Source organism: Vagococcus fluvialis bH819 (genome assembly GCF_900163795.1).
GTDB classification, from domain to species: Bacteria; Bacillota; Bacilli; order Lactobacillales; family Vagococcaceae; genus Vagococcus; species Vagococcus fluvialis_A.
Window position 1 is genome coordinate 115,343 of the sequence record NZ_FWFD01000007.1, and the last position, 57,671, is coordinate 173,013.

Consider the following 57,671-nt stretch of genomic DNA (forward strand, 5'->3'; position numbering starts at 1 on the left):
CGTTATGGTAATACCATTGAAATTGTTTTTTGTACTAAGCATACCTGTCTATAGTATTATGTCATACGGAGTTAGTCGCTCAATCATGATGAGAAAAAAATTAATTTCTGGTAGAAAAGACATAGTACGCTATTTAAATAACACGGATGGCATAACTGGATTAAGATCAGAGTATTCTTTTTATAAAAAATTTGAACAATTTACTCAATCTTTATTGATTCATCAATTTGATGATGAGCGTCAACTAGGTTTGGCAATGTTCCAAGTCGCTTTTTTTGAGCAATATGTATACCAAGATGAACGAGCAACAGAAAAAATTTTAAAAGAAATTACTGAAACATTAGTGTACACACGATACCCAGAAGAATTATTTTTTTATTTAGGGAAAGGTGTTTTTATTACTTTATCTACTATGAACCAAACTGAACAAGAAATGGCTTTATGGGAAAAAAAGAATGCTGTTACACAAACACAGATGAGTCAGATTCCCTATTATGGTCAAGAAACAACCCATGATTTAACGATAAAAATGGGTGAACTTATTCTTTCTGCAAATGACTTGTTAACAGAAGAACAAGCATTAAGCCAATTGTACCGTCGCTCTGAAGCAGATTTATCTGCTGAATATATTGTTTAAGGAGAATACTTATGAATAGTATTGGTTATTTATTTTTAAAGTTAAGTCATATTATGACAATTTTATTTTTTGTTGTCTCTATTCTTTTATTTAGTGCTTTAATCTTAATTAAAACAAGAGTATGGAAATATTTTAAAAGGAGAAATTTTTAGTGGGAAAATTATTAATTATTTTTGCTTTAATTTCTATTTGGTTATCTGTAGGAATTACAATTATTATATTGTTTGGAGCAATTAAATACTTACTAAAACTATTAAAATCACCTAAAAATGAGACGTTACCATTAAAAGAAACACCCGTTGTCACTATTATAGTTCCTGCGCATAATGAAGAGTTGGTTATTGCGGATACGGTTAAATCACTTCTTAATCTAAACTATCCTAAAGGATGCTTAGAAATTAAAGTGGTAGCAGATAATTGTACGGATCAAACGTATCAAGTGATTAATGATGTTATCGAACAGAGCCAATTAAAAGATATAAATATAGAGGTTATAAATCGCAAAGGAACTGGTGGTAAAGCTGGTGTTTTAAATGATATGTTAAAAGAAGCAACAGGCGAATGGATTTGTGTGTATGATGCAGATGCTATGCCAGAAAGAAATGCTCTTTATTTTTTAATACAAAAAGCGTTAGAAGATAAGGAAAACTATGGCGCTGTTTTTGGCAGAAATAAGACAAGAAATTATAAACAAAATTTTTTAACACGATGTATTAACCTAGAAATTATCACTACACAGCGTATTCACCATACTGGGATGTGGGAGTTATTTAAAATTGGTCGAATTCCTGGTACAAATTTTATTATTAAGACAGATTTTGTAAAAGAAATCGGTGGTTGGGACAATGGAGCATTGACAGAAGATACTGCTATTTCGTTTAAAATTATGGAAAGTGGTAAGTTAATTGCTTTAGCTCCTCATTCTGAAGCGTTTCAACAAGAACCTGAAACTCTAAAGGCTTATTATTATCAGAGAAAAAGATGGGCAAAAGGAAATTACGAAGTTATCTTAGAAAATTTTAAGCATCTTTTTAATCGAAGTAATTGGCGGATTAAATTAGAAATTTTATATTATACAAGTACTTTTTTCTGGTTTAATATTTCTATATTGGTTTCAAACTTTTTGTTTTTAAGTAATTTAATAGCCTTTTTTATACGCCTCTTTGATCCAACTTTTATTATACCTTTTACTTTTGGTGGTTCTAATCGGCAAATAGCATCTGTATTATTAGTTAATTGGGGACTGATGTTTATAATTTACTTATTACAGATTAATATAGCTTTAGTAAGTCAATATGGACAAGGTACTACAGAGAATATCGTCTACTCCATTGCTACCTATTTTACATATGCACAATTTTTTATTGTGATAGCAACGGGTGCTTTTTTCTCTATAATTGGTGATAAATTATTAAAACGTGATGGTTCGATTTGGTATAAAACACAGCGTTTTAACGATTAGAATAGGAGAAAAAATGAAGAAAAAACCTTTATTAGTTTGGTTTATTTTTGGCGTATCCTTAATTGGCTACATTGTGATATTAAAAATGAGTATTCAAAAAAATGATACTGATCAAGAAGAAAAGATGTTTCATGATTGGTATGATTCTTATGTATTAAAAAATAAATATGGCTCTTTTGTTAATACATCTAATAATAAAAAAAAGCCGATTGCTCTTTCAGAAGGGCAAGGTTATGGACTTGTTATTACAGTGTTGGCTGGAGAAAAAGGATATGCTAAGGAAGCACAATTTAATGAGCTGTTGACTTATTATGACCATTTCAAAGTATCAGAAATCAATGGTCTGATGAAATGGAAACAAGAAATAATTAATGGAAAATGGCAATCAGTGGATAATAACAATGCAACAGATGGTGATTTAGACATTGCGTATGCTTTATTTAAAGCAGCAGAAGTTTGGCCAAATTCAAAAGTAAACTACCAAAAAAAAGCACTAACAATTTTAACTAGTATTAAAAAAAATAATTATAATGACAAGACAGAGGTTTTAACAGTAGGAAATTGGGCAACAAATTCAAAATTTTATGCTAATCTATTTCGATCATCTGATGTGATGCCGCTCTATTTTGATTTATTCTTTGAAAAAACAAATGATTTATTTTGGATAAAAATTAAAGAAAACTCACTCGATTTATTGACCGAATTAAGTAATGGCAGTCAATCAGGACTTATTCCAGATTTTGCTTGGATTAGTCAAAAAGGTGTTAAACCAGCTGAATCCAGAGATGTGACGGCTGAAACAGATGGTGATTATGGCTATAATTCGTTACGAATACCTTTAAGGTTAGCTAATTCGGAAGATGAAAAAGCAAAAGAGTTAACTTATAAATTATTAACTTTTTTTGCTAATCAAAATCAAGTTAAATCAGGTTATTCTTTGGAAGGAAAACCGCTGACTGATTATCCCTCAGTTAGTTATTCAGCACCCTTATTATTAGCTAGTGAAAATCAATCAGAGTTTTCTGGCGTGTTTTCAGATGCAAGTTGGATTATGTATGAACCCACCACAGGTGATAATTATTATGGTGATAGCTTAAAAGTTTTAGCTGTTCTGCAATTAAAATGATGAAAAAATAAGTTTAGTTACTCCTAATCGGGATAGCTAAACTTTTTTGTTATAGTTGACATATAACGATTTTTGTTATACTATGTATATAACAAAAAGAGGTGATGACATGATTATTGAAATAGATATGGCTAGTGAGACGCCAATCTACACGCAACTTGTGTATCAAATAAAATTAGGGATTGTTAGAGGAAGAATGCATGCAGGTGATAGTTTGCCAAGTGTAAGAAGTTTAGCTGGAGATATTGGAATTAATCTACATACAGTTAATAAAGCCTATAAAGTCTTAGTAGGGGAAGGTGTATTAACTCAAGTTAAAAAAGGTTATGAAATTTCTCGAGAGACACCACCAAAGATTAGTGAGACTTATAAGGAAGAATTTAAAGAAAAATTATTCGATTTAATGATCGATGCTAACGTATTTGATATCGATGTGGATATGTTGTTAGAAGAGATGAAGATAAAGCTAAAAGGAGATGAGCAACATGATTAATTTGATACAATTAATAATTTTAAATATGATGATTGGTTTATTACTTGGTATAACACCATTTATTAGTATTGAAAGTATGCCCTTTGGTATCAGTTTACCAGTTAATAACCAAACAAAAGATATGATTAAACACCAGAAAAAAGGATATTTCATATTAAATATGGGAATTAGCTTCATCTTAACTTTAGTTATCGTAACAATCGGTATGACTCAAAAAGAGTTAGATCTAGAAAAATTGATTTATATTAGTATTGGCGGTTTGTTTATTCAATTGTTTGTTTCATTATTAGCTTATGTGATGAAAAATAAACAATTAAAAACATACAAAAAAACATTAGTAAGTAATCAAGTACAAGTGAAAAAAGTATTGGTGGATTTGTCTTTTAGAGAAGAAAAAATAATATTTCCAACTAGTTATTTAGTGGCATTAAATTTTATTTTTATTATTCTTACTGTAGGATATACCGTGCTGCATTTTCAAGAAATTCCAGAAACATTTGTAACAAAATGGGATGCTAGTATGAATCCTGTTCAATGGAGCCAAAAAAGTTGGGCATCAGTGCTAGCAATTCCTGCTATGCAACTTTTTATTACCTTTGTTATGGGAATAGCTAACTATTCGTTTTTAAAAGCAAAGCAACAGATTGATGTAAATCATCCTGAACAATCTGTCGCTCAAAATAAAGCGTTTAGAAAAAAATCATCTCTAATGAATTTCGTTATTTCAGGTATGATCCAAATTTTACTAATGTTTGTTCAAATGTCCACAGTTTTTCAGATAATCACACCTCAAATGATGATGATTTTATCAATTATATTTACAGTCTTATTACTTGGCTTAGTCCTATGGTTGTCTTTTGTTTATGGTCAAAGAGGAAGTCGATTGAAAAAAGTATCTAAATCAACGGGAAAAATCGATATTAATAACATGACACAGACGTTTGACGAAGACAGTCACTGGAAGTGGGGCTTAGTTTATTTTAATCCTGAAGATCCATCTGTTTGGGTTGAAAAACGAATGGGAATCGGTATTACAACAAATTTCGCTAGGTGGCAAACTTGGGTATTTATGACTAGTTTGATTGTTCTACCTATTGTTATTGTTTTATTAATGAGTTAAAAAAACGTGGTGAGAAAAGCGTTTAACTCCAAGCAACTGGAGGAACTTTTAACTAATTCGCGTTTTTCGAATTCTTTATAAGTTTTGAAGTTGCCGCAGGAGTTGCTTTTTGAACCCAAACTAAAAAAGTGTGGTGAGAAAAGCGTTTAACTCCTGTTGATTGGAACAGACTTTTTAACCACTGACTAGTAAAGAATAGTCATATAAATAAGGGGCTGTGACATAAGTAAGTCATGGCCTCTTATTTATACGACTAAACAGCGTCATAGAAGTAGCTTCTTCGGAAGTAAGCCGAAAATCACACAAATTTCAAAAGCAATTTTTGTGATTTCCTTCTTATCTATTGAAGATGAACACTTCTGTCACAGTCTCTGACTTATTTTTTATAGCAATGAAATGTTTCCTCTACATGCGTTAATTGTTTCTTCATCCCAAAGTGATACTTGGACTTCACCGATATGAGCTTTTTCTAAAAGTAACATGCACATGCGGCTTTGCCCGATACCACCACCAATTGTTAATGGTAATTCTTGATTAATCACTTGTTGATGGTAAGGATATTTTAATCGTGCATTAGCATTGGCTTTTTCTAATTGTTCAAGTAAAGCTTTATCATCTACACGAATTCCCATACTAGATAATTCCATAGCGCATTGCAAAGGCTCATGCCAGAAGAGTAAATCTCCATTTAACGACCAATCATCGTAATCAGGTGAGCGGTTATCATGGGGTTGTCCATTTTTAAGAATATCTCCGATTTGTAAGATGAAGGTAGTGGTGTTTTCCTTCACATAAGCATGTTCTCTTTCTTTAGATGTTAAATCGGGATATAAATCTGCCAGTTCCTGACTAGTTACAAAAGCAATATTTGTATCAATAGCTGTATGGACACTTGGGTATTTAGTGTGTAAACGGCTAGCAGTCTCAGACATCGCATTGACAAGGCCTTGGACCGTTTCTTTTAAATATGCCATTGTACGTTGTTCCTTAGTTATAACTCGCTCCCAGTCCCATTGATCTACATAAATAGAGTGTAAATTATCTAATTCTTCATCACGTCTGATGGCATTCATGTCGGCATAAAGCCCATTTCCAGAATGAAAATCGTATTGTTTTAAAGCAACACGTTTCCATTTTGCTAAAGAATGAACAACTTCTCCATTATCTTCTAGAGCAGGGACATCAAAAGTAACAGGACGCTCGCTTCCACTTAAATTATCATTTAACCCTGAACGCTCGTCGACGAATAAGGGCGCTGAAACGCGCTTTAACTTTAAGCTGCCAGTCAAAGCTTCTTCAAAACATCGTTTGATAAAACCAATAGCAGTCTGTGTATCGTAAATATTCAATGTAGATTTATATCCTTTAGGAATAATCGTTTTTTCCATAGTTAGTAACAACCCCTCTAATTATTTTACTGATTATTGTATCATACAATAACTTATTCTAAAAAGAAGTTTCAATTTATCTAATTAATTTGGTTGATTTTCCAAATAAAAACGCTATAATTGATAGTGAGTTTCATTATCAATTAGTAACAAGCGTATTTTTTTAAATACACTTGTTAAGGAATGATCATGTAATAATAAGGGGGAGTTATCATGTGGAAAAAAATTATATCGTTATTGGGTCTAAGTCTAGTGACGATTTTATTAGTAAGTTGTCAATCAGGAAGTCAAACTGAGATAGAGAAGACAACTAAAGTAGTAGAAACAGAGATGGGAAAAGTAGAAGTGCCGATGAAACCAAAAAATGTGTTGGTTAACTGGTATATTCATGATGTTGTTTCTTTAGGTGTGACACCAGTTGGTTATCAAGGTTGGGCACAAGAGGCAATGCCTAAATATAAAGAAATGAAAGAAATTCCAGTAATTGAAAAATGGGAAAAGGAAGAGTTACTTTCTTATGAGCCAGATTTGATTATTTCTTATGATAAAGAAGACTTTAAAAAGTTTTCTAAAATTGCACCGGTGATTGTTATTTCGGAAAAAATGACCTCAGAAGAACGGTTGAAGTTTTTGGGAGAAATACTAGGAAAAGAAAAAGAAGCAGAAGAAATCATTAAAGAGTTTAACCAAAAATTATCAAGATCAAAAGAATCATTTGCAAAAGAAGAGTTTAAAGGTAAAACATTTAGTATCTTTGAGGATTGGGGTAGTGGTTCTTATGGTGTTTACTATGAAACCGGTTCTCGTGGTGGTAAGCTACTGTATGACTATATCGGTTTAACTTATCCGGATAAACTGAAAGAACTTGTTAAAAAAACATCACAAACAAGAGAAGGTTTATCTTATGAGGTGGCAGCTGATTATTTTGGTGATTACATTATTTGGTTTTTACAACCCGGGTTTAAAGAATCGGAGTTTCAAAAAACTAAAATTTGGGAGACAATTCCTGCTGTGAAGGAAAATCGAGTGTTGATTGTCCCTGGTGAATTGAATGGCATATTTTATTACTCAGATGTTTTAAGTATGAGCCATCAGTTAGATTATTTTACTAGTAATTTCGATAAATTAGTACAGAAATAAAAAATTAGGTTGCTATCTTGAGTTATAAAGAAGCAACCTATTTTTGAGGAGATGAAAAAATGGACGCCATTAAAAAGAACAAAGGATCGGCAAATTTTATTTTTTATATGACAATTGGCTTATTTATATTGGCATTTGTTTGCTTACTGTCTATTTCCTTTGGAGCAGCAGAAATGACTCTAAAAACAGCGTGGCAGGCTATTTTTTCTTTTGATCCTAATGTAACAGATCATCAAACAATTATGACGCTACGTTTGCCAAGAACAGTGGCAGACATCATTGTAGGTGCGAGTCTAGCTGTTTGTGGGGCAATTATGCAAGGGACAACAAAGAATCCATTAGCAGATTCTGGTTTAATGGGAATTAGCTCAGGTGCGACTTTTTCAATGGCAGTTGTATTAGCATTGTTTCCTTATTTTAGTTATTTTCAAATGCTATTAATTTCTTTTGTAGGAGCAAGTTTAACAACAGTTTTAACTTATTTTGTAGCTTCTTCGGGTAAGAAAGGGATGACACCGCAGAGATTAGTTTTAGCGGGAATTTCGATTTCAATGTTATTTGGGGCAATGAGTAGTTACTTTTCAATTAAATATAATCTGGGTCATGCTTTAATGTATTTCACCGCTGGAGGAACAGCAGGAGCTAAGTGGCATGAACTTTTGATTATTATTCCTTTTTGTTTGGTTGGTCTAGTGTTATCTGTTATATTGTCTCCGTCAGTTACACTGCTAAGTCTAGGAGAAGAAGTGGCGGTCGGATTAGGCTTAAATATTAAACGAGTGAAAATTCTTTCAACAATTATTGTTCTTGTTTTGACAGGACTTTCAGTTGTTGTTATTGGTCCTGTTAGTTTTGTAGGCTTAATTGTTCCTCATATCGTTCGTTACTTTGTAGGAGTCGATTATCGGTATATCATTCCAGCGAGTATTTTATATGGCGCTGTGTTCACGGTTGCTGCTGATGTTATTGGACGAGTAATAAATCGCCCATTTGAAACCCCAATTGGCATTATTTTTTCCTTAATTGGTGTTCCGTTCTTCTTATATTTAGTGAGAAAAGAAGGGCGTGAGTTTGAATGAAAAAAAATATAAATAAAAAAATAATTATTTTAGTTATTTTAATCGGGATAACGTTCGTTATAAGTGTCCTAAGTATTAATTCAGGAAAAATGAGTGTTTCTCCTGGTGATGTTTGGCAAGTTATATTAGGGAAAGGCACAGCTCAGCAACAATTAATTGTTTTTGAATTTCGGATTCCAAGAATTATACTGGCCATTTTTGTTGGAATAGGAATGGGAATTTCTGGTGTTATCATGCAAAGCCTATTAAAAAATGATATGGCTAGCCCTGGGACATTAGGAATCAGTTCTGGATCAGGTTTGTTTGTTTTAATTTATATTGTGGTGTTTCATTCAGAAAGTGTCTTTTCAGCTTATGCTTTACCTATTTTATCTTTTATTGGTGGTATTTTATCAGCATTACTCATTTTTTTCTTATCGTATAAACGAAACAGAGACATGTCTCCTACAACACTTATTCTGACAGGTGTCGCAGTGGGAAGTGGCTATAGTGCATTAACCACGATGTTAAGCTTGAAGATGGATGAAAGGCAAATGGACTTTATTCAAAAATGGCAAGCTGGAAATCTGTGGGGAGATGATTGGCTTTATTTGAAAGTTTTGATTCCGTGGGTGACGCTTTTAGTGATTTATACTATATATAAATCACAAGTCTTAAATGCTATCCATTTAGGTGATGAAACAGCGAAAGGCTTAGGTGTTTCAGTAAAAAAAGAATTTATTATTTTAATGTTAGTAGCTGTGGCATTATCTTCGGGTAGTGTTGCTTTAGGTGGAAATTTTTTCTTTGTGGGAATGATAGCTCCTCATATTGCGAGAAAATTAGTTGGAGCCAATCATTTTTATGTGTTGCCCTCAGCTGGCTTGATTGGTGCGATAATTATTCTTTTAGCCGATACAATTACTCGCTCACTTAATTTAGGTAGTGATGTCCCAACAGGTATTGTTATCACTGTTCTAAGTACGCCATACTTTTTATATTTATTATCAAAATCAGATTAGGAGAAGACGATGAACCGAATAGAAACGAAAAAATTAACGATTGCTTATGATGATCAAGTTATTGTAGACTCTTTAGATTTGGTCATTCCAAAAGGAAAAGTAACATCAATTATTGGACCTAATGGGTGTGGTAAATCAACTATCTTAAAAACAATTGGTCGAATTTTGAAAAAAAAATCTGGAATGGTTTATTTGGATGGAGAAGATATTTCTAAAGCTTCAACAAAGGAAATTGCTCAAAAAATGGCGATTTTACCACAATCGCCGACAGCACCAAGTGGATTAACGGTTCAGGAATTAGTTTCGTATGGACGCTTTCCTCATCAAAAAGGATTTGGTAAACTGGATACAGAAGATAAGAAACTAATTGAATGGGCGATAGACGTAACCAAATTAACGCATTTTAAAAATAGAGAAATAGATAGTTTGTCTGGTGGACAAAGACAACGCGTTTGGATTGCTATGGCTTTGGCACAACAGACTGAACTTATCCTTTTAGACGAACCAACAACTTATTTGGATATGGCACATCAATTGGAAATATTAGAATTGCTAGACAACTTAAATAAAAACCAAGGCTGTACGATTGTGATGGTTTTACACGATCTTAATTTAGCCTCTCGATTTTCTGATTATTTAGTTGCTGTTAATCAAGGTGAAATCAGAGCGGTTGGTTCTGCTAAGGAAGTTATTACAAAAGAAGTACTTAGGAATGTTTTCCAAATCAATGCAACAATTGTGGAAGAGCCGATAAATCAATATCCAGTTTGTCTAACATATGACTTAATAAAATAGGAGTAATGTTAAGTAGAAGGAGTGGTTATTACAATGCGAACTAATTTAATTAACGAATTAGAATTGTATCAAGCATTTAATGAACAAGAAGAAATGGATCGGAAAATTATTTTAAATGCTTTGCTATCAGAACCATTAATTTTTGAAAGAAGTGAGTTAACCAAGCATATAACTTCCTCTGCTTGGGTGGTTAATCCCGAAAAAACAAAAGTATTAATGGCTTATCATAATATCTATGATTCATGGGCTTGGCTAGGTGGTCACGCTGACGGAGAGGAAGACTTACTTAAAGTTGCTTTAAAAGAAGTCGCAGAGGAAAGTGGTCTAAAAGAAATTAAACCTTTAAACCAAGCCATTTTTTCTTTAGAGGTTCTGACAGTAGATGGTCATGTAAAAAAAGATATTTATGTTCCTTCGCATTTGCATTTAAATATTACCTATCTAATTGAAGCAAATGAACAAGAGGTATTAATAATAAAAGAAGATGAAAATAGTGATGTCGCTTGGTTTAACTTAGACGAAGCAATTGAAGCTTCTAATGAGGTTTGGTTTAGAGACAATGTCTATAAAAAACTTAATAGTAAATTGAGAAAACTAAAGTAGGTTAACTTTAACTACTTTAGTTTTTTTGTGATATGATTAGTTTGACTAACTAAATAAAAGGAGATGAAATAATGGTAGACAATGTTAATTTTGATATTTATCAAACGTTACATGCTATTTCAAGAGACATGCACCACTTGGCTCATTATATTGGTGGTAGACAAGGTGAAATGCAGGATTTAGGCAGAAGTTTAAATTTTATTCGAAAAAATAAAAGGGTGACCTCTAAAAATTTGGCTAATTATTATCAGATTAAATCTTCGTCGGTTACAGTTAAAGTTAATAAAATGATTGAGCAAGGATACATTGATAAGACAAGAGATACAGAAGACTTAAGAGTCTATTATTTAATGTTAACAAAAAAAGGTGAAGAAAAATGTCATGAGATTAACGAAAGTACTCAACTTCTAATTAAAGATCTTTTTGATGATTTAACAACGAATCAAAAATTAGTATTATTAGATGAGTTACAGACAATTGAAGGCAAGTTAGTGGAAAAGAAAAAAAACTGGGAATAAAAATGTTGACATTTTAAGAATATGGCTCTAAAATATACTTAGTTAGACTAACTAAATATATTTTAGGCGGGATTTTAAATGACGAAAAGAAATGTGATTTTTTTTGCTTTATTAATGGTGACTGCTTTAGCAGCTATAGAAGGAACAATTATTGCAACGGTAGCCAGTTCAATTGTTACGTCAATGGGTAGTCCAGAACTAATAGGTTTAGTTTTTTCAGTATATCTTTTGTTTAGTGGTGTTTTTTCATTATTATTTGGTAAGTTAGCAGATTCTTGGAGTAAGAAAGGAACGTTAGTCTCTGGCTTAATTATTTTTTCTGTCTTTTCTTTACTTTGTGGCTTTGCAAATAGTATGACGATGTTAATTATTTTTCGAGCATGTCAAGGGATTGGTGCAGGGGCAATAGTTCCAGTTTCTAGGGCAATGGTAGGCTTCTTGTTTGACACTAAAGAGTCTCGAGCAAAAGCTCAAAGTATTGAGAGTTCAATTTGGGGAATTGCTGGTTTAGTGGGTCCTTTTTTAGGTGGGATGATTTTAAATTATTTCAGTTGGCGCTTTGTTTTTTTCCTTAATGTGCCCTTAACAATTGTGGCTATTATTCTATTACTCATATTTGTAGATGAACCTCAAAAGGATCAAGCGATATCTTTGGATTATTTAGGAAGCTTTTACCTTTTGGCAGCTTCAATGGCGCTTTTTGGTAGCTTATATACTAAGCAACTTTCAATGATAATTGTATTGTGTGTGATAACACTTATTGGTTTTTATTTATGGTTTAGAAGAGAAAAAAAAGCTAGTGGCAATGGTTTAGTGGATATTCAAGTTCTTAAAAATAAACATGTGTTAAAAATCAATTTATTAACATTAACCACTGGTATGATAGCTGCAGGAGTAAATGCTTATTTACCGCTCTGGGGTCAAGAGATGATGCAAATGACACCATTAAAGGCAGGAGCACTCTTAACTCCATTTCTTATCTTTTGGACATGTGGCACAGTGATGAATACTTATTTAATCAAAAAAATGACCATTAAAACAAATTTACTAGTAGGTGCTATTTTTTTATTTTTAGGAACACTTTTATTAAATATTGTGGTATATTTTCCAGAAAATATGATGTTTATCGTCTTAGGATTAATTGGGATAGGGATGGGGATTACAGTCTCGTCTATGATGATTTATTTGCAGTTTAATGCACCCAAAAGTTCACTTGGAAGTGTAATGGGAATGAATTCTTTTGTCCTTATGATGTCTAAGTCGATTGGTGTGGCTCTATTGGGAGCAGTTTATGGAAAAAATTGGACATTATTTGGTTATGGAAATAGTTTTAATTTAATTTTTATACTAATTTTATTTTTAGCATGCCAAGCAAGTTATCTTGTGCGAAAGTTACCACAAAGTAATGTCTAGAGTGAGGAGTAGATAAGATGAAACCGACAGTAACTAACCGTAAAAAATATGTAGATAACACCATTAAAAGTATTAAAATTGCTTATGTTAATTTGATTGTTCTTGTGATTGTTTTTATTGTTGAAGTAATGATTGCACAAATAAGTGGTTCAAAAGCACTGTTAGCAGCCAGCTTCAATAATTTATCCAGTATTATTATTGCTATGGGGATAATTCTCGGACTTAAAGTGGCATTAAAAGATCCATCTCATTCTCATAGTAAAGGCTATCAACAGTTTGAAACCTTAGGTAATTTATTCAGTTCTTTTGTGATGTTTTTAATGTCAGTCTACATTGTGATTGAGGGGATAAAATCAGTTTATGCTTCTTTTTCTAAAAAGGGAATACCACCTTCTGAATTACCAATTTTTATCGCATTAGGAGCAGGAGTCATTATGCTTGTTGTTTATTTATTTAATTCAAGGTTTCATCAAAAAATTAGTAATAATGCAGTGAATACGTTAAAGAAGGATTCTCTTAGTGATTTTTTGATGAATATTGGAACAGCAGCAGGTTTATTTTTAACGTTGAGAATTCATCCAGTTTTTGATGGTCTAACAGCTGTATTTTTAGGAATTGTCTTAGTCCATATGTCTTACATGATTGTCAAAGAAAATGTTTTTTATCTGTCAGGTGGCTTTGATCCGGAAATGATTGTTAATTATCATCATGTGATTGAGAGGTTGTCAGGTGTGGAAAGAATTGTGGATATTACCGGGAAAATGTTTGGTGATGCGATTGCTGTGGATATCACCATTGAAGTGGATAAAAAACTAACGATTGAAGAAGCCGCTTTAATTACAGAAAATATCGAGTATGAGCTAACAAGTCGTTTTGACATTTTTGATGTGGATGTCCAGGTGAAACCTAAAAGGAGTTGAGAAATGAAGTTGTTTCTTAATTCCTTTTTCATGTCTTCAAAAAAATGCTTTTTATAAAAAGTCAGAAAAACAAGAAAACGTTATCAGTTGAGAAGGTAATAAAGATATTTATCATAATAATAAAGGTTGTTTCAACTTAAAAAGAATAATAAAAGTACAAAAAACTTAATTATAAGATATAATTGAGTTTTTTATCTATTAGTGATAGAATTCATTTTTGTAAGCAACAAAATACAATACATTAAAATAGTATTGAACTTTATTGGGGGAAGAAATGAAAATTAAAATTATTGGTTTAGGTAAAATGGGTTTAAATTTAGTGAGTAATCTTGTAAGAAACGATCATGATGTGGTGTGTTATGATATTAATGAGGAGTCGAGAAAAGCAGCTAAAGAACTGGGAGCTAATCCAACTGAAGATTTAGTTTCTTTTTTTAATGTAAATAAAGAAGAAAATAATACGTATTGGATGATGTTGCCTTCAGGAAAAGTTACTGAAGAAATGATTTTAAGCTGTCGAGCTAACTTGAAGATAGGAGATATTTTGATTGATGGTGGAAACTCTAAGTTTGCGGATAGTATTCATCATTATCATTTATTAAAAGAAAAAGGAATTCATTTCCTAGATGTGGGAACATCGGGTGGAATGAGTGGCGCAAGAGATGGTGCCTGTATGATGGTTGGTGGAGATCCTGCTATCTTTACTAAGGTTGAAAACTTATTTAAAGATCTATGTGTAGATAAAGGTTATTTGTATTGTGGTCAAGCTGGCAGTGGTCATTATTTAAAAATGGTACATAACGGAATTGAGTATGGCATGATGCAGGCAATTGGAGAAGGATTTAATTTACTACATCATTCTCGTTATGATTATAATTTGGAAGAAGTTGCTCGAGTGTTCAATAATGGCTCAGTGGTTCGTAGTTGGTTAATGGAATTAACGGAGAAAGCATTACAAGAAAATCCAAGGATGGAAGGTATTAGCGGACAAGTTCCTTCATCTGGTGAAGGTAAGTGGACGGTGGAAGAGATGTTAGAGTTGGGCCAATCAGCACCAGTTATTACACAGTCCCTACTAACCCGTTATGCTTCTATGGATGAAGAAAAATATGGAGAGAAAGTTATTGCTTCATTAAGGAATCAATTTGGTGGACATGTGATACCAAAGGAATAAAAAGATAAATGGAAATTAGTCTTATATTTATATTCATATTTATAATTATAAGGAACTCATGATATAATGAAAAGGCGCAGAGATTGCGACAATTTTTTTTGAAAAGGAGAGATGTTTTATGAGCTATTTAGCAAAGTTAGTAAACAATAATGGAGGTTTCTCTTTTTAGTGTAAACCTCTGAATTTAATGGAGGGTTTCATGGAAAAACAAAAAGGTATTGTCGTATTTCAAGGACAAGATATATCAAAAATAAAATTATCAAACGGTTCATTAATTACAGGTCGAGTATCTGGAAAATTTAGAAATCATGTAGAACAACCTAGTGATTATCCAGTGGTTGGAGATATGGTGTCAGGCAAACTATCAGATGTAGATCAAATGATTATTGATGAGGTACTACCCAGAAAAAGTTTCTTACAAAGAAAAGTCGCTGGTAATCGACAAGATGAACAAGGAATTGCTGCTAATGTCGATACAGTATTTATAACAACCAGCGTTAATGAGGAATTTAATTTATCGAGATTAGAGCGATTTACAACGATTGTTTGGGACAGTGGAGCTATACCTGTCTTAGTTTTAACTAAAACCGATTTGGTATCAGAGAACAAACTAAAGACTTTAATAGAGGAGTTAGAATCTTATTTTTATGGAATACCTGTTCTTACAACCAATCGTTATGCAGACATCCATAGTAGGATATTATCCTTTTTAAGACCTGATGAAATTGTTACTTTCATCGGCTCATCAGGAGTGGGCAAGTCAACGCTTTTAAATCAATTACTAGATGAAGAAGTTCAAGAAACAAAAACAATTAGAGAAGATGACGCTAGAGGAAAACACACGACAACTAGTCGTCATTTATTTACTTTACCAAATGGTTGCATGATTATTGATACACCGGGAATGAGAGAAGTAGGGTTAGAAACGATATCTGTTAGTGCGTTTGATCATCAATACCAAGTTATTTATGATTTAGCAAGTACTTGTCGATTTTCAGATTGTCAGCATCAAACAGAACCAGGATGTCAGGTAAAAAAAGCTTTAGAATCTGGTGAATTAGATCAAATTCTTTTTAAGAGTTATTTAAAAATGGGACGAGAATTGGCATTTTTGAAGCAAAAAGAAGCTAATCGCGAGAGAAAGGAAAAGCGTAAATAAATTTTAGTTTGATGAGAGACTGATGTGATAAAATATCAGTCTTTTTCTTATGTTGTGAATAATTTTGATAATCAGGAATAAAAAATCAATTCCTTTAGTAATTTCAAGCAATTCAAAAAAAGGATGGTTCATGCATTTTTCCGGTTGCGTGGAGCTAAACGCCTTTTTCACTACTCTAGTTGAGAAGATAAAATAATACCTTTATAATAAAAGGTAGTTTAAAAATAGCTGATAGGATGTGGATGTAAATGACTCTTTTAGAAATCAGTCAAAGATTATTACTAGCCGTTCTGATGTCTGGGGCGATTGGGTTTGATCGTGAATTTAAAAGTCGTCCAGCGGGCATGCGAACACATATATTAGTTTGTGTTGGTGCTGCGATGATAGCGTTGTTACAAACAGAAATTTATCTAGATGTACTAAATCAAATTACAGCCAACCAAGAATTAGCAACGGTTCTTAAAATTGATCAAACACGCTTGATTGCTCAAGTGATTAGTGGAATTGGTTTTTTAGGAGCTGGAACAATAATTGTCACCAAACGTTCTATTGCTGGATTGACCACTGCAGCATCTCTTTGGACAGTTGCTTGTTTAGGTTTAACCATAGGAATGGGGCATTATAAATTAAGTTTGATTGGTTTTATTGTTATTCAGTTAACGCTCTCTTTACTAAATAAAGTGATTGTCGTGCCATCGGTTAAAAATCTGGAAGTGAGATATAGCCATCGAGCAGAAACTAAAGAATTTATTTCAAACCACTTTAATGAGAATAACGTTACTGTAAAGGGGACAAATGTTTACGTTGAAATAGAAAATAATCGAAGAATCTACACGACGACTTATACAATAGAAATGCCTAAAAATTATAATGTCTATGAATTAATTGAAGATTTATCGACCCATGAGAATATGTTGAAAATACGATTGGTGGATTTGTAGTAAAGTTGATTAGGAGGTTGTTTATGAAATTAGTTATAGATATTGGTGGTACAAGTATTAAGTATGCACTGTGTGAACATGGAAAACTATCGGAGATAAAACAGGTTAACTCACCTCAAAAATGGGAAGCGATGATAGTTGTGTTTAAAGAAATATTAGCAGAATATAAGGAAGAATTTTCAGAAGTTATTTCCGTTAATATCAGTGTTCCAGGCGTTCCAAACAAAGAAACAGGTCGAATTGATGGAGCAAGTTCTCTTCATTATCTACACGAAGTGGCATTTCTATCAGAGTTATCAACTATATTTAAGCGCCCTATTTATTTTGAAAATGATGCTAATTGCGCTAGTTTAGCTGAGTTGCACTTTGGAGCAGGTCAAGGGTGTCAAGATATGCTCTTTTTAATAATTGGAACTGGTATTGGTGGGACGGTGATTTATGATCGAACCATTCAAAAAGGGCGGCATCATTTTGCCGGAGAATTTGGTATGATGTTAGTAGATGGGCGACGTGAATGGGCAGAACTTGGATCGACGGTTCATATGGCTAGGAAAGTTTCAAAAGAACTAGGGTATAAAGTTGATGGTAAAGAAGCTTTTGAATTGGCTAAAAAGGGAAATCAGATAGCCCAAAAACAGGTAGAGGAGCTTTATTTTTACTTGGCATTAGGTATTTATAATTTACAATACATTTTAGATCCGGAAGTCATTATTATTGGTGGTGGTATTTCAGCTCAACCTGAGTTAGTGAGTGAAATAGAGCAACAATTACAAAAAATCATGACATTCGGACAGCGTTCGCCTTTATTTCCAAAAGTAGAGGTTTGTAAATTTGGTAATGATGCCAATTTAATTGGTGCTTCTATGATAGAAAAACATTAGTAGAGGAGGAATAGTATGAGTCGAAAAACATATACAGGTGAAGGTGTTTCAGTTTCAGGACCTTATTCTCATGCTGCAGATGCAGGAAGTACCATCTTTTTTTCAGGCCAAGTGGCAAAAAATGCACCAGATTATAAAGAAGTAACGGGAAGTATAGAGGAGCAAACAAAACAGTGTTTTAAAAATTTAGAGAAAGTCCTAAATACAGCCAATGCAACGTTTTCTGATGTAGTCAAAGTAAATGTGTATCTAACAACGATGAAAAATTTTCAAGGAATGAATGCTGTTTATGAAACAGTTTTTAGTGAACCATACCCAGCCAGAACATGTGTCGCAGTTAAAGAACTACCATTAGAAGCGGATATTGAAATTGAATTGGTTGTTTATAAAGAGTGGTGAAAATCGCGTTTGGCTCCAAACAACTGGAACTAAAAAAAGAGCAACTGACTCCAAAATTGTCAGTTGCTCTTTTTTTACATTTTCTTCTCAATACCTTCCATTGGAGCTAGTTGATTTTGATAATTAGCATACTCATCAGGATCAGTTGTAAAATGCATCACTGAACGGAAAGCTACCTTTAAATACTCTTGTGTCACTTTTGGAATTCGTAATTCGTCTAAATCAAGTGGACTAATTTGCGTTCTAATACTAGCTTCATCTTGCGTCATTACCTTTTGTACCCACTTAGGTTCACGAAGGAATTCACGACCAATCGCCACTAAATCAGCACCGAGTTCTAAAACTTCATCCGCTTGCTCTGGATGTTCCACAGAACCAATTCCGATTAAGGGAATATCACCATTGATTGTTTTAGTAAAATGTTTAATGATTGGTGTTTTATCATCAGAATTATTAATCGAAGTTCGTTTGTAATCACCCATCGATAAGTGTAAATAATCAATTTTATCTTTTATTTTTTCAGAAAAATAAAGAGTATCTTCTAGTCTTATACCTGGTGTTTCAACTTCTTCTGGGGAAACACGGTAGCCAAGTAAGAATGGTTTTGTGGCATAAGTATCAATTGCTTTTTGAACTCCTTCAATCACTCTTAAAGCAAACGTCATGCGTTGATCACGAGAGCCACCCCACTCATCATTGCGACGGTTAGAATGTTCTGAGTAGAATTGTTGAAGTAAATAAGTATTGGCGCCGTGTAGCTCAATTCCGTCAAATCCAGCGATAATGGCTCTTCTTGTTGCTTCGCTAAAATCAGAAATAATTTGTTCGATCTCTTCATGGGTTAATTCACGAGGTGTTTCTGAATTTGTAGGAAACTCAGCAGCAATTGCACTAGCACTTACTGTTTTTTCACCTCGTAAAATTTTAGAAGTTGATTTACGTCCAGCATGGAAAATTTGCAGAACAGCTTTACTTCCATTTTTCTTCAAAACGGAGGCTAACTGTGTTAAACCATCAATCATGTTATCATGAGCCACAGATAATTCTCCTTCAAATCCCTTACCACTATCACTTACATTAGCTACAGCGGTAATAATCATACCAGGTCCACCAGATCTTGCTTCATAGTAATCTAGCTCATCTTGGGTTAACATGCCATTATGGAAACTCGCCATAGTGGTCATAGGAGCCATTGCAATTTTATTTTTTAGCATCATCCCATTGTTGAAAGTGTAAGAATTAAGAAATTGATAATTTGTCATATTGTTTTCTCCTTTGTTAAGTTCTTAAAAGATTGTCAGTATTTCTTTATGTATGTTAGTATAATCCCATTAAGATAAAAAAATAAGTACGCACAAAAGAGTGCTATAATTACTAAAAAGTACCTAATGAGTCAGGACGGTAAAAAATGGCAAAAAAAATTTATCAATTAGGAATAGAAGCAACCTTAGATGTGATTGGTGGCAAATGGAAGCCAGTTATTTTATGTCATTTAGGGCATGATAGATTGCGATCAGGTGAGTTAAAAAAACGAATCCCTGGTGTGACTCAAAAAATGTTAACTCAGCAACTAAGAGAATTAGAGGAAGATGGGATTGTAGCAAGAGAAGTTTTTAATCAAGTGCCACCTAAAGTGATCTATTCTCTAACAGATGAAGGTAGAAGCTTACGAGATATTTTAGTCGCTATGTCTGTTTGGGGCGAAGAAAAAGTTGCTAAAGCCAGAGAAAACGGGGAAGATATCCAAATAATACATAATAATCATAGTGGTTATTTAGAAATGGAGAATCAGTAAATGAAGAAAATTATATTTTTTATTTTAGGTTGTTTAACTTTTGTTTTAGGAACAATTGGTTTATTTTTACCAGTCCTACCGACAGTTCCATTTTATTTAGCAACATCTTTTTTGTGGGTTAATAGTTCTCAAAAATGGCATGACTACTTTACGCAGACAACTTGGTATAAAACCCATATGCAAGGCATTATTGAAAATAGAGAAATGAGTTCAAGCCAACTTAGAAAAATATTAGGAATCGTCTTTGTAACGCTTGGTATTCCGTTTTTATTAGTTGATTCACTGATTATGAGAATTGTTTTGGCGACTGTGTTTATTGCTCATTGTATCTTTTTACCCATGTATTTTAAGAAGAAAGAAAAAGTGGTGGAGGAAAATAATTTTTAATAAAACGACTCAGTCTATGGTTATTTAATTAACAAGCTCTCTTCTAAATAATCGAGGCTGACCCAAATGTCAGTCTCATTTTTATTTATATGAATAATTTTTAATAGTCAGGGGATAAAAAGTCTGCTCTCACGACAACTTCACCAAAAATGATCAATCAAAAAGACCGGATGTTCATTTTTGCCTCCAGTTGCTCAGAGCAAAACAACTTTTGCCCACCCTCATTTTTATTACCTTTCAATCACCGTAAACATCCCCGTCATATTGGGAGAATAATCTTTAAAAGTATACTTCTTATAAAATGATTCGTTTCCTTCTGATGCAAACAAACCGACAAAAGCTTTATCGGGTGCGTTTTCTTTTAAATAATCCATAAGTTCTCTCATAATCAAATGCCCAATGCCTTGTTTTTGATAGTCAGGATGAACCACAATATCTTGGATATAAAAATAAATGGCGCCATCTCCAATAATGCGCCCCATCCCAATTATTTTTTCATTTTCTTTAATGGTTATCCCAAAAATCGAGTGTTTAAGTGATAATTCAGCCGCTTCAAAATTCATAACCTCAGCCCAACCAACAGCAGAACATAGTGTTTGATAGCCAGATAAACTGGGGATTTCTTTTATTATTTCCATAGATAACAACCTTTCTAAACTATTTAGTGGTATAACTCAGCTGCTAGTTCTTCTAATTGAGGTAGATCAATCAATTCAAACCCATGTGCCGCTTTATTAATTACTTTTTTGTCAGCGAGAACTTTTAAAGAACGGTGTAAATGACGGTAACTCGTGCCTAAAAGTTCAGCGAGGGACGTTAAATTTTCATTGAAAATAGGATAAATAGATATATCTAAATTAGGTTCTTCCTTTGTTGCAAATAAATAACTAGCTAATCGATTTTCTAAAGGATATAGCAAATTAATCGAACTGTTTTTAGTCGAACGTTCTAACTCGATACTTAAAGAACGTAAAATAAATTGTAAGAAAACCACATCTTCCAATAAATATCGATGAACAGCGCTTTGTTTAATTCCAATACAAAAGGAGTCTTCAATCACTTGAATACTAGCTGTTGAAAGACGATGATCCATCATTTCTAGACTTCCAATTAAATTAAAATCATCATAAAAACAAATCAGAAGAGATTTACCATTTTTGAGAGTGGTGTAAACTTTTGCTTTTCCATCAACAAAGAAAAAAAGATAGTCATTATTTTCCTCTTCACGGCAAATGTGTTCGCCTTTCTTCCAAAAATACAAATTTAAATGAGAACTCACATCTTTAGAGAAATAGTCAGAAAGGTTATATTTTTTCATATAGTGATTCAATAATTTTGGATGATTTATTTTTTCCATGTGAAACTTCCTTTCGATAGGACATTTGTCCTAATAGTCAATGTTACCTCCATGCTACAGTAAAAGTAGTTATTAAGAATCTAGGAGGTTAGTTAAAAATGAAAATAATATCAATTTTTATTGGAGCCTTAATTACGATTATGATTGCTCTAAATGGAATTTTATCCCAATATTTAGGGAATTATGTTTCTAGTGTCATCATTCATTTATTAGGTTTGATTGGGATAATTTTTATCTTAATTGTAACAAAAACTAAAGTTAAATACAGAAATAATTTGCGTTGGTATTTTTATACAGCAGGAGTTATCGGTGTGTTTACAGTTATCTTTAATAATATTAGTTTTGCAGCACTGGGCGTTTCTCTAACCGTATCTTTAGGATTACTTGGTCAGTCCTTATCTTCATTAGTGATTGATCATTTTGGATTATTAGGCATGAACAAAAGTCCCTTTGAACCGAAAAAAATAGTTGGTTTAATCTGTATCTTACTAGGAATTATTGTAATGAGTATTACGTAAAGGGAGGAAACTAAGATGATTTTTATTTATTTTGTAATCGCTTTTTTAGCAGGTGTCTCTATTGTTGTCGCAAGAATTATTAATGCCCAATTGGCAGGGAAAATTGGTTTATTTGAGAGCACCTATTTTAATTATTTGACAGGAGTCATTAGTTCGGTAATTATTCTTTTGATTAGTGGTGAAATATTATTATTTTCTTCTACTCATTTTGAAAAAATACCTATATGGGCTTATATGGGTGGTATTATGAGTATTTTAGTAGTTGTTTTATCAAGTTATATTACACCTAAAATTTCTGTTTTTTATCAAACAATCTTTGTATTCGTTGGTCAATTATTTCTAGGGATTTTAATTGATTATGTGATGCTTCAAGAATTATCGCTTAATAAGCTAGTTGGCGGAAGTTTAGTATTGAGTGGCTTAATATTTAATTTGTTTGTAGATAAAAAAAGTATTATTAACAGTTAAAACTTTAAAAATGAGGTTTTTTCTTGTATTATTATGAAGAGAAAAATAGCTTATAAGAAAAGAAATGAGTGAACTGATGCCTCTACAGACAAAAAAAGAACAACGTTTTTCATTAAGAGTGATTATTATTTTTATCGTTACTTTTTCCACCTTAATTTCATTAATTGCCTCTGGATTATTGATAAAAAATTATGTGATTAAGCAAGAATTGAAGCGAACGAAAGATAAAATCAGTTCAGTGGCTAGAATAACTGCCAGTCAAGGGGAAGTTATTGAGTCATTGGAACATAAAACAGCAGAAATTAACATCCAAGAGATTTCACTAGCTATTGCAAAAGCTGCGAATGTTGATTTTGTAGTAGTACTAGATAAAGAGCTAATTCGTCTATCTCATCCGGATGCTGATGTCATTGGACAACCGTTTTCTAATATTCCGGATGCAAAGAGAGCGCTTGAAGGTGAGAGTCATTTTTCAACAGAAGATGGTGTTTTAGGAAAAGGAACCCGTTTTTTTGAACCAATAAAAAATAAATCAGGTGAAATTATTGGTGTCGTGTGCATAGGTTTGATTTCAAAAACGATTGATACAGATATTTCAGACGCACAAAGTAAATTAATTTATGGACTATTACTTGGTTTAGGCGTTGGAGTTATCGGTGCAACTTATGGGGCGTATCGAATTAAGAAAATTTTATTTAACCTAGAACCTTATGAAATTGCTAATTTACTTTATGATAAAGAAGTGGTTGAAAATGAGATTACAGAATGTATCTTGGCAATTAATCTAGAGAGAGAGGTTATCTTGTTGAATAAAGAAGCTTCTTTATTATTAAAAAAAATAGATAGTAGTTTTGAGATCGAATTAAATAAAAAAATACCAGACGAAATTTTTGAAACCTTGTTTAACGCAACATTTGAAAAAAGAGAAAAAAGCAAAGATCAGACAATTACGCTAGGAGATATCGAAATTATAGCCAATATGTCACCCATTTTTTCTAATGAAATTTTTTCAGGTGGTGTGGTAACTTTTAGAAATCAATCGGAGTTAACTCATCTAGTCCAGCAATTAAGTGGAACGGAACAATATATAGATTCTCTTAGAGCACAAACCCATGAATTTATGAATAAAATGCAAGTGATTATGGGGATGATTGAGTTAAAACAATATGACCAAGTAACGAGCTATATGCAAGATCTACATAAAAATTATCAAAGTGATGTTGGTTATATTACGGATAAAATTAAATCACCAGCAATTGCAGGCTATTTACTAGGAAAAGTTAATGAAGCCGAAGAGAAAAATATTAACTTTACTATTATGCCAGAATCATATTTACCAGAACTTAAAACAGATACAGATATTCATGACTTACTACAAATATTGGGGAATATTTTAACGAATGCTTTTGATGCTGTAACATTAAAAAATGATAAACAAGTCTTTCTTTTAATAAAGCATGAGGAAGAGGGACAAATTATTATGTTAGATGTCATGGATAGTGGGACGGGGATTTCTGAGGAGATTAAACATCAAATCTATGATAACCGTTTTTCAACTAAAACTCATGACCGAGGTTACGGTCTGTATCTGGTTAAAAAAATAGTGGTAGCTAGAAAAGGGATAATCGAATTTTCAGCAGTAGAAGATGGTGGTACTCATTTTTATGTTGAATTTCCGATGATAGGGGAAGAAAATGACCATACTAATTATTGAAGATGATCCAATGGTGGCAACACTTAATCAACAGTTTGTTGAAAATATATCACCAAAATGTCAAATAGAAAATGTACGCCAAACAAAAGATGGATTAAATATTATCCAAAAAGAAAAGGTTCGTTTGATTTTGTTAGATGTGTATTTACCAGAACAAACAGGTTTAGAATTTTTAAAAGAATTACATGAACTAGGAATTAATATTCCGGTTATTTTAATCACCGCAGCTGATGATATGCATACTTTAGAAGAGGCGTTAAAACATAATGTCATTGATTATTTAATAAAGCCATTTACATTTGAACGGCTAAAAAAAGCATTTCAAAAATTTGAAATATTAGACAAAATGACAGATAAAAAAACAACGACGAATCAACAAGCTTTGGATGCTTTTTTTAATCATATGCCAAATAATAAGGTTGATAGTCATGATGAAGAAAAATTACCCAAGGGACTATCTCGATTAACATTTAGCAAAGTAATCCAAGGAATAGAAAAAATACCGCAACCTTTCTCTACAGAAAACCTTTCAAAAGAAATAGGCTTATCAAGAATTTCAACTAAAAAGTACATCACATTTTTAACGGAAATATTAGTTTTAATTGAAACCATGCAATATCAAGAAATCGGTCGACCGATTACCTTGTACAGGTTAGTAGATGATTATGAAGAGAAGGTTAGGGAATATTTGTAGAGAAGTTACTTAAAAAAATGATCACAATAAAAGAAGTCCAAGTAGAGAGATTCTTCTCTATTTGGACTTCTTTTTGCTGCTATACTAAGACCACTTTATTAACTGTTTCACCAACTGTTAAGACGTCGTTGAAGTTTTCGTAGCTTGTTTCGATCATGTTGCATAATGCTTCATCAGTGTTTGAACCAACGTGAGGTGTGACAAGGACACGTGGGTACATATCAACTAACATTTGAACCGTTGTATCTGGTAGTGGTTCCCATGGTTTGAATTCTTTGAAGAATAATGATTGTTCGTTAGCGAATACATCTGTTCCGAATCCTGATAACTTATCTGCTTGTAAGGCTTTAAGAATCGCTTCATTATCTTGTAATTCCCCACGAGCTGTGTTGATTAAAATTGCGCCATCTTTCATTTTACCGATAAATTCAGCGTCCACCATTTTGTCATTTTTTCCTGGGAAGTAAGGAACGTGTAAACTGACAATATCAGATTCAGTTAATAATTCATCTAATTCTTTATAAGTTAACGTCGCTTTAGCTTCTTCGTTTTCATAAATATCATAACCTAACACTTCAGCACCTAAACCTTTGAAAAGTTTCGCTTCCGTTAAACCGATTTTACCAGTGCCGATAATCCCAACTTTACAGTTACGGATCTCTTTACTAAACATTTCGCCATCCACTTTGAAGTTTTTATTAGCTGTTCTCATGGTTGTGTGAGCCGTTGATCTAAGTAACATCATGGCAAGTGTTAATGATAATTCAGCAATGGCGTTTGGAGAATAAGAAGGAACACGAGCAACTGACATGTTGAATTCCTCAGCAGCTTTTAAATCAATATGGTTAAAACCAACTGTCCGAGTGAAGACATATTTAATGCCTTCTTTCGCCATTTTTTCAATGTTTGTACGGTCCGCCGTACAGTTTCCACGTAATAATACCGCGTCATGATTTGCAAACGTTTCTGGGTTTTCAGAAGTTAATAAGTCTTCTATTAACGTTAAGTTAAAATTATATTTGTTTAATTGGTTGAAAAATGGTACTTCGTTTTCTCTTACACCGTAGCAAGCTATTTTTAAAGTCATGGTAAATATCCCCTTTAGTTTTTAATTAAAATAATCCTGATTTACTAATAATTTCTAATACGACAATCCAAATTGGTGTCATGATAACTGCGGTAACTGTGGAAATTAGTGAACAGTTAGAAGCGAGTATTGCTTCTTTGTCAAAACTAATCGCATAAGCTGCAGCGACTGTGGCAGTAGGTGTTGCCATCATAATAACGATAGTTGCTAAGGCCTCAAAGCTGACAGGTAAGATACCAGTTACTGTTAAAACAGTAAGTAAAATAATGTTAAGTGCTGGAACTAAGATAACTTTAGCGAAGCTGTAATACCAAGAAGTTTTATCCGTCGCTGCTTTTTTAAAGCTAACTTCTCCAAGAGTGGCACCAATAGCAAGCCAAGCAAGTGGTGATGCTAAACCCGCTAAGAAAGTCATTGGTTTGAATAACCAGATTGCCGTTTGGTCAATTCTTAAAAAGGCAACTTGTTGTGTCGCACCATCAAGTCCTGCAACAGTTACTTGTGGCATATAGCCTTGGAAAACCCAGATGAAAAGACCCGCAAATGTGGCTAAAACGATTGGATTTAAGAACATTGTTTTGATATTTTTTAATTCCATTTTTAGACCACTCATTTTGATGTAACCATATGAGTATAAGAAAATACGGTAACCAATGTTGAAGATTGAGCTGAACATTACACCAACTGGACCGTAGATGGCACTAACGATTGGTGTACCAAAGAATGTTGTTGATCCAAAAATAGTTAACACACGTAAAGTATCTTGTTTGTCACCTTTATATTTCATAAATAATGGCTTAGAAGCAAAGATTAAGATAACGTAGATAATTAAGCCCCAGATTAAAACGTTCATTCCTTGTTTTAATGTTTCTCCATCAATGTCTTGCATAAAAGCATTGAAAGCTAAAGCAGGTAAGGCAACGGTTAAAACTACTTTTGTTAATATTTTTCCAACTTGATCAGTGAATATACCTTTCTTACGACAAAAGAATCCGAGTAAGATGATAAAAATAGTTGATGTAATGGCACTAATAATATTCATGTCTGTTAAGGTAGCTTTTATAATTTCTCCAAAGTTCATGTTTTTCCTCCGATATGTGTTTTTAATCACAATTATTAATATAATAAACATGGCCATGTTTACTTGATATATGTATCTTAAATCAAGTATGTGATAATTTGAACAATATGTAATTAAGTGAAACTAAAGTAACTTATGTAAGTGAATAAAATCACTAATAAAAACGTGTTTACTTGACTATGGAAGTGAAATCTTTTATATTTACATAGATAATTATCTATGTAAGGAGGAGGAATATGGATTACGATAAAGTTTCTGTCGTTTTAAAAGCAATGGCAGACCCTAAGAGGCTAAAAATTATTCATCTTCTATCTAATGGAACGATGTGTGCTTGTGAGGTTTTAGAGCACTTTGATTTTACTCAACCGACACTATCTCATCATATGAAAGTATTAGAAAAAGCAGATATTGTTTCTATGAATAAAAAAGGTCAGTGGCATCATTATGAACTAAAAGAAGAGTTTTTAAATCAAACGATGAGTACAATTGAAGAATTACTACAGGTAAATAAGGAGAGTAAAGAATGAGCTATGCAATAGAGATTAAGGATTTAAAAAAGAAATATGCAACAGGTGTTGAAGCGTTAAAGGGGATTGATTTAACTGTGGAGGCTGGCGACTTTTATGCCTTGCTCGGTCCCAATGGTGCTGGAAAATCAACAACGATTGGCATTATAACGTCATTAGTCAATAAAACATCGGGAAAAGTTAAAGTCTTTGATTATGATATTGATAATCAACTAGTTCAAGCTAAGCAACAAATTGGCTTAGTTCCCCAGGAATTTAATTTTAATCCCTTTGAAACGGTGCAACAGATTGTAGTCAATCAAGCAGGATATTATGGTGTTTCTAGAAAAGAAGCCTTAATCAGAAGTGAAAAATATCTCAAGCAATCAGATTTGTGGGAGAAAAGAGATGTTCGTGCTAGGATGTTGTCCGGTGGAATGAAGCGTCGTTTGATGATTGCTAGAGCCTTAATGCATGAACCAAAATTACTTATATTAGATGAACCAACGGCTGGTGTTGATATCGAGTTACGCCGTGATATGTGGCAGTTTTTACGAGAATTAAATGAAGCAGGAACGACCATTATTTTGACGACTCATTACTTAGAGGAAGCAGAGATGTTGTGCCGAAATATTGGCATTATCCAATCAGGAGAGTTAATTGAAAACACAAGCATGAAAGAATTATTATCTAAATTACAATCAGAAACGTTTATTTTAGATTTAGCTCCAACTGAAAATATACCTGTGATAAAAGGTTATGAAAATTCTTTCGATGGTCAATTAACGTTATCTGTGGAAGTCAAAAAAGAGCAAGGAATGAATGATATTTTTGCTCAATTAACAGAACAAGGAATCACAGTGCAATCTATGCGCAATAAATCAAATCGGTTAGAAGAATTATTCTTAAAAATTACAGAAGAAAAGCAACCAGTGGAGGAGAATCATGCGTAGTCTTTATTTTACAGCATTAAAAAGTTTAGCAGTTAAAGAAACGAATCGTTACTTGAGAATTTGGGTTCAAACCCTTGTGCCACCAGTTATTACAACTTCGCTATATTTTGTGATTTTTGGAAAAATGATAGGTGGACGAATTGGAGAAATGGGTGGATTTTCATACATGGAATTTATCGTTCCAGGTTTGATTATGATGTCGGCTATTACAAGTTCATATTCTAATGTCTCTTCTTCTTTCTTCTCCCAAAAATTTCAAAAGAACATTGAAGAGTTGCTCGTTGCTCCAGTTCCCACACATATTATTATTTGGGGATTTGTCATTGGTGGGGTAGGCCGAAGTTTATTAGTAGGAACCCTAGTTACGATCATTTCACTTTTATTTGTTCCATTGAATGTATTCTCATGGTCAATCGTGATTGTTACATTACTTATGACAGCAATTTTATTTTCATTAGCAGGTTTAATTAATGGTATTTTTGCCCAATCATTTGATGATGTGTCGATTATTCCAACCTTTGTTTTACAACCGTTAACCTATCTCGGAGGAGTGTTTTACTCAATTTCGATGTTGCCACCGATTTGGCAAGCAGTCTCTAAAGTAAATCCGATTGTGTATATGATTTCTGGATTTAGATACGGATTTTTAGGTATGGAAGATGTGTCCTTAGTTATTTCAATGTCGATTTTAATTGTCTTCATCGTCGTACTATACAGTGTTTGTTGGTACCTGATTGAAAAAGGAAGAGGATTAAGAAGTTAATAAGAGTGGTGAAAATGGCGTTTAGCTCCGAGCAACTGGAAGAAATGAAAAATAATTCTCGCTTTTTGAATTGATTTTCCTTTCTGAAGTTGTTGAAGGAGCTGCCATTTGAACCCGGACTAATAAGAGTGGTGAAAATGGCGTTTAGCTCTGAGCAACTGGAAGAAATGAAAAAGAGTAGCAGCTATAGTTGAATAGTTGTTATTCTTTTTTTGAATTGAGAAAGCGTATACAAAAAAAGGTTGCTATCGTATGATGAAAAAGAGGAGTGAAATTAATGAGAAGAAAGATAGGGAAGATAGGTTTAGTTGTTGTCGCTATCATTTGGGGAACTGGTTTTGTAGCAACAGCGCTAGCATTAGATAACTACACACCGTATCAAATTTTGGCAATTCGTTTTACTGTGGCTTTCATTATTTTATTTCTAATTAATCTGAAAAAATTAAACACCTTATCTAAAAAGACTTTATTTAGAGGAAGCCTCTTAGGAACTGTTTTATTTTTGGCATTCGCCTTTCAAACAGTAGGGCTTCAATATACAACAGCTTCAAAAAATGCTTTCTTAACAGCCGTTAATGTCGTCATAGTACCTTTTTTAAGCTTTTTGGTTTTGAAAAAGAAACTACCTATCAAAAACTTTATTGGTAGTTTTATCACACTTATTGGGATTGGGCTATTATCATTAACAAGTTCAATTAGTGGCTTTAATTTTGGTGATATTCTTACTTTGGTTTGTGCTCTTTTTTTCGCCTTGCAAATTTTTGTGACAGATCTTTTTGTGGCGGAAGAAGAAACGTGGGCGTTGATGTTACTTCAAATGGGAGCAGCTGCTCTGCTATCATGGGTCACTCTTTTTATTACAGGGGAAAGTGCTATCGACTACCAACCGATTAATTTACTACCAGTTCTATATTTAGGATTAGCAAGCACCTTACTAGCATACTTCCTTCAAACTGTCTCGCAAAAATATACGACTAGTTCAGAAGCAGCGATTATTTTATCAACAGAAGCTTTTTTTGGCATGTTAGGTTCAGTTCTTTTATTAAATGAAGAGATATCAATGAATATGTTAATTGGTGGGGTATTGATTTTTATTGGTATTTTAGTGGTTGAACTGGATTTTGGAAATAAATTGAAAATTAATAATAGTAATACTTAGGGTGTTGCAGAAGTCGTTTCGGTGGGAATAAGCTGAACACTTCTGTCACACTTTTTTTTTAATAGTCGTTGACAACACGAAAATAGTCTGATATCATTCATTCTTGTAAAGCGTAATGATTACGATTTAAAAAAGATGTGGAGGATGAGTAATGAAGAAACGACTATTTTTAGGTCTATTTATAATAGGATTAATGGGTATTATAAGCGCATGTGGTACGGGAAATAAAAAAGAAGTTGATAAGAATAAACTTCAAATTATGACGAGTTTTTATCCTATGTATGATTTTACAAAACATATTGTGGGGGATGAAGTGGAGGTAAGTTTATTAATTTCTGCTGGAACAGAAGCTCATGATTATGAGCCGTCAGCTAAAGATATGAAGAAAATTCAAGATTCAGATGCTTTTGTCTATAACAATGAAAACATGGAAACATGGGTTCCTTCAATGGAAACAACGTTAAAGGAAGGTAAAGTTAAGGCTATTAAAGCAACTGAAAATATGGTTTTACTTCCAGGAAGTGAGGAGGGGCATCATCATGAGCACGGGGAACATAAACATGATGAAAAAGAAGGTCATGATCATAGCGAAGAAGAGCATGGGCATTCTCACGCTTTTGACCCACACGTTTGGTTGGCTCCCAGTTTAGCCATTAAAGAAGTTAAAGAGATTAGTGATCAGTTAATTAAACAATTTCCAGATAAAAAGGAAGCATTTACTAAAAATACAGAAGAGTATATTAAAGAGTTAGAAGCTTTAGATGCGAACTATCAAGAAACATTAGCAAATGCGAAACAGAAAAATTTTGTGACGCAACATGCTGCTTTTGGTTATCTAGCCATGGAATATGGTTTAAATCAAGTGCCGATTGCAGGATTATCCCCTGATCAAGAACCTTCAGCAGCTAAATTAGTAGAACTAAAAAAATATGTTGAAGAAAATAAGATTAAATATATTTATTTTGAATCAAATGCCTCAGATGCAGTGGCTAAAACTTTAGCCAAGGAAACAAAAGTTGAATTGTTAGTGTTAAACACATTGGAAGGATTATCAGATAAGGATATTAAAGAAGGAAAAAATTATGTCTCTGTTATGACTGATAATTTAGAAGCTTTAAGTAAAACAACAGGTAACAATAATCAAAATACAATTGCTGTAAAAGAAAAAGAAAAAACATTACAAGACGGTTATTTTGAAGATGATGAAATAAATGATAGACCATTAGCAAACTGGGAAGGTCAGTGGCAATCAGTTTATCCCTATGTATTAGATGGGACACTGGATCAAGTGTTTGATTATAAAGCAAAAATTAATAAAGACAAATCAGCCAAAGAATATAAAACTTACTATCAAGCAGGTTATGAAACTAAAATAAATAAGATTGAGATAGCAGGGAATGAAATAACATATATCGATAGTTCAGGTAAAAAAATGTCTTCAGAATATAAATATTCTGGTTATAAAATTTTAACCTATGATAAAGGCAATCGAGGCGTTCGTTATTGTTTTGAAGCAGAAAATCCGAGTGATGGAGCCTTTAAATATATTCAATTTAGTGACCACACGATTACTGATACCAAAGTGGAACATTTCCATTTGTATTTTGGAAATGAAAGTCATGAAAAATTATATAACCAGTTAGATAATTGGCCTACCTATTATCATAATGATTTATCAGGTAAAGAGATAGCCCAAGAAATGTTAGCTCATTAAGGAGGAATAAGAATGGCAAAAAAATCTAAAATAGCTAAACTTGAAAAACAAAAAGATTTAGTTGGAAAATATGCAGAGATTCGTTATGAATTGAAACAAAATGGCGATTATGAAGGGTTGAGAAAACTCCCTAAAGATGCCAATCCTAATCGCCTAAGATTAAGAGATGAAATTGATGGACGACCTCGTGGCTACATGCGAAAATTTGGAATGTCCCGAATTAACTTTAGAAAATTAGCATATGAAGGTCAAATACCAGGTGTAAAAAAAGCGAGTTGGTAGTTAAAAAGTAAAAATAAATGATAAGATAGGATCAGAAAATTATTAGTTGAATAACGAGGAGGAAACAAAATGAGCATTCCTGTAACAGTCATTTCCGGCTTTTTAGGTGCTGGAAAAACCACTTTAATTAATCAAGTATTAAAAGGATCTGATCTAAAACCTAATGAAGTGGTTATTATTGAAAATGAATTTGGTGAAAAAGGGATTGATCATGAACTTCTAATCCATTCAAAAGAAAACATTTTTCAAATGAACGGTGGTTGTATCTGCTGTAGTTTACGAACTGATTTGATGAGTGCATTAACCTCTATTTTAGATGTGTTTGTTGAAACGGGGAATCCGATTAAGCAAGTGATTATCGAATCAAGTGGTGTTTCTGACCCCCAGCCAATTATTCAAACATTAGTTAGTGCGCCAAAAATTAGTAGTCATTTTTATTTGGATAGTGTTCTCGTTGTGGTTGATAATGAAAATTTTGAAAATAGTTTGGTTTATCCAGAGGTGATGAAACAAATTGCTATGGCAGATCGTATCTTTATTTCAGAAAAAAATGAAATGAAAGTTAGTCGTCAACTAATTGAAAAAATTGAAAGTATGAATCCATTAACTGATTTTTATCCATTTGCTTTAGATGATTCGGCTGAGATGTTAGCAAGTAATGTTTTAAATAATGGCTTGTTTCGTAAGGAAGCTAACTTTTCAAAATCAGAAGATAGTCATCATCACCACCATCATGAGTTCCAGTCTCTGTATTTAGAGGGAGATAGACCAATTAAGAAAAGTCTACTAGAAAACTGGTTATCTGGTTTGATGATGAATTATCAAGAAAATATTTACAGAATGAAAGGCTTTGTTTTGATTGATGATCAAGACTTCCAAATTGAAATTCAAAGTGTAAATCAATTGCTTAATTTTAATATGACGACACGTATACCACAGGGGAAAGTTAATGAATTAATTATCATAGGGAAGAACTTAGATAAAGCGTATTTAGAGAGCAGTTTTAAAAAGATTCAAGATAAAAGTAGAGAGTAGGAAAGTAATTGGAAAAGACCGACATTTCAAGTGCGTACCGCAGACTTAAAAGCCCGAATATCAAGACAAGAAAGCGGGCGCTAAAGATTATTAAAGAGATGAAGCGCGGTAAAATCGCTAAGATGTACGCTTAGTTATTGAAAGATGAAGTTAGTAAGAAATTAATATTGTGATATGATAATAAATGAAAGAGGCGTACGTCAATACGCCTCAATTTAGAACCGTTTTAAACGGGAGCTAGATTAAAATTAAAAGAAATAATCGTTAACCTGCCAAAGTTTAGACGATTATTTCTTTTTGTCTTTTTTGACTTCATTCAATATGCCGAAAATTATAGTTGCGATTAAAGAATCGAAATTAATCATTAGGCTTATTGCTTCCGCTATGGACAAAACTGCCAATCCTTTCCTTAGATTTTGGTAATACGTACGTACTACGCATCACCTCACTTTCGATTAGAGATGGCTTCCGTCAAAACTTTTCTGCCAGATTATTGTCTCACGGATTATAAAAAAAGAGGGAATTAAAAATTATTTTATTCTAGCAGATTCTGTCTTTTTTATTATTAGCTACTATAGCTATTTGTTATTTTTCTGTTTGTGAAAATAACTTGCTAAGCTGTTCTAGTTTTATAATTATTAACATTTTATTAAAGAAAGCACTTTACTTTTTAATCTGGTTGTAGTAAATTGTAGAAGTCAAGTGAAAAAGCAAAAAAATAAAGGAAAGGAGCAAGACTCATGATGACTATTCAATTAATTAATTTCAGCAAATTAAATAGAAAAAGAATGAATCAACGAACTCCTTATCCGGTATCTGTTATTTTTTAGCGTCAGTTTCTTTGTGTATAAAAAGTCACCAAGAGATTAACCTGTTTAAAATAAAAATTATCAACCGATAAAGTGTGGAGCAGTTAGATTCTACATCTTATGGGTTTTTTTGTGCGCTTTTTTAAGTGAAAAGCAAGCTGTTATAGAGAGTGAGGAAAAAAGTTTATGTTAAAAACATTATGGATGTACATTAAGAAACATCCTTTTGCATACGGGGTTGCGACAGTATTTGCCATTATTTCATCGGGATTGACACTGCTTCCGAATCTAGTGATTCAGAAATTTATTGATGCGATTGTGAATAGTGAATTATCAAAAGGTAACTTATGGAATTATTTGTTAGTTTTTTTAATCAGTATTGTCTGTATCTATATTGTGGATGTAATTTGGGTGATAACGTTATTTAGTCAATCTTACAGATTCCAATCAGAAATGAGACGTAAGAGTTACAAGAAGTTGCTGAGTTTAAGAACACCGTTTTATGAGCGCTTCAGGTCTGGAGATTTGATGACCAGGATGACAAGTGATGTGGATTATTTAGGAGACGCAATCGGGTACGGCTTCATGTTGATTGTTTCTAATATCACGTGGGCTGTCAGCATTTTAGTAGCGATGGTATTTACAACATCGTGGAAAGCAGCTTTAGTCAGTGTGTTGCCGCTAATTTTATTTGGGTACATTGTCTTTCTGTTATGGAAAAAAGTGGATGTTCTGTATGAAGATAATCGAGACAATGTCGCAAAATTAAGTAATGAAGTATTAGAAATGGTAGACGGGGTTCGTGTGATGCGAGCTTATGGAAAAAAAGAGTTAGAGCAAGAAAGATTTCAAAAAAGAACAACCGAAGTACTAAAAAAAGCCAATAATTTAGTTGTCTATAACGGGGCGATTGGTCAAGTAGCTAAGTTCTTAATTGGTTTAAGTACTGCAGTTGGTTTAGCTTTTAGTGGTTACTTAATCAATCAAGGGCAAATGACCATTGGACAATTGATCACGTTTCAAATTTATCTAGGGATGTTAAGTGGGGCGGTTTGGGGCCTTTCGGATATTGTTTTAGTTTATCAACAAGGAAATGTCTCTTTTAGAAAAATTGAAGAATTGCTAACATCTGAAGATAGCTTAGAAAAAGAAGGTCAAAGAGAAATTGACCGAATTGATCGCATTGAATTTGAAGACTACGTGTTTCAATATCCAACAGGCGAAGCCACAACCTTAAAGAAAATTGATTTTTATTTAAATCGTGGCGAAACTCTAGGGATTGTCGGTAAAACAGGTAGTGGAAAAACAACGCTTATTCGCCAATTACTTCGCCAATACCCAATTAGTGAAACAGGAGCAATTCGGATTAATGGCCAGTTGATTCAAGATTACAGCATTCAAAATTTAGAAGGATTAATCGGTTATGTGCCACAGGAACACATTTTATTTTCTAAAACAGTGGGACATAATATTCGTTTTGGTAATCGTCAGGCAGATGAATATGCGATGAATGAAGCGATTGAATCAGCTGACTTTACAAAGGATATTGCACGGATGTCAGAAGGCTTGGAAACCTTAATTGGTGAAAAAGGTGTGTCGATTTCTGGTGGACAGAAGCAAAGAGTGTCAATTGCTCGAGCGTTAATCAGAGAACCTGAGCTGTTGATTTTAGACGACAGTTTATCAGCTGTAGATGCGAAAACAGAAAGTGCGATTATTGAAAATATTCGCCAAGTTAGACAAGATAAAACCAATGTCATCGTGACGCATCGACTTTCAGCTGTTGCTCAAGCAGATAAAGTATTAGTCATTGAAGATGGCAAGATTATCGAAGTAGGTAGTCCACAAGAATTATTAGAGTTAAAGGGTTGGTACTACGAACAGTACATGACACAACAAATGGAGGTGGAAGAAAATGAAACTATTTAATCGAACCCTGAGTTATTATAAATATGAGTTACCTATGTACATATTGGGTGTTATCTTGTCACTGATTGCGGCAGCGACATCCATTTATGTACCGATGATAGGGAAACAAATGATTGATTATATTTCAGAACAAGTGAATGCACAACAAGAGATTGCTTTTGGTTTTTTAATTCAAAAATTCGGCTTTTTCATGTTAATTATTTTGTTTAGTAGTTTGTGTGGGTATGCTAGTTATTTACTCCTAGCATATACCTCAAATCGAGTGAGTAAAAGATTACGTGATGAAGCATTTAATCACATGCAAAAACTACCAGTTTCATATTTTGATGACAAGCCAGCCGGAAAAATTTCAGCTAGAATCGTCAATGATGTAGAGTTATTAAGAACGAACTTCTACATTAATTTCAGTAATGCGGTGATTATTGATATTTTAACAATTGGCTCAATTTATGTGGCTTTGTTTATTGTAAGTCCTAAAATAGGAACAGCTTTATTATTGCTATTTCCGTTCTTTATTGTTTGGCAATTAATCTATGCAAAATTAGCGACACCGATTAATAAAAAATGGCGTGAGTCTGTGAGCGATTTGAACAGTCATACAGCTGAAATTGTTCAGGGTGTGTCGATTGTACAACTTTATCATCAACAAGACAGTATGCTAGAAGAATTTGAAGAAACGAATCAAACCTGGTTAGATACTCGGTTAAAATCAATTCGCTTAGATGGCTTTTTATCTTGGGATTTTTCAACGATGATCAAAAATTTGGTGATGTTTGCTGTGTTATTATTCATTGGGACACAGTTTGTAGATGGTGTGATGGGCTTTTCAATTGGAACAATTTATGTGATTATTAATTACATTTCTCGATTATTTGACCCAATACTAGAATTGGTACGAATGATGTCAACCTTGCAACAAGCCTTATCAGGTGGGAGACGTGTGTTTGAACTACTTGATGAACCAATCGAAGCAGATTCTACGGAAATCTTAAATTTTACAGAGGGACATGTCGTATTTGACCACGTGACCTTTGGGTATGATCCTGAAAAAGCAATTTTAAAAGAAATTAATTTTTCAGCGGATAAAGGTGAAACAATCGGTTTAGTCGGACATACTGGGTCAGGGAAAAGCTCAATCATTAATTTATTGTTTCGTTTTTATGACCCACAACAAGGGGCGGTGTTGATTGATGGGCAATCGTTAGCTGATAAAAACCGAGAGAGCATTAGAGAGAATATGGGGATTGTCTTACAGGAACCTTATTTGTTTAGTGGCACCATTGCAACAAATGTTAGTATGAATGACCCTAAAATTACTGATGAGATGGTGACGGAGGCTTTAGAAAAAGTAGGAGGCAAAGACTTAATCGCTAAATTGCCTTTAGGCATTCATGAGCCAGTAGTAGAAAAAGGACAAGCATTTTCATCTGGCGAACGACAGTTAATTGCCTTTGCGAGAACATTAGCCAGTGATCCGAAGATTTTAATTTTAGATGAAGCAACGTCTCACATTGATACTGAAACCGAGGAAATTATTCAACATGCGATGGAAGTTGTTAAAGAAGGGCGAACAACGTTTATCGTGGCTCACCGACTATCAACGATACAAAATGCTAATCAAATCCTAGTTTTAGATAATGGCGAAATCAAAGAACAAGGAACCCATGAAAGTTTATTATCTATGGATAGCTATTATGCTGAAATGTACCGATTACAGGCACAAGGCGCTGCGAGTTAATCAATTACCTTTTTTACTTACTCATTTTAGTGAGAAGTAAAAAAGGTTTTTTTATTTGAAATTACCTAGTAACTAAATTTGGTTATGTATATAATGAAAAGGATTCTAACTATAGAAAGAAGCCTATAACATGTCAAAAATATTAATCGCTTATTCCACTGTGGATGGACAAACAAAAAAGATAGCAGAAACTTTATCCGAAAACATAAAAGGTGAGGTAGTTGTTAAACGGTTTGAAGAAATCAAAGATATCACGGAGTTTGATAAAATAATCATCGGTTCTTCCATTCGTTATGGTAAATTTCCTAAAAAATTATATCGCTTTGTTGAAAAAAATCAGAAAGAACTAGAAGAAAGACAAGCCGACTTTTTTGGTGTTAATTTAATTGCGAGAAACCCAGAAAAATGTGTGGTTGAAAACAATGTCTACGTCAGAAAATTTTTAGATAAAATCAGTTGGAAACCTAATAAAGTTCAAATTTACGCGGGAGCTTTGAATTACACAACGTATAAATTATTTGATAAAAAAATGATTCAATTAATTATGAAGATGACAGATGGTCCTACTAATCCTAGCGTAGATTTAGAATTTACGGATTGGGAGAAGGTTTGTGAGTATGCTGAGGTGGTTAATCATAGGTAATTATGGTAAAACAGATGTAGAGAGGTATTAAATAGGATAGCTAAAAACGAAGGTGAGAGTGCTTTTTTAAAACTAAACGGTGTGACAGAAGTATTCAGCTTCTTATTTCTTGAAGCTGAATACTTCTGTCACAACCGTGGTCTTATTTATACGAATATTCTTTAATAGTCAGGGGATAAAAAGTCTGCTTTTTATTTAATTACCAAATTAAATAGTGTTTATACCTAAAAGGAAGCTCTTTATTCTTCACAAGGCACTACATTTAGATTAATTTATGGATAGCATTATTTTATTTTGACAGCTACCTCATTAACATAACCGTACCATTTTCCAGCATCATCAAATAGAGATAAATAAGTGCTTCCATTTTGATGATAATATTTACCTTTAGCGACAAAAGTTTTGCTTACCATACTCTTCCCGTTGACCTTATATTTCCAATTAAAGTTGGACCATGTATTGTAATTGATTTTAGAAAAAATTACACGTCTCCCGTCTTTAACATAAGCGCCCTGGGGACCATTTCCTACAGTTATAGCCTTTTCATTTATATAACCATACCAATTCCCTTTACTATCAAATAAAGATAAGTAAACAGAACCATTTTGATGATAATATTTACCTCTAGAAATAAAGGTTCTATTTGAAATATCTTTACCATTAAGCTTATACTTCCAGTTAAAGCTAGACCATGTATTGTAATTTTCTTTAATTAATGTTACAAACCTGCCATCTTTAATGTAAGCTCCTTGAGAACCATTTCCTACAGTAACAGCTTTTTCATTCACGTAACCGTGCCAATTTCCTTTATCGTCGTGTAATGAAACATAAGTTGAACCATTCTTATGGTAGTACTTTCCGTGAGAGATAAAAGTTTTGTTAACTAAATTTTTGCCTGGTTCGCGGAATTTCCAATTAAAATTAGACCATGTGTTGTAGTTTTCGCTAATAAAGGTTACATATTTTTCATCTTTAATATAGTTACCTTCTGGTTTCTCAGGTTTAACTTTGAGTGATGTTATAGCTTTATCTAGATTATTAGTAGCTGAATTAACTTGAATTTGAGTCGCTTTAGAATCATCCATTACTTTTTTAGCGTTAGCTTTTTCATCTTTAACAACTTGTACGCTTTCAACTGTATATTTAGATTCATCTTTAAGTGCTTTATCAGCACGTGAGATTGCAGCCTTTAATTCAGTTTTGTTAACCACTACTGGTTTAACTTTAAGTGCATTTACTGATCTATTTAGATCAGCGGTTGCTTTATCAACTTGAGTTTGAGTTGATTTTGCGTCTTTTTCAACACGTTCAGCGTTAGCTTTCGAGGCTTTAACAACTTGTACGCTTTCAACTGTATAGTTAGCTTCATCTTTAAGTGCAGTATTAGCACGTGAGATTGCAGCCTTTAATTCAGTTTTGTTAGCTTCAACAGACTTAGCAACTAAACCTTTAATAGCGTTTTGTAAGTTAGCATTCGCTGTATCAACTTGTTGTTGAGTAGCTCCTGCATTACTGTTTACTTTTTTAGCAGTGTTATTTACTGATTGTAAATTAGAAACACTTTCAGAAGTATATTTCCCTGATTCAGCTAATTTTGCATCAGCTTCTTTAATTGAAGCTTGTAATGAGGCTTTATTTACAACAGGATCAATCGGGCCTTCACCTGAAAGTTCTAGTTTTTTGAAACGATATCTTAAAGCACTTTCAGCATTATCAACATCGTATTGGTTTGCGCCTGGATCATTGAAAATAGCTGTTGCATTATTATATTGTTTCGCAAATGGTTCGAAAGTTGCAGATGTGTAAGCATGTGGGGTGTTCATAGCAGGCGTTGACTCGTTAATCAATGCTCCCAAAGCAGTTTTATCAGCAGATTCGATAGGTGCTTCCACCATACCATTGATAGCGTTTCTTAATTGTTGGTTAGAACTATTAATTGTCGCCTGATCAGTATTAGGGTTATTAAATACATTGTATGCGTTTTGTAACGCTGAATTTAATGCAGCAATACTGTTATTAGTGTAAGATACACCATTATTTTGAATAGCCTCAGCTTCATTAATTGAAGTACCTAAAGCACCTTTATCTAATCCAACCACTGGTTTAGCGGGTTGTAAAGGATTATTTACAGCTCCTGGTGCAATCGGGTTATTAATTAAATTAACGTCCCCTGATATTGCATTTACAATTTTTGATTCTGTTGCTGATACATATTGTGCTGGTACTTCTCCAGCTGCCGTATAGAAAAATGCACTAACGGTAAAGTTTAAGTAGAATGAACTAAATTGATTATTTGAAACATCTCGAGTTGCACGTGCCACTCGAGTTCCAGCAGGGTATAAATAGCCATCAGTTGATTCTAAATCTATTGTTGTAACCCCCCACTGAGCATATGCTCGTCCGTCTGTGAAATATTTTGATGATGCTTCAACAGTCAGTTCTTCATTGAGTATTGGTAGTGAATTTCCTCCAAATACAACAGTTCCTATTAGTAAACTAGAAACAATTACTTTTAACGTTACCTTTTTCATTATTTTTTCCTCCAGTACAAAATAATAACAACATTAATATTATATCCTTAATAAAAAATTTAATCTACATATTTCAAACAAATTTTATTTGACTTCTACAGATATTTTAATGGTTTCGGGAAAATAAATTGTTAGACAACTCCATTTTCAAATGATTTATGGATAAGTAATGGTCAGTGAAATTTCGATAATAATTTCTACGCTAGGTTAGTTTTCTTAGTATGGGTTGTTTAATTTAGAAAAAACAACTGAGAAAATAAAAAAACTATGATGTCCTATTTATGGTATGGAAATTTTATTTGGTGAAGATGAGTCAGTAGTTGTGAAAGAAATGGGAACATTTGGTTCGTTCACGGTGTTTTTCCCCACTCTGAAAATAACGCAGATAATTAAAACAAGTTGAAATAAAAATAGATCAAACTAAATTATTTTAATTAAACTCATCTAAATAAGCCTTTAAGGATACCGTAAACCGTTCCTCAAAGGCTTATTTTTCTATGTTCTTGGTCTTGGATCTGTAAAGTAAAGCATCTCTTCTTTATACTTAATGAGAGCTTTATCCCAAACTGCAGGGGAATTCATCACACAAGAAAGACCATTCAAAACGTTCCCTACTTTGTAATCAACATCCTCATCTAAAACATTTAGAACACGGTCATAACGTTGTTCAAAGCCATTAAAATCATGACGTAAGACGTTCATGGTTAAGGTTTCTCCGTCTTCTTTAACAATCGTATAAGGATAATTTTCAGTAAAAAGATATTCAGGTAATACTTTTTCTTCCACACCATGCATGCTAGTATTTCTAGCAAACGGTGCCCCTAACATGACAATTTTTCCACCACGACGGTAAACTTCACTTAAAGGCGAATTAACCCCAACAGGTGTGTGATCTTTGTAGTGATTTTCAGTAAATTCTTCCGCGTCTTTCCCCCATGCAGCTAGGCTGTGAGTTGGGTGTAAACTACGATAAACATTGTCAGATAAACGCATGGTTTCAGGAATAACACCAATACAAACAGGTGTATTCACCACATCAAACGTTGGATTTTCAGGTAACACATTTTTATAACTAAAGGTTGGAATAAGTAGTGTTCCTTCTGAAACTGTTTCTTTCAGTGCTTCAATGACAGCTTCTGGTCCCCCTTCAATTTGGTCGTCCACACGCAACGCATTGTAAGAAGAATGAACAACGATAATATCATCCTTTTCTACTCCTAAATTTCTTAAATCAGTGATAATTTGTTTTGGATCTAACATGAAATTCCTCCTAGAATTGACTTATTTTTGATAGAGAAAAACGAATTTATTTTCAGTTGAATGTTCATCAGAATAAAGATAATTAGGGTGATTAAATTGTTTGATACCATCAAGAGTGGTGACATTGTTTTCAGCTAAAAACCGAACCATCTCACCACGTGCCATTTTAGCTAAAGTGGCTTTAACTTTCAATCTACTCTCGATGATTTGTGCGAAAACAATCTCAATCATCGGTTGATTCTCATTAAGAAAAGGTGTGATTGTTTTAGAATACTCTTTTGAAGCCAAATTGATAATGGGTTCATTATTGTTTGATAAAAAATCGTAGAGACTATGACTCCAAAATTGGTAAAGATTGTTACAGCCATCTACAGATAGAGGGGCTTGCATCTCTAGACGATAAGGAATAATACCATCAAAAGGGCGTAAAATACCATAAAATCCAGAAAGAATACGTAAGTTATCTTGAAGATATCCGAGTTCAGTTTCTGTTAGTAAATCAGGTGCCATGTATTGATACTGGAGTCCCTTGTAGCTCATGATGGCTGGTACCGTATGTGACTTTAAATTAGCTACCTCGATTCGTTCATAATTTTCTTGGGCTAGTTTGTCATTACATTTCCAAAGAGCTTTAGCTTCTTGATAAGATAATTTTTTTAATTCAGTTAGGATTTTTGCTGTTTTATCTAAAAGTTGAGGCTGACTTTCTGGAAAGAAGAAGTCTTGTTCTGAATTCATTTGTTTTGTTGGAGAAATAATAATTTTCATAAAAAAACCGCCTTTATTGTCATCATCAATATTCTAACCTACCTATTAGGTAAAAGAAAGAAAAGCTGATTTTTATTTTTTAAGTCAGTTATTTCCCGATTTAACTCAATATGATAGCGCTAATTATTAACAATTTAATAATTTAGAGTTAATACGTTCGTTTTTTAACGTTGAAAATTTAAGTTAATCCTGTTATGATAACCAAATAAGAAAACCATATAGTTCTAGTAATACGGTCTAGAAGTCTCTACAAGTTACCCGTAAAGTAGCTTACTATGGCAAAGGTCAAGTTATGTCCTTCTGCCGTGACAGGTGGTTTTTCACTTTTTAGGAGGAGAGAAGGACACATGAAAGAAAAAATGGATCAATTTTTCGGAATTACCGAATCAGGGTCAACGTTTAAACGAGAAATAACAGGAGGATTTACAGCATTTTTAGCGATGTCCTACGTCATTTTTGTTAACCCGATTATTCTGGGTCAAGCAGGTATGCCAAAGGATGCAGTCTTTATGTCGACCATCATTTCATCAGCTATAGCCATGTTAATTATGGGCTTGTGGGCAAGATTTCCACTAGGTTTAGCTCCGTGTATGTCAATGAATGCTTTCTTTGCCTATTCAGTTGTACTGCAAATGGGAAAAAGTTGGGAAGAAGCGTTAGCAAGCGTATTAGTGGCTTCTGTGTTGTTTTTGATTTTAGCTTTTTCAGGTGCTAGATCAAAGATTATTAAAGCCATTCCAGTGACAGTTAAACAGGCTGGAACGGTTGGTCTGGGAATTTTTATTGCTTTTGTTAGTTTTAAAAATTCAGGCATTATTGTACCTGATGAGGGCATGTTTATTAAATTTGGTGGTTTTGACAATCCTAACGTAATCATTGCTTTCTTTGGAATTATGACGGCAGCTTTTTTCTTAGTTCGTAAAAATCAATACGCTGTTTTTTTAGGAATGATTGGAGCAGCAGTTTGTGGGTTGTTTATCCGACTAGGTGTTTCAATGAATTGGTTTCATCTTAGTGAAACCGTGGTAGCAAGCTTGCCACAATTACCTAAAGGTTCACCAGTTGTCGTACCAACAGGGCCTATGGAATCTATGTTAGATAATACTTTTTTAGTAGCTATTAAAAATTTAGATAAGATGTTATCACTAGATTCTATCATTATTATTTTAACGTTCTTATTTTTAGATTTTTTTGGAACAGCAACCACTCTATCTGCAGCAGCTACTCAAGTATCAGATATCAAACGAGAAAATTTTGAAGATAACAAACGTATTTATAGTGCCGACGCTTTAGGAACTTTCTTTGGCTCACTATTTGGCACATCAAGTCTTTCAACCTATATTGAATCAGTTTCAGGTATTATTGCTGGGGCTAGAACAGGCTTAATGAGTGTGGTAGTAGCAGGACTTTTCTTATTATCAGCCTTTTTCTATCCAGTGTTATCCCTTGTGACACCAGCTGTAACCACACCGGCTATGGTTGTGATTGGCATCTTTATGATGCAAAATATCACGAACATCAAATGGGATGGTGGTTTTGAAGAAATTATTCCTGCCTTCTTAACGATTGTCATGATGCCACTAACAGGATCAATTGCTTTGGGACTTGTATTAGGTTTTCTAGCTTATGAGCTCTGCATGATTTTTGCTGGTCGAATCAAAGAAATCCCAACAGTCATGCATGTAATTACGATTATATCAATTGCCTATCTGTTTACAGTGTAGAAATAAACAAGTCCTTCCCCACGATTTAATTTTGTGGTGAAGGACTTATTTTGAGTTTTTATTAAAGTATCCAGAGGACATACGACAAATTTTTAAATTTGCGCCAAATTTGACGTAAATTTAAAAATTTGTCGTATGTAGAAAGGGAATATTTCTAGATTAATTGAACTCTTCATATCAAAATAATTCTTTGATATTCTCCCTTTTTGTAGCTAATTATTGTACAATTAAGAATAAAGAAAAAGAAATGACTGAAGAGGTAAGCTATGAAAAAAAATGTGACGATTTCTGATGTTGCTAAACAAGCAGAAGTCTCTAAAACTACTATTTCAAGGTATTTAAATGGTCACTTTGGCAATATGTCTTCTGAAACAAAGGACCGAATAGAACAGGTTATTTCGGAGTTAAATTATCGACCTAATCGTCAAGCGCAAGCCTTGAAATCTAAACGGAGCTTTTTGATTGGTGTGATTGTTTCAGATATATCTAATATGTACTCATCACTCCTTTTAAAAGGAATTGGAGAAGTTTTAGGAGAGGCAGGCTACCAAATGATTATTATGGATGCTGCTAATTCAATTGAGAAAGAACAAGATTTATTACATAAATTAATTGATCAAAGTGTAGAAGGCATTATTCTACAGCCATCATTAAGAGAGGCCAGTCATTACCAATTTATCAAAGATGAAAATATCCCATTATTGTTAGTTGATAGAGGGATTGAACCGCTTATTTTTCCTTTAGTTACAACAGATAATGAAACGGCAACTAAAAAAATGATTAAACAAATTTTAGATAAACAATATGAACGTGTGGTGGTTGTAAGTGAACCATTAGCCGATATTGTTACAAGAGAAATTAGGTATCATTCTATTAAAGAAGTCGTTGAAACAAAGAATTGTTTGCTTAATTTAGTAGAGGTGACGAAAGAAACTAATTTAAATCATGAGATTGAAAAATGTTTGAAGTATCATGAAAAAACCGCGATTTTTGCTTCTAATGGTAAGATGTTAATGGAAATTTTAACAATCTTAATCACAGAAAAGATCGAATTACCTGATGAAATCGGTATTACAGGTTTTGATGATTGGAACCTTTCAGCCCTTGTCGGACCAGGAATTACAAGTATTGAGCAACAAACACAAGCGATTGGTAATGTTTCAGGAACGCAAATGTTATCTTATTTAGAAGATGAAACAAAAGAAAATGAAACTAAAATTGTTTCGGCTATAATAAGAACGAGAAATTCTATTTAATAAATGTTATTTAATAAAAAAAATAAAAGCATTCGCCGTTTAGGAAACCGATTTCCTAAACGGCGAATGCTTTTTATGATGTTTTTTAAAAAGAAAACGCTTGCTTTATTTGGTTAACCGGTTTACCATTTGTTTATAGAAACCGGTTAACCAATTGAAAGGACAGTGTAAAAATGAAATCTATCGTACTAAATTTATTAGTATTTAATCAACAATTTGTTGAAGGTAAGACACAAAAAGAACTTGTTGAAAAAGGAATTGAGTTAGGATTTAACCAAATAGAAGTCAGAAGAGAGTATTTTAGAGAGTTAAAAAGTGAGCTATTAGATATTAAAAAAATTGTAGATAAATCAAATATCAAGTTATTTTATAGCGTTCCTGAAGAAGTTTTTGTAATGGGTGAGATTAACCCTCATCTAACAGACTATCTTTTAGAAGCGAAAGAAATGGGTGCTCATCATATTAAGTTTAATATAGGTGATTTTGAGAATTATCATGGAAAACTAACAAAATTAAAAAAATTAACTGAATCTGGCATTAACGTCAGAATTGAAAATGACCAAACAGAAATTTCAGGAAAAATAAAAGCTATCGATGAATTTATGAAAGCGGTAACTCATGAAGGCATTGAAATAAGTTATGTGTATGATCTTGGAAATTGGCGTTTTGTTGGCGAGGATGAAAGAGAGGCAGCACAAAAACTAACAAAATATGTCACTTATATTCATGTTAAGGATGTTGAAAATTTATCAGGAAAACCTGTTGCAGCAGCTTTAGATCAGGGTGAGATTAATTGGCGAGAAATTTTAGACATATTACCAACAGAAATTCCAATCGCTATCGAATATCCAACAACTACCGATGAAGAAATAAAAACAGCTAAAAAATTATTAGAGGAAGTGTAACCATGGAAAATCAAACAAAAATCGATCCAGAAAAATTTGCCTATCATTTCGTAGATACGATCAAACGTCCCAATATGGGAACTGAGGAAATGGAAAAAGCAGCAAAAGAATCATTAGCAGCTTACTTAACAGCGTATTACATTGCTCAAAGATTTAATAATTTGGAGAATAATTTTTTTAAAGAAGAACAACATCATGAAGTGTCTACGTATCAAAAAATATTAAGTGAACTTAATCAATACTAACAAGGGGAGGTTTTATTGTGGCAAGTGCTATAACAGGAATTTTATTAATTATTACATTTGCAATATTTATTGTATATGCCATGAAAGGTGGTAACTTAACGGTTGGATTCTTTGTGATGGCAGTCTTATGGACAATCATCGGCATGGTTCCTTTTAATCAAGCGATTAAGGAAATTTTTACAGACCCAGTTTTAAATTACGGGAAAACAGCGTCCTATATCATTTTTGGCTCATGGTTTGGACGTGTGTTAGTTGATACAGGAATTGCTGGAAGTATTAGTCGACGAACGGAGAAGGTTGGCAAGAAAAGTCCAGTTATCGCAACCATTTTAATTGCGTTAGTTATTGCCTTAATATTCACTAGCTCTTATGGTGTGGGTTCAGCAATTGCAGTTGGTGTGATATTACTTCCTATTATGTTTTCCATGGGTGTTCCCAAACATATTGCTGTAACCGTTTTTACGATGTCAATTGGTGCGGCAATGTATGTTAATAATGTATTGTTTGTTCAATTTCAAGTATTCTTTCCTAAAGTTGAGTGGGGAAGTCACTATCAACGTTTTGGTTTTGTAGCAATGGGAATTCAAATGGCGATTGTTATTCTGTTTATCTTATTTAATGCAAAGAAAATAAAAAATGGACAAGCAGTCATTATTGCAGAAGAAGAAGGTGTAGAACAAGTGGAAGTGTCTAAATGGACCTACATCTTGCCAGTTCTTCCTGTTTTGTTAAGTATTTTTGCTAAATGGGATGCTATACCAGCTTTACTAATTTCAATTATTATTGCCTTTTTAACCACTGGTAATATGAAAAGCTACACTAGATTTGTAACAAAGATGAATGAAACAGCAAAACATGCGATTAGTGATATTGCTGGTCTCTTAATTATGTTATTTGTGTTAACTATGTTTCAATCAGCAGCGATTCATGCGATGTCAGGCTTTACGGATATTTTCCAAGCGATCTTACCAAGTAGTAAATTAGTTTTAGTCATCATAGTCGCAATAGTTGCTCCACTTTCTTACTTTAGAGGACCGTTAATGCTTTACGGAGCGGGAGCCGCTACTGCAGCGATCTTTGTTGGAACAGGGATGTTTGATCAATACTTTTTATACGGATTACTCGTAGTTCCTTCGATGATGGGTGTTTCAGCTTGTATTACCCAATCATGGAATTTATGGTCAGTTCAGTATGCAGAACTGGATACAAAAACATTTCTTTTAACAGGTCTACCTTGGGCATGGGTAGCCACGGTTTTAAATCTATTTGCCGCTTACTTTTTACTATAACAATTAATGGAGGAATGAATCATGAGTAAATTTTTAACAATCGGAGAACCAATTGCCCTTTTCGGGTCAGAGGAAGTCGATAAAAGTTTGAAGGATGCAAAACACTTTCAAAAATTTTTAGCAGGAGCAGAAGTTAATGTTGCTGTAGGTGTGTCAAGATATGGTCATAGTACAGAATATATTACGTCCTTAGGAAAAGATCCTTTTGGTGATTTTATAAAAGATCAATTAGTGGAAAATAATATCGGAACAAATTACATTTCTGAATCAGATGAATATTGGACAGCGTTTCAGTTAAAAGATCGTGTAAGTCACGGAGATCCAAGTATTCATTATTTTAGAAAAGGTTCGGCAGCAGCTCATTTCAAGAAAGAAAATTTAAATAAAATTGATTTTTCAGAAGTCAAAATGGCTCATTTATCAGGCATTTTCCCAGCCATTTCTAGTGATGCTTTAGAAAGTTTCAGGTACTTTGTTGAATTATTAGAAAAAAATCAAGTTAGAACAACTTTTGATCCGAATCTACGCCCACAACTATGGGAAAATCAAGAAATAATGGTCAAGACGATTAATGAATTAGCTTCTCATGCCAATATTATTTTACCAGGGATCAATGAAGGTGAGATTTTAGTTGGCAGTAGAGATCCTGAAGTAATTGCTGATTTTTATTTGGCTAACGGGAATCAAACTGAAGCGGTCATTGTTAAATTAGGAGCAGAAGGAGCGTTTGTTAAAGAGAGAAACGGAAACACTTTTGTTGTCAAAGGTTTTGAAGTAGCAGAAGTAGTGGATACAGTGGGAGCTGGTGACGGTTTTGCGGCTGGCGTAATTAGTGCCTTAATTGAAGGATTAAGCATAAAAGAGGCTGTTATCAGAGGAAATGCAACAGGAGCATTCGCCGTTCAAACACCAGGGGATAATGATGGTTACCCAACGCCTGATAGGTTAGAAAAATTTTTAGCAAAAGAAAAGGTGCTTTAAGATGAAATTACAAGTAGCTATAGACCGAGTAACTTTAGAAGAAGCAGTTGAGTTAGCTAGTCAATTAAATGGAAAAGTCGATATCATTGAGATGGGAACATCTTTAATCAAAGATTATGGCAACGAAGCGATTGTGAAGCTAAAAGAAGTATTACCAAATAGCCAACTTTTAGTAGATATTAAAACCATTGATGAAGGGCAATACGAATTTAGTCAGGGATTCAAACACGGTGCAGATATGTTAACGGTAATGGGAGCTGCATCTCTTGATACGATTAGATTATGTGAGCAAGTGGCTAAAGACTATCAAAAAACGATGATGATTGATTTATTAGAAGTGGAAAATTCTAAAATCGAGCAATTACAAGAATTTGAATCAGCTATTTTCTGTGTACATCACTCAATTGATAAGACAGATTCTTGGAATGTTGTGGAGACTGTAGCTGGGTTTAAAGAAAAATTTCCGCAGATTAAACGCTTAGCTATTGCTGGTGGTATTGATTTATTTCAAGCAGAGAAGCTTAAGAAACAAGGATTGATGGAAATTGTTATCGTAGGTTCAAGTATTACAAAAACAACAGAACCAGAAATCAAAGCTAAAAAATTTATGGAGGTTATTGTCTAATGGATGCAATTAAACTAGTAATGGAAGAAATAAATACGGTAATGAATTTAGTTGATGAGAAGGAACTAGATACAGCATTACCTTATTTTTCAAAAGAGAAACGAATTTTTATCACAGGAGCTGGTCGCAGTGGCTTTCAAGCGAAAGGCTTTGCGATGCGTTTAATGCATATCGGTTATACTGATTTTGTTTTGGGTGAAACAATCACGCCTTCAATTAAAGAAGGAGATACTTGGGTGGCTATCTCAGGTTCAGGCACAACTAAAGGAATCTTAATGGAAACAGAGGTAGCTAAAGAAAAAGGCCTTAAAATAATCGCTTTAACGAGTGCTAAAGAATCTAAATTAGCACAATTAGCGGATCATACAATTATTGTGCCAGGGGCAACTAAAACAGGTGCAGGTGTTAAATCACAACAACTACTCTCATCTTTATTTGATCAAACCGTCCATATTACATTAGATGCACTAACGTTAAAATTAGCAGAAAGAGATAATACCTCTAATCAAGAAGCTTTAGCAAGTCATGTCAATGTTGAATAAGAATCGAGGATAAACATGAAACGAGTGAATTTATTACTGAAATTAGAAGAGGCAGGTATTGTGGCAGTTGTTAGAAGTAAAACACAAAAAGAAGGACTATTAGTCAGTCAGAGTCTTTTGAATAACGGAATTAAGGCTATCGAAGTGACGCTAACAACCCCTAATGCTCTAGAAATAATTAAAGAACTACGAGAAATATCCAACGATGATGAAATTATTATTGGGGCTGGTACAGTGATTGATGAAAATATGGCAGCTATTGCGATACTTTCAGGAGCGGAATTTATTGTGAGCCCAGTTTTTGATTTAGAGGTTTGCAAGCTTTGCCACTTGTATCAAATCCCTTACATTCCGGGCTGTATGACTATATCAGAGATGAAAATAGCACTAAATTCAGGCGTCGATGTGATAAAATTATTTCCTAGTAATCATTATGAACCTACAATTATTTCAACCATTAAGTCCCCATTACCCCAAATAAATATCATGCCTAGTGGTGGCGTTAATTTAGACAATATAACTGACTGGTTAGAAGCAGGAGCTTTAATGATCAGTGTAGGTGGCGAGTTAACAAAGTCATCTGAAAATGTAGAGAATTTAGCTAAAAAGTATTTAGAAAAATTAAAAGAGTATCAAGAAAATAAATAAAAAAATAGTAAAAAAGACGTTTTGCTCCAGTTGTTTGGAGTTTAGCGCCTTTTTCACCACATTGTTTTAGTTAGGGTTCAAAAGGCAACTCCTACGACAACTTCAGAACTGCTAATCAATTCAAGAAGCACGAATTGTTTATCATTTCTTCCAGTTGTTTGGAGTTTGGCGCCTTTTTCACCACATTGTTTTAGTTATCTCATTGGTAACTCTATCTTAAATGTAGTTCCTAAACCAAGTTCACTTTCCACAGAAATAGTTCCATGATGACTATCAATAATGCTCTTAACAATCGATAACCCGATTCCCTGACCGCCTAAAGATCTGTTTCTAGAAGGATCAGTCATATAAAAGCGATTAAAAATAAAAGGTAAATGTTCGGTATCAATCCCAATCCCATTATCTTTGATATTAAGGTAGATAAGATGGGTATCGTGAGTCAATTGAAGTGTTATCTTACCATTTCTTTGTGTAAATTTAATAGCATTGTTCAAAATATTGGTCAACACTTGTTGTAATCTGTCCTTATCACCATGGAAGTTAATAGGTTCTCCAGTTAAAGTAAGGATTAAGTTTTTAGCTGCTATTTGGCTTGAAAAATTAGCAATAACAGATTGTGATAATTCATATAAATCGAAGGCTGTGATAGTTAAATTAGCCGTATTTTCTTTTACTTGATTGAGTAGTTCCAAATCATTGATTAAACGAGTTAAACGATCGACTTCATCATAACAAAGCTGTAACCTATCAGAATCTACTTTCCAAACACCATCAATCATTGCTTCAAGATTACCTTTTAAAGTAGCTAAAGGCGTTCTAAGTTCGTGAGAAATATCAGAAGTGAGCCTTTTTCTCAAGCTGTCCTGCTTATCTAATTGACGGCTTAAAGCGTTTAAGGAATCAATCAAAGAATTAATTTCATTGATTGTTGTTTCTTGTGGTAATTTTTCAGCATATTTTCCTAAAGTTAATTGATGGGTAAATTTGCTGACATGAGTTAAAGGTAAACTTAATTTTTCAGCCACCCATGAAGCAAAAAGAATCGAAATTAAAAGTGCTACTAAAGCGACAATTACTAGACTTTTCTTCATGCTAGCTATAAACATAGCGTCGTGTTCAGTGTAAGCAAAAGGTCCGTAATAATAGAATGTCACAAAACCAAGGGAATTGGTATTTCTTTTTAATTCTTTTGTCACAGAAATTTCCTTATTTAAATTTGCACTCTTAGTGTTAGATACAATTTTTGCATGTTTTTTTAATTTAGCTTTTGTTTCTGTTAGTTTGTTTTCTTCCTGTTTCCAAATAATACTATTATCTGGAGAAGAAATTGAAAAATAGAGATAATCTTTATCAGCTTTTTGGGACAAATCACTTAAAGCTGTTTCGTCCCATTTATTTTGACTACTATCAAAAAGAAAAGTAATGGAGTCAGTGTATTGATTAAGTAAATCATTTTGTTTTTCTTTCACATATTGGTTGAAATGATTATTCATTAATGACAAAGTAATCATACTTAAGGAACCAATAATTAGAGTAGTAATAGCTAAGAAAGAAACAATGAGTTGTGTTTTAATAGAACGTTTCATTTTACGTCACTACCAAATCGGTACCCGACACCGTGGACTGTCAGAATATATTTAGGCACTTTAGGATTGAGTTCGATTTTGTGTCTCAAATTCTTCACATGAGAATCAATACTTCGATCAAAGCCCTCAAAATCATAACCTTTTACAGTTTCAATTAAATCACTACGAGAAAAAACTTTTGTAGGATTACTTGCCAAAGTGTAAAAGATATCAAACTCAGAAGCCGTTAGTTTAATTTCATTACCCATTCGAATAACTTGCCTAGCTTCAACATAAATCATCAACTCTTTATTGATAACTATTGTCTTTATTTCTTCACGAGTAGGAACACGTCGTAAGACAGTTTCAATCCGAGCAACTAATTCTTTAGGACTAAAAGGTTTCACCATATAGTCATCTGCTCCAAGACGCAACCCAGTTAAAATATCATCCTCTTTTGATTTTGCTGTTAACATAATAATTGGAGTTTCAGATGCTTCTCTGATTTTTTTTGCCACACTTAAGCCGTCAATATCAGGTAACATTAAATCTAAAACGACTAAATCAGGAGAGTGTTGCTCGAATTTTTCAAGCGCCATTATACCGTTGTTAGCTGTAATAACAGTATAATGACTCGCTACTAAGTACGCATCGATTATCTCTAAAATATTAGGTTCATCATCTACAATTAATATTTTCATAGTATCTCCTTTAACTAACTTCTAATTGCCCCATCATGCCATTTTCTTCGTGTTCTAGTATATGACAATGATACATGAAAACACCTTTTTTATCGAATGAGATGAGTAATTTAATTTGTTCGTCAGGATTAACAAGGACAGTATCTTTCCATCCTTTCTCATTTTCATTAGGTTTTTGACCATTTCTGGAGATAATTTGAAACTGAACACCATGGATATGGAAAGGATGAATCATACCTCCCATCATATTTGAGATATTGTTTACTTCCCAAACTTCTTTTGTGTTAAATGGCGCCTTCAAATTGATTTTATCCCGGTCAAAAGTCTCACCGTTGATACTTACCATATGTGACATTCCTTTTAAATCAATGGTTTGTTTTTTTAATGAAGTAAGAGTATTCTCCTCAATTTCATTTACTTGATTGAGGGGTTGATTAATTAAAATATTTTGGTCAGTTTTTTTATTTGTTAAATTCATTTGAAGGGCAACGGTCCCATTAACTAAAAGATTGAGTTTTTCTTTATTCTGACTTTGATCTGTGTTGATAAGGATCTCAGCACGTTCTCCAGGAGATAAAGTTAATGATTTTAATTCTTGTGACTGATTTAAAAAACCACCATCTGTAGCAATCTGATAAAACGACTGATTATTTTCCAAATTATACGTAAAATTAGTGGCATTAGAACCATTAACTAGTCGGTAGCGAACCCATGTTGTTGTGATTTCAACGTACGGAGAGAGTGAGCCATTTATTAAGAGTGTATCTCCTTTTGTGCCATCGTCTCGTGCTGATTGATTGTAATCAATTTGATTATTTTTATCAAAATAACGATCCTGAGTAATCAAAGGAAAATCATCTACACCGTACTCTTTAGGCAAATTCAGCTCGTCTGAATGATCATCTTCAACATATAAAAGTCCGGCAAGACCACGGTAAACTTGAGAGGCAGTTTTACCTTCAGGGTGAGGATGAAACCACAGTGTGGCAGCTTCTTGATCCACTTTAAAGGAAATTTTTTCTTTTGATCTTGGTGGAACTAATTGATGAGGTCCACCATCAGATTCGGCACTTGTTTTTAAACCGTGCCAGTGAAAGGAAGTCTCCTCGTCAAGGGTATTTTCAGTGTTAATGACTACTTCTTGTCCTTGTCTTACTTTTATAATAGGCCCAAGTAAATCACCATTGTAACCAAGTGTTTTTGTTTTAGCTCCCTTCAATATGGAGGTGTCTCCTTGTTGTGTTTTTAACTCATACTCGACTCTTTCTTTTGTTTCTGAAGTTGGTTCTAAAAGTGGTGGTACTGGTAAAGCCTTCTTAGTAGTCTCTGTTCTCACTTCTAGATGAGGCTTATCTTCACTGTGCATTTGTTTCATACCAGATAAATCCCAATTACGATATCCCCATAAACCAAGTAGTAGAATAGCTGTCAGGGAACTAATGAAGATGAGCTGTTTTTTGTTTTTCATAGTCAAATCTCCTAAAATTATATTTTGATAACATCATAGTAGAAAATAATTGTGTAGATAATATGGAGCAAGTTATTTTTTCTCCATATTATCTACATATTTCACTGTTAGATTAAATTTATTGAAACAAGATGTTAGAGGAAAAGGAGGAAATATTATGGCATGGTGGTTACTACTTTTAATATGTCCATTGATGATGATTTTTATGATGAAAGGAATGCATGGCGGGCATGGAAATCATCAAGAGGTCAGTCAAGAGGATTTTGAAGAATTAAAAACAAAGAATCAACAGTTGAGCCAGGAATTAAATGAAATAAAATCAAAGTTGAAGTAAGAGATGGATTGTTTGACAAAATAATTAGATTAGTTAAAATAAAGATATAAACAATTTACGTTTGTAGATTATAAAAAGGAGGAGTTATTATGTCGAAAGAAGTAGATCATAGTAGTATGTCACATGAAGAACATCACGAACATAGCCATCATCATAAGATGGATGATAAAGGACATGAGTCACATCATGATCATCACAATCACTCAGAAGGAATGGATCACTCATCACATATGGGTAACTTAAAACAAAAATTTTTCATCTCACTTATTTTATCTATTCCGATTATTTTATTATCCCCGATGATGGGAAAACAATTACCTTTCCAATTTACATTTGAAGGGTCAGACTGGTTAGTGTTAATTTTAGCTTCTATCTTATTCTTTTATGGAGGAATGCCATTTTTAAAGGGTGCTAAAATGGAATTAGCAGCTAAAAACCCAGCAATGATGACTCTGATTTCTCTAGGAATTTCAGTTGCGTATGTTTACAGTGTCTATGCGTTTATTGCTAATAACTTACTAAATAGCCCAACTCATGTAATGGATTTCTTTTGGGAACTTGCAACCTTAATTCTAATCATGTTACTAGGTCACTGGATTGAGATGAATGCGGTTAGTAATGCAGGAAATGCCCTCCAAAAAATGGCTGAGCTACTACCTAATTTAGCAACGGTTGTTTTAGAGGACGGAAGGACAAAGGAAGTATCGTTAAAAGAAGTTCAAGTTGGTCAAAAGGTGTTAGTAAAAGCTGGAGAAAAAGTGCCAACAGACGGTGTGATCATTGAAGGACAGACGTCTATTAACGAATCTATGGTGACAGGTGAATCTAAAGATGTGGTTAAAAGCATTCACGATAATGTTATTGGAGGATCTGTTAATGGTTCTGGTGCTGTTACAATAGAAGTAACAGGAACAGGGGAGTCTGGTTACTTATCACAAGTTATGGAACTAGTAGGAAATGCTCAGAAAGAAAAATCTCGTGTCGAATCGTTATCAGATAGAGTCGCTAAAATGTTGTTCTATGTTGCTCTAGTTGTGGGATTAGCAGCCTTTATTATTTGGTACTGGTTAACGAAAGATTTAAATATTGCTTTAGAGCGAATGGTTACTGTTTTGATTATTGCATGTCCTCACGCATTAGGTTTAGCTATTCCACTTGTGACCGCTAAATCAACATCTTTAGGAGCAAAAAATGGTCTTTTAATTAAGAATCGTCAAGCTTTAGAAGTGGCAAAAAAAGTCGATGTGATTATGATGGATAAAACAGGAACCCTGACAGAAGGTAATTTTGCTGTTAATGAGTATCTAACATTTAGTTCAAATCACACAAACGAAGACGTTCTTTCTTTAATGGCAGCTTTGGAACAAAATTCAAGTCATCCTCTATCTGTGGGGGTGCTAAAGAAAATGTCTGAGTTAAAGTTATCCCCTCCATTAGCAACAGATATCACCAATTTGCCTGGAATTGGAATGGAAGGAACTGTGAATAATCAAGACGTTAAAATTGTTAGTGTTTCCTACATGAGACAACAAAAAATTGGTTTTGATGAAAAGCAGTTTGATGAATTATCTAGTAAGGGCAACTCAGTCAGTTTTTTACTTGTAGATAATAAGAATGTTGGTTTAGTTGCTCAAGGTGATCAAATCAAATCAGAAGCCAAAGAAATGATTAATAATCTATTATCTCAAGGCATCAAACCTGTTATGTTAACAGGAGACAATGCGCAAGTTGCAAAAGTCGTTGCGAAACAACTTGGTATTGAAGCGGTCCATGCTGAATTAATGCCAGAAGATAAAGAAAAAATAGTGAAAGAATATAAAGACAAAGGGTTAGTTGTTATGATGGTTGGAGATGGTGTGAATGACGCACCAGGATTAGTCCGAGCAGATATCGGTGTTGCTATTGGTGCTGGAACAGATGTAGCAATTGATTCAGCCGATGTTATTTT

The 57,671-nt window shown here is 33.4% G+C and carries 59 protein-coding genes and 1 riboswitch (2 of these 60 running past the window's edge); of the genes, 46 read left to right on the forward strand and 13 right to left on the reverse strand.

Annotation, left to right across the window (positions count from 1 at the left end; all coding sequences use genetic code 11):
• From FM121_RS03255 to FM121_RS03275, 5 genes are all read left to right on the forward strand, one after another.
• A protein-coding gene (locus FM121_RS03255) for a hypothetical protein (RefSeq protein ID WP_086950718.1) crosses the window boundary here: on the forward strand, window positions 1–637 show its 3' portion. The gene continues 245 nt to the left of window position 1, outside the view; 637 of the gene's 882 nt are visible here — the last part of the coding sequence; its start codon lies beyond the left edge, outside the window; its stop codon occupies window positions 635–637.
• A gap of 151 nt (window positions 638–788) precedes the next feature.
• Window positions 789–2,099, forward strand: coding sequence for a glycosyltransferase family 2 protein (locus FM121_RS03260; RefSeq protein ID WP_086950719.1), 1,311 nt, complete (start codon window positions 789–791; stop codon window positions 2,097–2,099).
• A 13-nt stretch (window positions 2,100–2,112) separates the two neighbouring features.
• Window positions 2,113–3,225 carry a glycosyl hydrolase family 8 gene (locus tag FM121_RS03265; RefSeq protein WP_179203784.1) on the forward strand — a complete coding sequence of 371 codons (1,113 nt, stop codon included), beginning with the start codon at window positions 2,113–2,115 and terminating at the stop codon, window positions 3,223–3,225.
• Between the two features lie 109 nt (window positions 3,226–3,334).
• Window positions 3,335–3,718, forward strand: a complete 384-nt coding sequence (locus FM121_RS03270; RefSeq protein WP_086950721.1) for a GntR family transcriptional regulator — start codon at window positions 3,335–3,337, stop codon at window positions 3,716–3,718.
• A complete protein-coding gene (locus FM121_RS03275) occupies window positions 3,711–4,838 on the forward strand; it encodes a DUF1648 domain-containing protein (protein ID WP_086950722.1) in 1,128 nt (375 codons plus the stop codon). Before FM121_RS03270 ends, FM121_RS03275 begins: the two co-directional genes overlap by 8 nt.
• Window positions 4,839–5,221: 383 nt before the next feature.
• On the opposite strand, the gene asnA is transcribed toward FM121_RS03275, so the two are convergent.
• Window positions 5,222–6,226: an aspartate--ammonia ligase gene (gene asnA, locus FM121_RS03280; protein ID WP_086950723.1), complete on the reverse strand. Its 1,005-nt coding sequence runs from the start codon at window positions 6,224–6,226 to the stop codon at window positions 5,222–5,224.
• A 213-nt stretch (window positions 6,227–6,439) separates the two neighbouring features.
• Here asnA and FM121_RS03285 point away from each other — a divergent pair, with 213 nt between their 5' ends.
• From FM121_RS03285 to FM121_RS03345, 13 genes are all read left to right on the forward strand, one after another.
• Window positions 6,440–7,366, forward strand: a complete 927-nt coding sequence (locus FM121_RS03285) for an ABC transporter substrate-binding protein (RefSeq protein ID WP_086950724.1) — start codon at window positions 6,440–6,442, stop codon at window positions 7,364–7,366.
• Window positions 7,367–7,425: 59 nt separating this feature from the next.
• Window positions 7,426–8,445, forward strand: coding sequence for a FecCD family ABC transporter permease (locus FM121_RS03290; protein WP_086950725.1), 1,020 nt, complete (start codon window positions 7,426–7,428; stop codon window positions 8,443–8,445).
• Window positions 8,442–9,446 carry a FecCD family ABC transporter permease gene (locus tag FM121_RS03295; protein ID WP_086950726.1) on the forward strand — a complete coding sequence of 335 codons (1,005 nt, stop codon included), beginning with the start codon at window positions 8,442–8,444 and terminating at the stop codon, window positions 9,444–9,446. Before FM121_RS03290 ends, FM121_RS03295 begins: the two co-directional genes overlap by 4 nt.
• Before the next feature lie 9 nt (window positions 9,447–9,455).
• Entirely contained in the window at window positions 9,456–10,241 is a 786-nt protein-coding gene (locus FM121_RS03300; RefSeq protein WP_086950727.1) for an ABC transporter ATP-binding protein, read from the forward strand.
• A 33-nt stretch (window positions 10,242–10,274) separates the two neighbouring features.
• Window positions 10,275–10,844, forward strand: a complete 570-nt coding sequence (locus FM121_RS03305) for an NUDIX hydrolase (RefSeq protein WP_086950728.1) — start codon at window positions 10,275–10,277, stop codon at window positions 10,842–10,844.
• A 71-nt stretch (window positions 10,845–10,915) separates the two neighbouring features.
• A complete protein-coding gene (locus tag FM121_RS03310) occupies window positions 10,916–11,362 on the forward strand; it encodes a MarR family winged helix-turn-helix transcriptional regulator (RefSeq protein ID WP_086950729.1) in 447 nt (148 codons plus the stop codon).
• Between the two features lie 78 nt (window positions 11,363–11,440).
• Window positions 11,441–12,775: an MFS transporter gene (locus FM121_RS03315; protein ID WP_086950730.1), complete on the forward strand. Its 1,335-nt coding sequence runs from the start codon at window positions 11,441–11,443 to the stop codon at window positions 12,773–12,775.
• A gap of 17 nt (window positions 12,776–12,792) precedes the next feature.
• Window positions 12,793–13,695, forward strand: coding sequence for a cation diffusion facilitator family transporter (locus FM121_RS03320; RefSeq protein WP_086950731.1), 903 nt, complete (start codon window positions 12,793–12,795; stop codon window positions 13,693–13,695).
• A 274-nt stretch (window positions 13,696–13,969) separates the two neighbouring features.
• The gene (gene gnd / locus FM121_RS03325) at window positions 13,970–14,869 is read left to right on the forward strand and encodes a phosphogluconate dehydrogenase (NAD(+)-dependent, decarboxylating) (RefSeq protein ID WP_086950732.1); all 900 of its coding nucleotides are present in this window, start codon (window positions 13,970–13,972) and stop codon (window positions 14,867–14,869) included.
• Window positions 14,870–15,068: 199 nt separating this feature from the next.
• Complete coding sequence (rsgA, locus tag FM121_RS03330) at window positions 15,069–16,028, forward strand: ribosome small subunit-dependent GTPase A (RefSeq protein WP_086950733.1); 960 nt, start codon at window positions 15,069–15,071, stop codon at window positions 16,026–16,028.
• A gap of 248 nt (window positions 16,029–16,276) precedes the next feature.
• Window positions 16,277–16,969 (forward strand): MgtC/SapB family protein, encoded by a 693-nt coding sequence (locus FM121_RS03335; protein ID WP_086950734.1) that lies wholly within the window; start codon window positions 16,277–16,279, stop codon window positions 16,967–16,969.
• Window positions 16,970–16,992: 23 nt separating this feature from the next.
• Window positions 16,993–17,850, forward strand: a complete 858-nt coding sequence (locus tag FM121_RS03340; RefSeq protein WP_086950735.1) for an ROK family protein — start codon at window positions 16,993–16,995, stop codon at window positions 17,848–17,850.
• A gap of 15 nt (window positions 17,851–17,865) precedes the next feature.
• A complete protein-coding gene (locus FM121_RS03345; protein WP_086950736.1) occupies window positions 17,866–18,249 on the forward strand; it encodes a RidA family protein in 384 nt (127 codons plus the stop codon).
• Window positions 18,250–18,323: 74 nt separating this feature from the next.
• On the opposite strand, the gene FM121_RS03350 is transcribed toward FM121_RS03345, so the two are convergent.
• A complete protein-coding gene (locus FM121_RS03350; protein WP_086950737.1) occupies window positions 18,324–19,511 on the reverse strand; it encodes an NADH-dependent flavin oxidoreductase in 1,188 nt (395 codons plus the stop codon).
• Between the two features lie 146 nt (window positions 19,512–19,657).
• On the opposite strand from FM121_RS03350, the gene FM121_RS03355 reads away from it, so the two are divergent.
• Together FM121_RS03355 and FM121_RS03360 are read left to right on the forward strand one after the other, a co-directional pair.
• Window positions 19,658–20,044 (forward strand): winged helix-turn-helix transcriptional regulator, encoded by a 387-nt coding sequence (locus FM121_RS03355; RefSeq protein WP_086950738.1) that lies wholly within the window; start codon window positions 19,658–19,660, stop codon window positions 20,042–20,044.
• The gene (locus FM121_RS03360) at window positions 20,045–20,431 is read left to right on the forward strand and encodes a YbaN family protein (RefSeq protein ID WP_086950739.1); all 387 of its coding nucleotides are present in this window, start codon (window positions 20,045–20,047) and stop codon (window positions 20,429–20,431) included. It begins immediately after the preceding gene.
• 230 nt (window positions 20,432–20,661) lie between these two features.
• On the opposite strand, the gene FM121_RS03365 is transcribed toward FM121_RS03360, so the two are convergent.
• Together FM121_RS03365 and FM121_RS03370 are read right to left on the reverse strand one after the other, a co-directional pair.
• The gene (locus FM121_RS03365) at window positions 20,662–21,069 is read right to left on the reverse strand and encodes a GNAT family N-acetyltransferase (RefSeq protein ID WP_086950740.1); all 408 of its coding nucleotides are present in this window, start codon (window positions 21,067–21,069) and stop codon (window positions 20,662–20,664) included.
• 23 nt (window positions 21,070–21,092) lie between these two features.
• On the reverse strand, window positions 21,093–21,788 hold the full coding sequence (locus FM121_RS03370; RefSeq protein WP_086950741.1) for a cyclic nucleotide-binding domain-containing protein: 696 nt from the start codon (window positions 21,786–21,788) through the stop codon (window positions 21,093–21,095).
• Between the two features lie 98 nt (window positions 21,789–21,886).
• Here FM121_RS03370 and FM121_RS03375 point away from each other — a divergent pair, with 98 nt between their 5' ends.
• The 4 genes from FM121_RS03375 (at window position 21,887) to FM121_RS03390 (ending at window position 25,182) form a co-directional block, all read left to right on the forward strand.
• Window positions 21,887–22,306, forward strand: coding sequence for a DMT family transporter (locus tag FM121_RS03375; RefSeq protein WP_086950742.1), 420 nt, complete (start codon window positions 21,887–21,889; stop codon window positions 22,304–22,306).
• A gap of 15 nt (window positions 22,307–22,321) precedes the next feature.
• The gene (locus FM121_RS03380; protein ID WP_086950743.1) at window positions 22,322–22,774 is read left to right on the forward strand and encodes a DMT family transporter; all 453 of its coding nucleotides are present in this window, start codon (window positions 22,322–22,324) and stop codon (window positions 22,772–22,774) included.
• 76 nt (window positions 22,775–22,850) lie between these two features.
• Window positions 22,851–24,488 (forward strand): ATP-binding protein, encoded by a 1,638-nt coding sequence (locus FM121_RS03385; RefSeq protein WP_256958400.1) that lies wholly within the window; start codon window positions 22,851–22,853, stop codon window positions 24,486–24,488.
• Entirely contained in the window at window positions 24,469–25,182 is a 714-nt protein-coding gene (locus FM121_RS03390; protein ID WP_086950745.1) for a response regulator, read from the forward strand. The genes FM121_RS03385 and FM121_RS03390 overlap by 20 nt, the downstream gene beginning before the upstream one ends.
• A 79-nt stretch (window positions 25,183–25,261) precedes the next feature.
• On the opposite strand, the gene FM121_RS03395 is transcribed toward FM121_RS03390, so the two are convergent.
• Together FM121_RS03395 and FM121_RS03400 are read right to left on the reverse strand one after the other, a co-directional pair.
• The gene (locus FM121_RS03395) at window positions 25,262–26,269 is read right to left on the reverse strand and encodes a 2-hydroxyacid dehydrogenase (RefSeq protein WP_086950746.1); all 1,008 of its coding nucleotides are present in this window, start codon (window positions 26,267–26,269) and stop codon (window positions 25,262–25,264) included.
• A 25-nt stretch (window positions 26,270–26,294) separates the two neighbouring features.
• Entirely contained in the window at window positions 26,295–27,350 is a 1,056-nt protein-coding gene (locus FM121_RS03400) for an AEC family transporter (protein ID WP_086950747.1), read from the reverse strand.
• Between the two features lie 236 nt (window positions 27,351–27,586).
• Between FM121_RS03400 and FM121_RS03405 the strand changes: the two genes are divergently transcribed.
• The 8 genes from FM121_RS03405 to FM121_RS03440 all read left to right on the forward strand — a co-directional run bounded on the left by FM121_RS03405 (window position 27,587) and on the right by FM121_RS03440 (window position 33,896).
• The gene (locus FM121_RS03405; RefSeq protein WP_086950748.1) at window positions 27,587–27,877 is read left to right on the forward strand and encodes an ArsR/SmtB family transcription factor; all 291 of its coding nucleotides are present in this window, start codon (window positions 27,587–27,589) and stop codon (window positions 27,875–27,877) included.
• Window positions 27,874–28,809, forward strand: coding sequence for an ABC transporter ATP-binding protein (locus FM121_RS03410; RefSeq protein WP_086950749.1), 936 nt, complete (start codon window positions 27,874–27,876; stop codon window positions 28,807–28,809). Before FM121_RS03405 ends, FM121_RS03410 begins: the two co-directional genes overlap by 4 nt.
• Window positions 28,802–29,572 carry an ABC transporter permease gene (locus FM121_RS03415; RefSeq protein ID WP_086950750.1) on the forward strand — a complete coding sequence of 257 codons (771 nt, stop codon included), beginning with the start codon at window positions 28,802–28,804 and terminating at the stop codon, window positions 29,570–29,572. Before FM121_RS03410 ends, FM121_RS03415 begins: the two co-directional genes overlap by 8 nt.
• Before the next feature lie 277 nt (window positions 29,573–29,849).
• Window positions 29,850–30,731 (forward strand): DMT family transporter, encoded by an 882-nt coding sequence (locus FM121_RS03420; RefSeq protein WP_086950751.1) that lies wholly within the window; start codon window positions 29,850–29,852, stop codon window positions 30,729–30,731.
• A gap of 151 nt (window positions 30,732–30,882) precedes the next feature.
• Window positions 30,883–32,445 carry a zinc ABC transporter substrate-binding protein AdcA gene (locus FM121_RS03425; protein WP_086950752.1) on the forward strand — a complete coding sequence of 521 codons (1,563 nt, stop codon included), beginning with the start codon at window positions 30,883–30,885 and terminating at the stop codon, window positions 32,443–32,445.
• Between the two features lie 12 nt (window positions 32,446–32,457).
• Window positions 32,458–32,727 (forward strand): 30S ribosomal protein S14, encoded by a 270-nt coding sequence (gene rpsN / locus FM121_RS03430; protein ID WP_086950753.1) that lies wholly within the window; start codon window positions 32,458–32,460, stop codon window positions 32,725–32,727.
• 69 nt (window positions 32,728–32,796) lie between these two features.
• Window positions 32,797–33,762 (forward strand): CobW family GTP-binding protein, encoded by a 966-nt coding sequence (locus tag FM121_RS03435; RefSeq protein WP_086950754.1) that lies wholly within the window; start codon window positions 32,797–32,799, stop codon window positions 33,760–33,762.
• Between the two features lie 8 nt (window positions 33,763–33,770).
• A complete protein-coding gene (locus tag FM121_RS03440; RefSeq protein WP_086950755.1) occupies window positions 33,771–33,896 on the forward strand; it encodes a putative metal homeostasis protein in 126 nt (41 codons plus the stop codon).
• A gap of 153 nt (window positions 33,897–34,049) precedes the next feature.
• Here the strand turns inward: FM121_RS03440 and FM121_RS14620 are convergent, their stop codons facing one another.
• The gene (locus FM121_RS14620; protein ID WP_373385067.1) at window positions 34,050–34,127 is read right to left on the reverse strand and encodes a hypothetical protein; all 78 of its coding nucleotides are present in this window, start codon (window positions 34,125–34,127) and stop codon (window positions 34,050–34,052) included.
• A 630-nt stretch (window positions 34,128–34,757) separates the two neighbouring features.
• On the opposite strand from FM121_RS14620, the gene FM121_RS03445 reads away from it, so the two are divergent.
• The 3 genes from FM121_RS03445 to hemG all read left to right on the forward strand — a co-directional run bounded on the left by FM121_RS03445 (window position 34,758) and on the right by hemG (window position 38,881).
• Window positions 34,758–36,500, forward strand: coding sequence for an ABC transporter ATP-binding protein (locus FM121_RS03445; protein ID WP_086950756.1), 1,743 nt, complete (start codon window positions 34,758–34,760; stop codon window positions 36,498–36,500).
• The gene (locus tag FM121_RS03450; RefSeq protein ID WP_086950757.1) at window positions 36,487–38,238 is read left to right on the forward strand and encodes an ABC transporter ATP-binding protein; all 1,752 of its coding nucleotides are present in this window, start codon (window positions 36,487–36,489) and stop codon (window positions 38,236–38,238) included. Before FM121_RS03445 ends, FM121_RS03450 begins: the two co-directional genes overlap by 14 nt.
• A gap of 130 nt (window positions 38,239–38,368) precedes the next feature.
• Window positions 38,369–38,881, forward strand: a complete 513-nt coding sequence (hemG, locus tag FM121_RS03455) for a menaquinone-dependent protoporphyrinogen IX dehydrogenase (protein ID WP_086950758.1) — start codon at window positions 38,369–38,371, stop codon at window positions 38,879–38,881.
• A 284-nt stretch (window positions 38,882–39,165) separates the two neighbouring features.
• Here the strand turns inward: hemG and FM121_RS03460 are convergent, their stop codons facing one another.
• From FM121_RS03460 to yaaA, 3 genes are all read right to left on the reverse strand, one after another.
• Entirely contained in the window at window positions 39,166–41,412 is a 2,247-nt protein-coding gene (locus tag FM121_RS03460; protein ID WP_086950759.1) for an FIVAR domain-containing protein, read from the reverse strand.
• A gap of 495 nt (window positions 41,413–41,907) precedes the next feature.
• Window positions 41,908–42,672 carry an AAC(3) family N-acetyltransferase gene (locus tag FM121_RS03465; RefSeq protein ID WP_086950760.1) on the reverse strand — a complete coding sequence of 255 codons (765 nt, stop codon included), beginning with the start codon at window positions 42,670–42,672 and terminating at the stop codon, window positions 41,908–41,910.
• A 21-nt stretch (window positions 42,673–42,693) separates the two neighbouring features.
• Complete coding sequence (gene yaaA / locus FM121_RS03470; protein ID WP_086950761.1) at window positions 42,694–43,440, reverse strand: peroxide stress protein YaaA; 747 nt, start codon at window positions 43,438–43,440, stop codon at window positions 42,694–42,696.
• A 194-nt stretch (window positions 43,441–43,634) separates the two neighbouring features.
• Window positions 43,635–43,736, forward strand: a riboswitch (purine riboswitch).
• A gap of 51 nt (window positions 43,737–43,787) precedes the next feature.
• Here yaaA and FM121_RS03475 point away from each other — a divergent pair.
• The 9 genes from FM121_RS03475 (at window position 43,788) to FM121_RS03515 (ending at window position 51,655) form a co-directional block, all read left to right on the forward strand.
• On the forward strand, window positions 43,788–45,164 hold the full coding sequence (locus FM121_RS03475; protein WP_086950762.1) for an NCS2 family permease: 1,377 nt from the start codon (window positions 43,788–43,790) through the stop codon (window positions 45,162–45,164).
• Window positions 45,165–45,430: 266 nt separating this feature from the next.
• Window positions 45,431–46,420 (forward strand): LacI family DNA-binding transcriptional regulator, encoded by a 990-nt coding sequence (locus FM121_RS03480; RefSeq protein ID WP_086950763.1) that lies wholly within the window; start codon window positions 45,431–45,433, stop codon window positions 46,418–46,420.
• 173 nt (window positions 46,421–46,593) lie between these two features.
• Window positions 46,594–47,325, forward strand: coding sequence for a sugar phosphate isomerase/epimerase family protein (locus tag FM121_RS03485; RefSeq protein ID WP_086950764.1), 732 nt, complete (start codon window positions 46,594–46,596; stop codon window positions 47,323–47,325).
• Between the two features lie 2 nt (window positions 47,326–47,327).
• Window positions 47,328–47,570 carry a hypothetical protein gene (locus FM121_RS03490; RefSeq protein ID WP_086950765.1) on the forward strand — a complete coding sequence of 81 codons (243 nt, stop codon included), beginning with the start codon at window positions 47,328–47,330 and terminating at the stop codon, window positions 47,568–47,570.
• Window positions 47,571–47,587: 17 nt separating this feature from the next.
• Complete coding sequence (locus tag FM121_RS03495; RefSeq protein WP_086950766.1) at window positions 47,588–48,859, forward strand: gluconate:proton symporter; 1,272 nt, start codon at window positions 47,588–47,590, stop codon at window positions 48,857–48,859.
• Between the two features lie 21 nt (window positions 48,860–48,880).
• Complete coding sequence (locus tag FM121_RS03500; RefSeq protein ID WP_086950767.1) at window positions 48,881–49,840, forward strand: sugar kinase; 960 nt, start codon at window positions 48,881–48,883, stop codon at window positions 49,838–49,840.
• A 1-nt stretch (window position 49,841) separates the two neighbouring features.
• Entirely contained in the window at window positions 49,842–50,465 is a 624-nt protein-coding gene (locus FM121_RS03505; RefSeq protein WP_086950768.1) for an orotidine 5'-phosphate decarboxylase / HUMPS family protein, read from the forward strand.
• Window positions 50,465–51,007: a 6-phospho-3-hexuloisomerase gene (gene hxlB / locus FM121_RS03510; RefSeq protein ID WP_086950769.1), complete on the forward strand. Its 543-nt coding sequence runs from the start codon at window positions 50,465–50,467 to the stop codon at window positions 51,005–51,007. Before FM121_RS03505 ends, hxlB begins: the two co-directional genes overlap by 1 nt.
• Window positions 51,008–51,022: 15 nt before the next feature.
• Complete coding sequence (locus FM121_RS03515) at window positions 51,023–51,655, forward strand: bifunctional 2-keto-4-hydroxyglutarate aldolase/2-keto-3-deoxy-6-phosphogluconate aldolase (protein ID WP_086950770.1); 633 nt, start codon at window positions 51,023–51,025, stop codon at window positions 51,653–51,655.
• A gap of 194 nt (window positions 51,656–51,849) precedes the next feature.
• Here FM121_RS03515 and FM121_RS03520 read toward each other — a convergent pair whose 3' ends face one another.
• Genes FM121_RS03520 through FM121_RS03530 form a run of 3 tightly spaced genes read right to left on the reverse strand, consistent with a single transcriptional unit; the run spans window position 51,850 to window position 55,389 of the window.
• The gene (locus tag FM121_RS03520) at window positions 51,850–53,241 is read right to left on the reverse strand and encodes a sensor histidine kinase (protein WP_086950771.1); all 1,392 of its coding nucleotides are present in this window, start codon (window positions 53,239–53,241) and stop codon (window positions 51,850–51,852) included.
• Entirely contained in the window at window positions 53,238–53,921 is a 684-nt protein-coding gene (locus FM121_RS03525; RefSeq protein ID WP_086950772.1) for a response regulator transcription factor, read from the reverse strand. Before FM121_RS03525 ends, FM121_RS03520 begins: the two co-directional genes overlap by 4 nt.
• A 10-nt stretch (window positions 53,922–53,931) precedes the next feature.
• Window positions 53,932–55,389 (reverse strand): multicopper oxidase family protein, encoded by a 1,458-nt coding sequence (locus FM121_RS03530; protein ID WP_086950773.1) that lies wholly within the window; start codon window positions 55,387–55,389, stop codon window positions 53,932–53,934.
• A 157-nt stretch (window positions 55,390–55,546) separates the two neighbouring features.
• On the opposite strand from FM121_RS03530, the gene FM121_RS03535 reads away from it, so the two are divergent.
• Both FM121_RS03535 and FM121_RS03540 read left to right on the forward strand, forming a co-directional pair.
• Window positions 55,547–55,723 carry a DUF2933 domain-containing protein gene (locus FM121_RS03535; RefSeq protein ID WP_086950774.1) on the forward strand — a complete coding sequence of 59 codons (177 nt, stop codon included), beginning with the start codon at window positions 55,547–55,549 and terminating at the stop codon, window positions 55,721–55,723.
• Between the two features lie 89 nt (window positions 55,724–55,812).
• A protein-coding gene (locus FM121_RS03540; protein WP_086950775.1) for a heavy metal translocating P-type ATPase crosses the window boundary here: on the forward strand, window positions 55,813–57,671 show its 5' portion. Its footprint extends 238 nt past the window's final position; 1,859 of the gene's 2,097 nt are visible here — the first part of the coding sequence; its start codon is at window positions 55,813–55,815; the stop codon falls past the right edge of the window.

Bases quoted from the DNA above. Each gene is read 5' to 3' on its own strand.
- FM121_RS03310 (WP_086950729.1), top strand. From the start codon at position 10,916: ATGGTAGACAATGTTAATTTTGATATTTATCAAACGTTACATGCTATT.
- FM121_RS03460 (WP_086950759.1), bottom strand. From the start codon at position 41,412: ATGAAAAAGGTAACGTTAAAAGTAATTGTTTCTAGTTTACTAATAGGA.
- FM121_RS03340 (WP_086950735.1), top strand. From the start codon at position 16,993: ATGAAATTAGTTATAGATATTGGTGGTACAAGTATTAAGTATGCACTG.
- FM121_RS03350 (WP_086950737.1), bottom strand. From the start codon at position 19,511: ATGACAAATTATCAATTTCTTAATTCTTACACTTTCAACAATGGGATG.
- FM121_RS03465 (WP_086950760.1), bottom strand. From the start codon at position 42,672: ATGTTAGATCCAAAACAAATTATCACTGATTTAAGAAATTTAGGAGTA.
- FM121_RS03320 (WP_086950731.1), top strand. From the start codon at position 12,793: ATGAAACCGACAGTAACTAACCGTAAAAAATATGTAGATAACACCATT.
- FM121_RS03410 (WP_086950749.1), top strand. From the start codon at position 27,874: ATGAGCTATGCAATAGAGATTAAGGATTTAAAAAAGAAATATGCAACA.
- FM121_RS03525 (WP_086950772.1), bottom strand. From the start codon at position 53,921: ATGAAAATATTAATTGTAGATGATGAACCTAATATTTTAGAGATAATC.
- FM121_RS03435 (WP_086950754.1), top strand. From the start codon at position 32,797: ATGAGCATTCCTGTAACAGTCATTTCCGGCTTTTTAGGTGCTGGAAAA.
- FM121_RS03375 (WP_086950742.1), top strand. From the start codon at position 21,887: ATGAAAATAATATCAATTTTTATTGGAGCCTTAATTACGATTATGATT.
- FM121_RS03445 (WP_086950756.1), top strand. From the start codon at position 34,758: ATGTTAAAAACATTATGGATGTACATTAAGAAACATCCTTTTGCATAC.
- FM121_RS03515 (WP_086950770.1), top strand. From the start codon at position 51,023: ATGAAACGAGTGAATTTATTACTGAAATTAGAAGAGGCAGGTATTGTG.
- FM121_RS03450 (WP_086950757.1), top strand. From the start codon at position 36,487: ATGAAACTATTTAATCGAACCCTGAGTTATTATAAATATGAGTTACCT.
- FM121_RS03265 (WP_179203784.1), top strand. From the start codon at position 2,113: ATGAAGAAAAAACCTTTATTAGTTTGGTTTATTTTTGGCGTATCCTTA.
- FM121_RS03295 (WP_086950726.1), top strand. From the start codon at position 8,442: ATGAAAAAAAATATAAATAAAAAAATAATTATTTTAGTTATTTTAATC.
- FM121_RS03500 (WP_086950767.1), top strand. From the start codon at position 48,881: ATGAGTAAATTTTTAACAATCGGAGAACCAATTGCCCTTTTCGGGTCA.
- FM121_RS03365 (WP_086950740.1), bottom strand. From the start codon at position 21,069: ATGGAAATAATAAAAGAAATCCCCAGTTTATCTGGCTATCAAACACTA.
- FM121_RS03480 (WP_086950763.1), top strand. From the start codon at position 45,431: ATGAAAAAAAATGTGACGATTTCTGATGTTGCTAAACAAGCAGAAGTC.
- asnA (WP_086950723.1), bottom strand. From the start codon at position 6,226: ATGGAAAAAACGATTATTCCTAAAGGATATAAATCTACATTGAATATT.
- FM121_RS03425 (WP_086950752.1), top strand. From the start codon at position 30,883: ATGAAGAAACGACTATTTTTAGGTCTATTTATAATAGGATTAATGGGT.
- FM121_RS03530 (WP_086950773.1), bottom strand. From the start codon at position 55,389: ATGAAAAACAAAAAACAGCTCATCTTCATTAGTTCCCTGACAGCTATT.
- FM121_RS03380 (WP_086950743.1), top strand. From the start codon at position 22,322: ATGATTTTTATTTATTTTGTAATCGCTTTTTTAGCAGGTGTCTCTATT.
- FM121_RS03415 (WP_086950750.1), top strand. From the start codon at position 28,802: ATGCGTAGTCTTTATTTTACAGCATTAAAAAGTTTAGCAGTTAAAGAA.
- FM121_RS03300 (WP_086950727.1), top strand. From the start codon at position 9,456: ATGAACCGAATAGAAACGAAAAAATTAACGATTGCTTATGATGATCAA.
- FM121_RS03400 (WP_086950747.1), bottom strand. From the start codon at position 27,350: ATGAACTTTGGAGAAATTATAAAAGCTACCTTAACAGACATGAATATT.
- yaaA (WP_086950761.1), bottom strand. From the start codon at position 43,440: ATGAAAATTATTATTTCTCCAACAAAACAAATGAATTCAGAACAAGAC.
- FM121_RS03305 (WP_086950728.1), top strand. From the start codon at position 10,275: ATGCGAACTAATTTAATTAACGAATTAGAATTGTATCAAGCATTTAAT.
- FM121_RS03360 (WP_086950739.1), top strand. From the start codon at position 20,045: ATGAAGAAAATTATATTTTTTATTTTAGGTTGTTTAACTTTTGTTTTA.
- FM121_RS03520 (WP_086950771.1), bottom strand. From the start codon at position 53,241: ATGAAACGTTCTATTAAAACACAACTCATTGTTTCTTTCTTAGCTATT.
- FM121_RS03535 (WP_086950774.1), top strand. From the start codon at position 55,547: ATGGCATGGTGGTTACTACTTTTAATATGTCCATTGATGATGATTTTT.
- gnd (WP_086950732.1), top strand. From the start codon at position 13,970: ATGAAAATTAAAATTATTGGTTTAGGTAAAATGGGTTTAAATTTAGTG.
- FM121_RS03335 (WP_086950734.1), top strand. From the start codon at position 16,277: ATGACTCTTTTAGAAATCAGTCAAAGATTATTACTAGCCGTTCTGATG.
- FM121_RS03370 (WP_086950741.1), bottom strand. From the start codon at position 21,788: ATGGAAAAAATAAATCATCCAAAATTATTGAATCACTATATGAAAAAA.
- rsgA (WP_086950733.1), top strand. From the start codon at position 15,069: ATGGAAAAACAAAAAGGTATTGTCGTATTTCAAGGACAAGATATATCA.
- hemG (WP_086950758.1), top strand. From the start codon at position 38,369: ATGTCAAAAATATTAATCGCTTATTCCACTGTGGATGGACAAACAAAA.
- FM121_RS03405 (WP_086950748.1), top strand. From the start codon at position 27,587: ATGGATTACGATAAAGTTTCTGTCGTTTTAAAAGCAATGGCAGACCCT.
- FM121_RS03420 (WP_086950751.1), top strand. From the start codon at position 29,850: ATGAGAAGAAAGATAGGGAAGATAGGTTTAGTTGTTGTCGCTATCATT.
- rpsN (WP_086950753.1), top strand. From the start codon at position 32,458: ATGGCAAAAAAATCTAAAATAGCTAAACTTGAAAAACAAAAAGATTTA.
- FM121_RS14620 (WP_373385067.1), bottom strand. From the start codon at position 34,127: ATGATTAATTTCGATTCTTTAATCGCAACTATAATTTTCGGCATATTG.
- hxlB (WP_086950769.1), top strand. From the start codon at position 50,465: ATGGATGCAATTAAACTAGTAATGGAAGAAATAAATACGGTAATGAAT.
- FM121_RS03390 (WP_086950745.1), top strand. From the start codon at position 24,469: ATGACCATACTAATTATTGAAGATGATCCAATGGTGGCAACACTTAAT.
- FM121_RS03355 (WP_086950738.1), top strand. From the start codon at position 19,658: ATGGCAAAAAAAATTTATCAATTAGGAATAGAAGCAACCTTAGATGTG.
- FM121_RS03395 (WP_086950746.1), bottom strand. From the start codon at position 26,269: ATGACTTTAAAAATAGCTTGCTACGGTGTAAGAGAAAACGAAGTACCA.
- FM121_RS03345 (WP_086950736.1), top strand. From the start codon at position 17,866: ATGAGTCGAAAAACATATACAGGTGAAGGTGTTTCAGTTTCAGGACCT.
- FM121_RS03290 (WP_086950725.1), top strand. From the start codon at position 7,426: ATGGACGCCATTAAAAAGAACAAAGGATCGGCAAATTTTATTTTTTAT.
- FM121_RS03385 (WP_256958400.1), top strand. From the start codon at position 22,851: ATGCCTCTACAGACAAAAAAAGAACAACGTTTTTCATTAAGAGTGATT.
- FM121_RS03315 (WP_086950730.1), top strand. From the start codon at position 11,441: ATGACGAAAAGAAATGTGATTTTTTTTGCTTTATTAATGGTGACTGCT.
- FM121_RS03475 (WP_086950762.1), top strand. From the start codon at position 43,788: ATGAAAGAAAAAATGGATCAATTTTTCGGAATTACCGAATCAGGGTCA.
- FM121_RS03505 (WP_086950768.1), top strand. From the start codon at position 49,842: ATGAAATTACAAGTAGCTATAGACCGAGTAACTTTAGAAGAAGCAGTT.
- FM121_RS03490 (WP_086950765.1), top strand. From the start codon at position 47,328: ATGGAAAATCAAACAAAAATCGATCCAGAAAAATTTGCCTATCATTTC.
- FM121_RS03485 (WP_086950764.1), top strand. From the start codon at position 46,594: ATGAAATCTATCGTACTAAATTTATTAGTATTTAATCAACAATTTGTT.
- FM121_RS03285 (WP_086950724.1), top strand. From the start codon at position 6,440: ATGTGGAAAAAAATTATATCGTTATTGGGTCTAAGTCTAGTGACGATT.
- FM121_RS03275 (WP_086950722.1), top strand. From the start codon at position 3,711: ATGATTAATTTGATACAATTAATAATTTTAAATATGATGATTGGTTTA.
- FM121_RS03270 (WP_086950721.1), top strand. From the start codon at position 3,335: ATGATTATTGAAATAGATATGGCTAGTGAGACGCCAATCTACACGCAA.